The organism is Candidatus Methylacidiphilales bacterium (assembly GCA_030054035.1).
Taxonomy (GTDB): Bacteria; Pseudomonadota; Gammaproteobacteria; order JASGCS01; family JASGCS01; genus JASGCS01.
In genome coordinates this window covers 1-41,638 of record JASGCS010000010.1, presented here as the reverse complement: position 1 = coordinate 41,638, position 41,638 = coordinate 1, and the positions used below count along the sequence as shown (strand labels likewise).

27 protein-coding genes and 1 tRNA gene are annotated in these 41,638 nt (G+C 37.3%); 11 read left to right on the top strand and 17 right to left on the bottom strand.

All coding sequences use genetic code 11. The annotated features are described in order from the left end of the window. Window positions 1-269: hypothetical protein (locus QM538_06695; protein ID MDI9348176.1), on the bottom strand; the 269-nt coding region annotated here is incomplete at its 3' end. Between the two features lie 170 nt (window positions 270-439). Here QM538_06695 and QM538_06690 point away from each other — a divergent pair. Together QM538_06690 and asd are read left to right on the top strand one after the other, a co-directional pair. After that, window positions 440-1,087 carry an SCO family protein gene (locus tag QM538_06690; GenBank protein ID MDI9348175.1) on the top strand — a complete coding sequence of 216 codons (648 nt, stop codon included), beginning with the start codon at window positions 440-442 and terminating at the stop codon, window positions 1,085-1,087. Between the two features lie 13 nt (window positions 1,088-1,100). Continuing rightward, window positions 1,101-1,922: an archaetidylserine decarboxylase gene (asd, locus tag QM538_06685; GenBank protein MDI9348174.1), complete on the top strand. Its 822-nt coding sequence runs from the start codon at window positions 1,101-1,103 to the stop codon at window positions 1,920-1,922. On the opposite strand, the gene tsaB is transcribed toward asd, so the two are convergent. After that, window positions 1,915-2,574 (bottom strand): tRNA (adenosine(37)-N6)-threonylcarbamoyltransferase complex dimerization subunit type 1 TsaB, encoded by a 660-nt coding sequence (gene tsaB, locus QM538_06680; protein MDI9348173.1) that lies wholly within the window; start codon window positions 2,572-2,574, stop codon window positions 1,915-1,917. The genes asd and tsaB overlap by 8 nt on opposite strands. Then, window positions 2,571-4,532 (bottom strand): ATP-dependent DNA helicase, encoded by a 1,962-nt coding sequence (locus QM538_06675; GenBank protein ID MDI9348172.1) that lies wholly within the window; start codon window positions 4,530-4,532, stop codon window positions 2,571-2,573. Before QM538_06675 ends, tsaB begins: the two co-directional genes overlap by 4 nt. Window positions 4,533-6,138: 1,606 nt before the next feature. Here QM538_06675 and QM538_06670 point away from each other — a divergent pair. Beyond that, window positions 6,139-6,214 (top strand) — tRNA-Arg (locus QM538_06670). 13 nt (window positions 6,215-6,227) lie between these two features. On the opposite strand, the gene QM538_06665 is transcribed toward QM538_06670, so the two are convergent. From QM538_06665 to gyrA, 9 genes are all read right to left on the bottom strand, one after another. Next, a complete protein-coding gene (locus QM538_06665) occupies window positions 6,228-6,518 on the bottom strand; it encodes a helix-hairpin-helix domain-containing protein (protein ID MDI9348171.1) in 291 nt (96 codons plus the stop codon). 57 nt (window positions 6,519-6,575) lie between these two features. Then, window positions 6,576-6,866, bottom strand: a complete 291-nt coding sequence (locus QM538_06660) for an HU family DNA-binding protein (protein ID MDI9348170.1) — start codon at window positions 6,864-6,866, stop codon at window positions 6,576-6,578. A 5-nt stretch (window positions 6,867-6,871) separates the two neighbouring features. Continuing rightward, window positions 6,872-8,551, bottom strand: coding sequence for a 30S ribosomal protein S1 (gene rpsA / locus QM538_06655; protein MDI9348169.1), 1,680 nt, complete (start codon window positions 8,549-8,551; stop codon window positions 6,872-6,874). Between the two features lie 75 nt (window positions 8,552-8,626). Continuing rightward, window positions 8,627-9,274, bottom strand: coding sequence for a (d)CMP kinase (cmk, locus tag QM538_06650; protein MDI9348168.1), 648 nt, complete (start codon window positions 9,272-9,274; stop codon window positions 8,627-8,629). Further along, complete coding sequence (gene aroA, locus QM538_06645) at window positions 9,261-10,571, bottom strand: 3-phosphoshikimate 1-carboxyvinyltransferase (GenBank protein MDI9348167.1); 1,311 nt, start codon at window positions 10,569-10,571, stop codon at window positions 9,261-9,263. The genes cmk and aroA overlap by 14 nt, the downstream gene beginning before the upstream one ends. Further along, complete coding sequence (locus QM538_06640; GenBank protein MDI9348166.1) at window positions 10,564-11,685, bottom strand: histidinol-phosphate transaminase; 1,122 nt, start codon at window positions 11,683-11,685, stop codon at window positions 10,564-10,566. Before QM538_06640 ends, aroA begins: the two co-directional genes overlap by 8 nt. Next, window positions 11,682-12,914 (bottom strand): prephenate dehydratase domain-containing protein, encoded by a 1,233-nt coding sequence (locus QM538_06635; GenBank protein ID MDI9348165.1) that lies wholly within the window; start codon window positions 12,912-12,914, stop codon window positions 11,682-11,684. The genes QM538_06640 and QM538_06635 overlap by 4 nt, the downstream gene beginning before the upstream one ends. Further along, the gene (serC, locus tag QM538_06630) at window positions 12,911-14,005 is read right to left on the bottom strand and encodes a 3-phosphoserine/phosphohydroxythreonine transaminase (GenBank protein MDI9348164.1); all 1,095 of its coding nucleotides are present in this window, start codon (window positions 14,003-14,005) and stop codon (window positions 12,911-12,913) included. Before serC ends, QM538_06635 begins: the two co-directional genes overlap by 4 nt. After that, window positions 13,992-16,550 (bottom strand): DNA gyrase subunit A, encoded by a 2,559-nt coding sequence (gene gyrA / locus QM538_06625; GenBank protein ID MDI9348163.1) that lies wholly within the window; start codon window positions 16,548-16,550, stop codon window positions 13,992-13,994. Before gyrA ends, serC begins: the two co-directional genes overlap by 14 nt. A gap of 54 nt (window positions 16,551-16,604) precedes the next feature. On the opposite strand from gyrA, the gene ubiG reads away from it, so the two are divergent. Genes ubiG through QM538_06610 form a run of 3 tightly spaced genes read left to right on the top strand, consistent with a single transcriptional unit; the run spans window position 16,605 to window position 18,601 of the window. After that, on the top strand, window positions 16,605-17,294 hold the full coding sequence (ubiG, locus tag QM538_06620; GenBank protein MDI9348162.1) for a bifunctional 2-polyprenyl-6-hydroxyphenol methylase/3-demethylubiquinol 3-O-methyltransferase UbiG: 690 nt from the start codon (window positions 16,605-16,607) through the stop codon (window positions 17,292-17,294). 6 nt (window positions 17,295-17,300) lie between these two features. Then, on the top strand, window positions 17,301-17,954 hold the full coding sequence (locus QM538_06615) for an HAD-IA family hydrolase (GenBank protein ID MDI9348161.1): 654 nt from the start codon (window positions 17,301-17,303) through the stop codon (window positions 17,952-17,954). Then, on the top strand, window positions 17,951-18,601 hold the full coding sequence (locus tag QM538_06610) for an SDR family NAD(P)-dependent oxidoreductase (protein MDI9348160.1): 651 nt from the start codon (window positions 17,951-17,953) through the stop codon (window positions 18,599-18,601). The genes QM538_06615 and QM538_06610 overlap by 4 nt, the downstream gene beginning before the upstream one ends. Here the strand turns inward: QM538_06610 and QM538_06605 are convergent. Together QM538_06605 and QM538_06600 are read right to left on the bottom strand one after the other, a co-directional pair. Further along, window positions 18,598-19,794 (bottom strand): aminotransferase class I/II-fold pyridoxal phosphate-dependent enzyme, encoded by a 1,197-nt coding sequence (locus tag QM538_06605; GenBank protein MDI9348159.1) that lies wholly within the window; start codon window positions 19,792-19,794, stop codon window positions 18,598-18,600. The two genes, QM538_06610 and QM538_06605, sit on opposite strands and share 4 nt — an antisense overlap. A 15-nt stretch (window positions 19,795-19,809) precedes the next feature. Then, window positions 19,810-20,328: a L,D-transpeptidase gene (locus QM538_06600; protein MDI9348158.1), complete on the bottom strand. Its 519-nt coding sequence runs from the start codon at window positions 20,326-20,328 to the stop codon at window positions 19,810-19,812. A 17-nt stretch (window positions 20,329-20,345) separates the two neighbouring features. Here QM538_06600 and coaE point away from each other — a divergent pair, with 17 nt between their 5' ends. The 4 genes from coaE to QM538_06580 are packed head-to-tail and all read left to right on the top strand — an operon-like array spanning window position 20,346 to window position 22,091. Beyond that, window positions 20,346-20,942 (top strand): dephospho-CoA kinase, encoded by a 597-nt coding sequence (gene coaE, locus QM538_06595; GenBank protein MDI9348157.1) that lies wholly within the window; start codon window positions 20,346-20,348, stop codon window positions 20,940-20,942. Between the two features lie 27 nt (window positions 20,943-20,969). Next, window positions 20,970-21,173 carry a hypothetical protein gene (locus QM538_06590; protein MDI9348156.1) on the top strand — a complete coding sequence of 68 codons (204 nt, stop codon included), beginning with the start codon at window positions 20,970-20,972 and terminating at the stop codon, window positions 21,171-21,173. Beyond that, entirely contained in the window at window positions 21,170-21,478 is a 309-nt protein-coding gene (locus tag QM538_06585) for a cell division protein ZapA (protein ID MDI9348155.1), read from the top strand. Before QM538_06590 ends, QM538_06585 begins: the two co-directional genes overlap by 4 nt. Then, a complete protein-coding gene (locus QM538_06580) occupies window positions 21,468-22,091 on the top strand; it encodes a 5-formyltetrahydrofolate cyclo-ligase (GenBank protein ID MDI9348154.1) in 624 nt (207 codons plus the stop codon). Before QM538_06585 ends, QM538_06580 begins: the two co-directional genes overlap by 11 nt. Here the strand turns inward: QM538_06580 and ilvA are convergent. After that, window positions 22,045-23,562 (bottom strand): threonine ammonia-lyase, biosynthetic, encoded by a 1,518-nt coding sequence (gene ilvA / locus QM538_06575; protein MDI9348153.1) that lies wholly within the window; start codon window positions 23,560-23,562, stop codon window positions 22,045-22,047. The two genes, QM538_06580 and ilvA, sit on opposite strands and share 47 nt — an antisense overlap. A 44-nt stretch (window positions 23,563-23,606) precedes the next feature. On the opposite strand from ilvA, the gene rpiA reads away from it, so the two are divergent. Beyond that, on the top strand, window positions 23,607-24,500 hold the full coding sequence (gene rpiA, locus QM538_06570; protein ID MDI9348152.1) for a ribose-5-phosphate isomerase RpiA: 894 nt from the start codon (window positions 23,607-23,609) through the stop codon (window positions 24,498-24,500). Window positions 24,501-24,502: 2 nt separating this feature from the next. Here rpiA and QM538_06565 read toward each other — a convergent pair whose 3' ends face one another. Both QM538_06565 and QM538_06560 read right to left on the bottom strand, forming a co-directional pair. Continuing rightward, on the bottom strand, window positions 24,503-28,303 hold the full coding sequence (locus tag QM538_06565; protein ID MDI9348151.1) for a DUF3683 domain-containing protein: 3,801 nt from the start codon (window positions 28,301-28,303) through the stop codon (window positions 24,503-24,505). Window positions 28,304-28,310: 7 nt separating this feature from the next. Further along, window positions 28,311-41,638 (bottom strand): hypothetical protein (locus QM538_06560; protein ID MDI9348150.1); only part of this gene is annotated, 13,328 nt, incomplete at its 5' end.

The following is a 41,638-nucleotide window of genomic DNA, read 5'->3' as shown; positions in this document are numbered from 1 at the left end:
ATATTTTTAAACTTAATATCCAACTTATCTTCCATATTTTTAAACTTATCGTCCATATTTTTAAACTTATCGTCCAACTTATCGTCTATATTTTTAAACTTAATATCCAACTTATCTTCCATATTTTTAAACTTATCGTCCAACTTTTGGTCAAGTGATGCCTTGTAGACTTCCATTAATTTAAACCTATGTAAAGAGTACACTAATAGTAGTAATACTGCAAAATTAGCTTGCGATAATTCTTTAATTAAAGTAATTGCAGTTTCCATGCTGTCTCCATTTTAGTATATTCAGGTAGTTTTGTAAATACCTTATCAGTATAAAAACAATAAATACATGGGTGAAAATCTGATTTTTTTAAATACTCCTTTTGATACCAAATACCATTACTAGATACCTTAAGAAGATTAATTAACTATAGTATAGAATGTTATTACCGATGGGCAGGATATCACAAATGAGAAATTCACGCTTTAACAAGCGACTGCATCCTCTTACCTTTGTTAGTGTGGCATTTGCGATTGCTTTATTTTTTGCACTTTATTCTATTTCTAAAAATCTCAAGGAGAAAAAAACAGATTCTAGTATTGTAGCAGGTATTACAAAATACCCAAGTGATTTTTCTGAGCTACCACCATTCAAACTAAAGACAACTTCTGGTATGACTTTTACCAATCAAACACTGATGGGTCGCTACACGCTCTTGTTTTTTGGTTATACCCATTGTCCAGATATTTGCTTTGCAACTCTTGAGAAAATACAAAACGCAACTGCACAACTTCCTACTGAAAAAAGACCTCAGGTATTTTTTATTGCGTTAGATGAAAAGTATGACTCTAAAGAAATGGTATCAAAATTTATTCAGACTTTTACTGGAATTAATGGGGTGTCTGCTGAACAAAAAGATATTAAGACAATTAGCGAAGCGCTTGGGATTTATGCAGAGCGGCAGAAAGAAAGCGAACTGATAGCTCACACCGAAGGAATTATTCTTATCGGTAAGAATGGATTGCCATCTGCATATTTACCAGCTTCTATTCCCCGCGAACAATTCTCAAGTATTTACTTAGGCTTAACGACAAACTAATCAATTAGGATATATGAAAAAACCCTCATCTACTTTTATAAGTATTTTTTTAACTTTTTTAGCAAAGCAATTATCATATAACAGGAGTTTTTTACTCTGGCCCTTAAACCAGATACTCATCCGTTATTTTATCTATAAATTTAAAGTAGATCTTTCCGAGGCGCTCATTGAAACACCTCTTGCCTACCGCTGTTTTAATGATTTTTTTACTAGAAAACTTAAACCTCACGCCAGGCCGTTAGTAAAAAAAATTGGCTCACTACACGCACCATGTGATGGGATCTTAATAGAACATGGGGCCCTTACTCAAGGTAAGTTAATTCAAGCAAAAGGTTTGGACTATTCTGTAAATTCATTAATTCATTCTGAAGAGCACCAATTTGCCTACTTTTATACTTTTTACCTTTCACCCAGACATTACCACCGTGCCCATGCGCCTTTAGAAGCTAAGATATTAAATCTGCGTTATCTGTCTGGCCTAACCAGATCAGTTTCTATGCGGCATGTATCTAGCATCCCAAACCTATATGTGGAAAATGAACGATTGGTACTTCAATTTGATGGGTATGGTTACGGTTCATACGCTATCGTTATGGTTGGCGCACAAAATGTTGCAAGTATCTCAACTCCATGGTACGGTGTATGCAGTGGGCATCTCACCTCAAAGGAATTATTTTCAATAGATCCGGTATTTGGAGTAGCGGCAGGTGAAGAGATTGCTAATTTTAATATGGGATCTACGATTGTTTTGTTACTTGAAAAAATTCCGCATCAGCAACTGGTCAGTAAAAATCAAGAAATTAAACTACATCAAACAATCGCAGAATTTAACTAACAGCAGAACGAACATATTCAATAGAGAAAGGGGTGAGTTCCTCTCGCGGAGTGTGAGAGAACTTTACTAATGCACATTCTGCGATAAATTTTGCTTGTGGGTATTCTACTGACTTATCTCTACATGCATGCACTGGTGATGTGTCTGAAATAACTGGATTACCTACTACGACACCTGGATGTAACAATAACCGTTGTTCTAACTCATGATTTGATATCAAGGTAGTCTCGGCAATCTGAGTAAGTGTTCGTCCTTGCTTATTAAACTGAGCGCAGTAACATTCGCTTCGTCTAGCATCAACACAAGTGTAAATAACTCCACCCCCGGCATGGGCAAAAGCCAGGGCCTCTAATGTTCCAATACCAACAAAAGGACAATTGGCTACTTGACTAATCGCACTGGATACACTAGCACAAACTCGCAAACCAGTAAAGCCACCTGGACCAGAGGTGGCGACCACCATAGCAATAGTGTGTCCAGCTTCTATTAATTCTTGGTAGAGTGATTTTGCTACTTCAAGAAGTGGTTTTATCGGATTAGCATTCTCTATAACTCTCTCAGCACTAATTATTTGTCCTTGAGTATTTTCTAACGCATACCCTACCGACGCTCGCATAGCAGTAGATTGATCTAACGCAAAAAATACTTTCACGGTTTTTTTCTTTTTTTTACGCGATCACCCTGGATCATCTTTTCTATAAATTTAATTGCTGTAGCTTTATCATTGGTCTGTTTGTGCTCTGAAAATTCTTCTTTAATCTTTCTTCCGTATGATTTGCTCGCAACGCGTGAATCACCAAATATGACAATACCCCTATCAGTCTCACACCTAATCAATCTTCCAATCGCTTGCTTAAGAGCGAGGATCGCTTCAGCGTAAAATAGCTCGCGAAATGAATCTTTTCCCTCTTCCACTAATCGCTTAGCACGACCTTCGGTCAAAGGATCATCTGGGGGAAGAAATGGGATCTTATCTATCGCGACTAAGCAGAGTGAATCACCGGTAATATCTAGACCTTCCATAAATTGTTTCATCCCAAAAAGTACCGCACGAGGCTCAGTAATAAAAGACTTAACTAACTGCCGCGCCGGTGCAGTATTTTGCTTTAATAAGGTTAATGGCTGCTCTTTTTTTTGATGTAATTCTAAAAATCTTCGGTACACTTCATTTAAATTATCGTTACTTGAAAATAACAATAGCGATCGTCCCTGATTGTAATAAACCAACTCAAAGACAACTTTTGTGTATTGATCTAAAAATTCTTGTCGTTGACTTTGAGGGTCAGGTAAATCTTCAGCAAAATAAATTAAAGACTTTTGCTTTAAATTAAATGGGCTAGGGTAAGTCGCTTCAAGTGTATTTTGCAAGCCGAGTTGGTATGCAAATGTTGAAAACGATCCTCCGACACTAAGCGTTGCTGAGGTGTACACAAAACTGGTTTGATTAAAATGTTTGGTTAATAATGATTGGTAGCGATAGGAAACATCTAACGGAGTGGCAATTAGGGATTTTGTCATTTGCGTAGTCTTAATGTAGCGAATAAACATTTCATCTTGAGAAGCGATTATACCAAGCGCATCAATTAATCGCTGAAAGAGTTGTAAGGTACCTTCAAACACCACCTGTTGCGTTGATAGAACTGTAATCTCATCACAGACTCTATCTAGCTTACTCAATAAATATCCAATCGCATCAATGGCACTGCTACTATTGCGTATTGAATCAAATTTTAAAACCCCTTCTTTGCTAGTATGGATCTTGCTTAGGCAATCATGGTTTGCGTGTAGCGCAATGTCACAAGCCTGTTGCATGGTGTGACTGTCTTTGGAGATTTTTTTTAGCTCCCGTAACATGCGCTCACTCCTGGAAAAAGAATATTCAAAACTTAACGCGTGGGTTAGCTTTTCATAAAACTGATGTGCCTCATCAATGATAATTAAAGATGCATTTGGAAGCAGTTGTTGCTGCGGACCCCTACTTCTCATTACTAAATCTTGTAATAACATATCATGGTTCACAACTACGCAATCAGAATCTAGTGCAATTTCGCGTTGTTTGTAAATAAAACAATCTGTGAAATCAGGACAATATCGTCCTTTACATTCTTCATAGGTAACCGTAAATCGCGAAGATTGATCTTGGTAGTTGCTGGTCTTTAATTCACTAAACTCGCCTCGCTGCGTATGTTTACTCCAGGCAAGTAACTCAGTTAAGGCTTGATCTTGTCCAAGCATATCTGGATTATCGTTAAAAAATTTTAGTCTATCTAAACATAGATAATTTTTCCTGCCTTTGAGCGCAACACAACTAATCTGGGATTGTAACATAGATTGCAAAAAATCCAGGTCTTTACCCATTAATTGATCTTGTAGATACAGATTAGCGGTTGAAATAATTGTCTTTTTACCACTGAGCATGGCTGGTATAGCATAGGCAAAGGTTTTTCCTATCCCAGTGGCCGCTTCAAGCAACGCCACACTAGAGGGTGTTTCCAAAGCTTCAGCTACCATAAACGCCATATCTAACTGATCACTGCGAAATTTAAATTGTGGCAAATGAGATGCAAGTAACCCCTGTTCGGAAAAAATTGACCTCAAACGCTCGCGCATCGACTGAGCATTGTACATTTCACTATTTTACCTCTCAAGGCAGTCTCAAACCATAATGACTATATATGACTAATGCTTAGATTTTTCGTAAAATAACCCTTCATGCATTACAACCACTCTCAAATAATTAAAGCGTTATCCAAGCACCTTAAAGCAAAAACCGTACTTGAAACTCATGTTTCAACAATCATCTTAACTACTGCTAAAGCATACAAAATAAAAAAAGCAGTTAACTTTGGATTTCTCAACTATGAAACACTCAGCTTGCGTAAAAAATACTGTGCATTAGAGCAAAGCCTCAATAAAAGATTTACAGCATTTTTATATCTTGGCGTCCTACCCTTATATCAACATCCCAGCACCCTGAACGTAAGTTTAAAAAAATTATCCGGCTACGATTGTGTGAATTACATCGTGGTGATGAAACGATTTAATCATAAAAATACTTTGGATAAGTTACTACCAATCACATCAAGAACCCAGCAAGAACTGCTCACTACCTTTATAACACAACATCTAAAAAAATTTTCACAAACAAAAAAACTTGTTAAAACCAGTCCCCTCGGAACTGCAAAACAAATAACCAGCATGGTGCAGGAAAACAATAAGCAATTATTACAATGGCTTAACCGTAAACCCACATTGCACCGTGAAGTAACGCAACAATTAAAACAAATCATTACACTAAGCAAGCAATGTATCCCCCTTATCACTCAAAGAAAAAAGCATCAGCAGTATCATCTCGGTCATGGAGATTTACATTTAGGCAATATAGCCCTAAGCGGAAAAACCATATTTGCATTTGATGGCATTGAGTTTAATAAGAAGTTTATGTATCTTGACCGAATTAATGAAATTGCTTTTCTACTCATGGATCTGGAAAGGAGGCAACCGGCACTGGCACGCACACTTATCTCACATTATTTTGCTATTACCCAAGAGTATCAATACTTACCACTCTTTAAGCTCTATTGTATTTATCGGGCTTTAGTTCGTGCAAAAATTTCAGCCATAGACTGTGCCTATCACGAAACAAAACAATACTTAACTTACACTAAACAAATACTTGGGGCACACTCCCCTCGCATTATTCTTATGCATGGACAGTCTGGAAACGGAAAAACTACCATCGCAAGAGCTTTACTGCAAAACCTAAACGAGCCATTAGTCCTATTACAATCCGATCAAGTGAGATTAATGTTATATCCTAAAAAAATTGACAGGTACACCCCCCTGGCAACTAATCAAGTCTATCGTACCTTATTAAAAAACGCTACTGCTTGTCTTGCGACCAAATACTCTGTGATCATTGATGCAACATTCTTAAAGCAAAACCATAGAGCCCTGTTCATCAAATTTGCTAATAGCAACCATATCCCCATTGCTATACTTTCGGTTACATCGACTGAGACTCTCGCACGCACAAGGCTTGCACGAAGAAAATCAAAACGAGATCAGTCAGGCCACTCTGAAGCAACTTACACTATCAGAAAATCACAACAATATCTACAGGATAACCTTTCAAGTGAGGAGGTTGCCATAACCACCACGATAACTTCCAACACACCCATCAAAAAAATCATAAAATGCTTAATTGCCTCAACAGGCCCTCGTAGCTCAGTGGATAGAGCGATCGCCTCCTAAGTGATAGGTCGCAGGTTCAACTCCTGCCGAGGGCACCATGTCAAGCACATGTTAATTTTTTATCGGGAGAACCTCAATTTTTTCTTTATTCTTTTCCAGAAGTTTTTTAGAAAATCCTTTTACTTTTAATAAATCCTGCATTGACTTGTACGGGCCTTTTATTTTTCGAAACTCAATTATTGCTTGAGCTTTCTTTTTCCCAACCCCATCTAAATAAGCCATTAATTCCTGAACATTTGCAGAATTAATATCTACTTTTCCAGTGGTTGCAGTGGTTACTGCATAGCTTGGTGAAAGTAATAGCATCATGATTACTACCAATACATTACATATATTTTTCATAAAATCTCCTCATTAGTTTTTGCCACTAGTATGACAAAACCGTAGAGAAATTACTTATTACTTTTTCTGATTTTTTTGAATTTCAATTAGAATTTGCTTGCTAATTTTACATTGGGGGGTTTTTGTTTCAGGATAACTGCAACGCTGTCTGGTTTTAGGATTAATACCAGTTCTGGCTTTAACCGTTTTTCGGAGAAACACACCAAAACCTCTTATCTCAATACGATTACCATCCTTAAGATAATTTTTAATTATTTTAACAATTAAGTCTACAAAGTGCACCAATTCATCCTCAGAGATTTGGGGATGAAATTTTTTAAGTTCCTCTATGACTTTATTGTTATGCATTACCCCTAAGGTTTGTCTTTGCCAAAACCGAGTTGTTCTTTTATCATTGAGCCAATAGTTGTTCCCTTTTGTTTTGATTGGGCAGTTTTAAAGTCTTTTATTTCTTGCGAACTGGCTTCTTGAGCTAATTTATATGAGAGCTGGACTAAACCAAATTTCCTATCAACACCCACTACCCTACATTCAATCTCGTCGCCTTGTCTAACTTGAAATGCTTGCGTATCACGATTAAAAAGTTCATTGGCTTTAATGGTGCCTTTAACATCATTAGGAAGTAGGATGGTGATTTTTTTGTCATCCATTGCCTGAACCACGCCTTTGACCAGTGAATTTTTAGGATATTTGTCTGCAAACTGGACCAATGGATCGCCAACAAGTTGCTTAACGCCAATTGAAATTTTTTGATTTTCAACATCAATATTTAAAATCTGCACTTCAATCTCTTGTCCTTTTTTGTACTCAAGTATCATTTCTTCTGGAGGCCTGGTCCAAGATAAATCTGAAAGATGAATTAACCCATCCAAATCACCGTCAAGGGAAACGAATAAACCAAATTCAGTAATAGACTTAATCACTCCAGTAATTTTATCTCCACGACTGTGCTTCTTACCAAACTCTTCCCAAGGATTAGCAGTGCATTGTTTCATGCCAAGGGAGATTCTATGCCTTTCCTGATCAATTTCTAAAATCTGAACATGGATAGTGTCACCTTTTTTCACGATTTTATTTGGATTAATTGTTTTATTAAACCAATCCATTTCAGAAACATGGACTAACCCTTCTACGCCATCATCAAGACTAACAAAACAGCCGTAATCTGTAACAGTGCTAACCTGTGATTCTAACTGGTCTCCAACATTGTAAATCTTACTGGCTCTTTCCCATGGATCTACCGTGAGTTGTTTCAAACCAAGCGAAACTCGGGATTTTTCTTTTTCAAACTTGAGAACTACTAATTCGATTTCTTCGCCAACTTTGACAACTTCTGAAGGATGGTTTACCCTGCTCCATCTCATGTCAGTGATATGTAACAGACCATCAATAGTGCCTAAATCTACGAACGCCCCATATTCGGTAAGGTTTTTAACCAGTCCTTTGACCACTTTTCCTTCAAATAGATGATCAAAAGCTTCCTTGGAGTCTGATTGTTTCTGCTCTTCAAGAATACTTCTGTGGGAGACCACGACATTGTTTCGCTTTTCATCAATTTTAACAATTTTAAGCCTTAGAGTTTTGCCTTCTAAATTAAGCATTTCTTTACCTTGTCGTATGTCTGATAAGGAGCCAGGTAAAAAAGCTGTCAGGCCCTGTAAATCTACTGTAAAGCCCCCTTTGACCTTTGAAACTACATAACCCTCAACAGTTTCGTCAAGTTTAAAAGATTCTTTAATCGCTATCCAGCTTCTGACTTGCTTGGCTTTTTCTCGTGATAATTTTGTTTCACCGTAACCATTTTCCATGGTTTCTAAGACAAACTCTAGCTCATCTCCGACTTTGACATCGTATTCCCCTTGTTCGTTCTTAAACTGCTCTAAGGGTATGTAGCTCTCTGATTTTAATCCAGAATAGACTATGACCGCATCAGGTAACACTTTCAAAATCCTACCTTTGATAAGTGAGCCGGCTTTAATTTTTTTAAGTAAATCGCTTGATTCTAATAATTGTGAGAAGGTTTGTTGGTTCATATATTAATTTAAATAAGTTTGTAAATATGTAGTGATTTCCTTAATCATTACAGTTGTTAAAATAAGAATTCTTTCCTAGAAAACTGTTTTATTATAAAACGACAGGGCCTCAAATAAAACTTCTTGAGGATTTTTATTGCTCGTATCTATGATTATTGCGTCATCCGCTACAGTTAGTGGGGCAACGTTTCTCGTTCGATCTTGACAATCCCGAAGGCTAATATCGTTTTTAATCTCCTCCATTTTAACATTAAACCCGTATTCTGTAAGTTCTTTTTTTCTCCGCAATGCAGATATTTCAGGATTGGCAGTTAAAAAGAACTTCAATTGCGCTTCGGGAAACACCACAGTACCCATATCTCTACCATCGGTTATTAACCCTGACGGAGTCGCGTAGGACCGCTGGATTGCCAATAACCAAAGGCGTAACTCATTGTTTTTAGCTAAAATGCTGGCTTGTTTGCCAATTTCTTCGTTTCTCAATTCTATTAATGGAATGGCCTCGTCATTAAAAACAACCTGCAACTCACCATCTACGATTTTAAAGGTTGGGAAAAAAACATTGGTTTTTAAGTTTTCCCAGCCAAATAAAGCTACTATTCGGTATAGGAGTCCAGAATCTAGGATTTGCCAATTTAATGTGTTGGCCAGTCCCTTTGCTAATGTCCCTTTGCCAACTCCCGCACTCCCATCAATAGTTATAATGGGGTTATCGATCTTCATATAATTCAAAGCCAAGCCTTCTAGCATCTTGCAAAAAAGTTGGGTATGAAGTTACTATAGCATCGGTGTCTTCAATAATAATCGGCCCTGAAGCACGCGTCGCCATCATAACGCAGGCCATAGCAATTCTATGATCTCCTCCACTATTAACTGTTGAGGGTGGAATAGATTTTTCGCTACCTTCCACCAAAAAACCATCAGGAAATTCGCGCACAAAAAAACCGAATGCTTGTAAACATTCAACAATTTTTGCAATTCTATCGCTTTCTTTTACACGCAGTTCTTGTGCATTTCTAATCGTGGTTGTCCCATTTCTGCAAGCAGCCATCATCGCAATAATTGGTATTTCATCAATTGCTTGTGCAACGGTACGGGCTTCTAACGAAATTGGTGCTTCTGTTAATTTTGAGAAACTAATGGTAACATCGGCAGTGGTCTCGGTTTTTTTTAGAATAGTGACACTGGTTCCGAGCTTGGTTAAAAATTCTAAAATACCATTTCTACTTGGACTAATTGATATATTAAGGAAAGTCATTGTAGTGTTAGGGAGTATGGTTGGTAGCATCATAAAAAACGCCGCTGATGAAATATCATTTGGCACGGTCCACTCTTTGGGGGGTTGCAGTGATTCAACAGGTCCAAGCAGTGAAACCTGTGACCCATTTTTCTCTACAGGCACTCCGCAATCAATTAACATTTCTTCAGTATGGGATCGGCTTGGTAAAGGTTCAGTTACTGAGGTAGTTCCTGTGGCATACAGCCCAGCAAATAAAATCGCTGATTTAACTTGCGCACTTGCGATAGGAAGTTGGTATTGAATTGCTCGCAACGCTGTAACAGGATTAATAACTAATGGCGCATACTCGCCTTGTCGTGCATTGATATTCGCGCCCATAGATTGAAGTGGAGTAAGCACTCGTTTCATTGGTCGGTTGGAGAGCGACGAGTCACCAATTAGAGTAGATTGAAAATTTTGTGCGCACAGCAATCCAGTTAATAAACGCATGGCAGTGCCAGAATTGCCGCATTGTAAATCTTGACTTGCAGCTCGTAAGCCACGCAATCCTACCCCAGTGACTTGCATGGTAGTACCGTCTTCAATAATACTTACTCCAAGTTGTTTTAGTATTTCTTTTGTGCAAAGCACATCGCTTCCGAGTAATAGATTGTGAACTATGGTATTTGATTTACCCAGCGCAGCTAACAATAATGTTCTATGTGATATAGACTTATCACCTGGTACTTTAAGAGTATTAGCTTTAAGCTTTAAAAAAGGATGTACAGTAATTCTAGCCATGACTTAATAATTTTTTAATGGTTGAAAATAATACTTTCATTTCAGATGGAGTGCCGATTGAAATTCTTGAATATGGTGCGATGCCGTACTCGTTAAGCTCACGAGTGATGATGCCGTGATCAAGTAGTGAGTGGTAATTAAGTTGTTGGGTTTGATGGTAGGAAATAAAATTACCTTGCGATGGGGCGTAGCGAATACTATGAGCGTCAAATATTGTTTCTAAATTTTTTCGTAGCACAATAGTTTGAGAAACTTGTTTTTTAATATTTTGTGGTGCATGTAACACTTCATTTGCACAATGCATTGCCAATCCATTCACACTAAATGCTAATTTAGTACTGCGAAGAAATGCCACTAACGACTCATGAGCGGCAAGATAGCCGACGCGTAACTGAGCTAGTCCATACGCTTTAGAAAAAGTTCTAAGTACGATACAATTAGGATACTCATGGATGAGTGAGCAAAAGTCAAGCGCAGGCTCAGATTTGATAAAATCAAAATACGCCTGATCTACTATAACAAAAGTTGACTTTGGCAGAGAGCTAATAAAGGATACCAGCACTTTTGAAGGTATGTATGACCCAGTTGGATTATCAGGGTTGGCGAGATACAACAACCTGGTTTCTCGATTAACCTTACCATACAGTGCGTCTAAATCTTGAGCAAAGGGATGCTGTGGTGTTCTATGCGTAGGCACATGATGAAGGGTGTTTCCGAGTTGATTAACAATCCAAGGAAAGACTGCGAAACAGTGATCTGAGCAAATCGCCTCACCTCCCGATGCTAATAACAATCGAGCGATAGCTACAATAGCATCATTAGATCCATTGGTAATAAGGAGTTGCTCTTTAGAGATGTCATGTTTTTTCATCAATGCCTTACGCAACTCAATTACACTATCATCTGGATATCTTGACAGACGATCTTGTTTGATATAACGACGCAACGATTGTAAAAGCAATGGGGCGGTAGGGTATCCACACTCATTTGAACTAAGTTTTATATATTTCTTTTTTTTTGTAAAATCGTTACTAGATTTACCCGGGCGATAGGGTTTAAACTCCCTGATGCTTTGTGGAAGATATTTTTGGATTATTGTATCTACATCATTCATAAATCACTAGGTCGCAGCACAGCTACAGGGTAACTTCCATAATTTCTAATTACATGTTTTGAAATTTTATTAATTACCTTTTGATGAATATCAATATTTGGTTTTTTGCATTCAAAATCAATATAAAAATGATACTGAAATGGTCTTTGTGGATTTGGTCTTGAATCAATTCTGGTAATATTAGTTGACTTAAGTTTTTTAATGAAGGAATGTAAGCTGCCAGGAACATGGGGTAATAATACTACGAGACTTGACTTGAAAGGGAGATGCTTACTTGACCAATCATCTTGTGCGTGCCCAATCACAACAAACCTTGTGGTGTTATTTGCAAAGTCTTGGATATTAGATGCGAGGATAGGAATTTGATAATGCTGAGCTGCCCCAAAACTAGCAATAGCACCAACCGTTTGAGCGCGGCTTCTTGCTACTAACTCTGCTGCTTTGCTGTTGCTTGCACAAGGCACAATAGTGGCCCCTGGAATAGCGCGCTTGAGCCATGCGCTACATTGCAATAAACTTTGCTCATGGGCATAGATGGTTTTTATATTACTAAGTTTTTTTGCTCTTGACAATAGATGGTGATGGATCGGGAGCAAAATTTCTCCTAATATTTTTAACGGCTTAACGACAAGGTCACTATGGTTAAATATATACCCGCTGGTTGAATTTTCAATTGGTAATACTGCAAACGCATTATCATCTTTAAGCACTGCTTGAATCAAAACTTCAACACTCGCGATAGGTTCTTGGGGAATACTTCGCCCAATAAATAACTGGGTAGCTAAGTGACTATAACTCCCTTCCGGTCCAAGGTAGAGAAAACGCAATTGTCTATTAGCGAGTTTCAATTCATGAGCAAGTGAACTGGAGATAATTTCACGAAACACTCTGTAAAGATTAGCAACTGGGAGAGAATTTTTGCTGGCAAATTGAGTGGCCGAGTAGAGAATCTCAAACTCTCTCATTAATCTAAAAGAGGATATTTTCTTTTTTTCTTTACACTCACCTGCTTGGGTAACTAATGCGCGGCGTTTTATTAGTTTCTCTTCTAAGAGTGGTGATATAGTGCAACAAGTGGAAAGCTCTTCTAGTACATAGCGAAAAGGACCACTAAATTTTTTCACCTGATCAATGTTAGTTTTCTTAGTTTTCTTGTGAAGCTTAACAAAGGTTAGGATTTCTTTATCAATTTCGTCAATACTTTTCCTAATACTTGCTAGAGTTTTCATAGACTAGCTCTTTGTTTGAACTTATTCATACATTCTATCAATGCCTCAACTCCTTCTTCTGGCATTGCGTTATAGATACTGGCACGAAGCCCCCCATGGCTTGCATGTCCTTTGATAAAGTGAATGCCGCAATCCTTGGCAAATGATGCAAACTGAGCGTCTAATTCAGGAGTTGGTGTAGAAAAAGTGACATTGATTCGCGAACGAAAAGGTTTTTCTATTGAATTTTTATAAAAACCATTTGAATTATCAATGGCTTGATACAACATGGCTGATTTTTTTTTACATTGCTCATCTGCTGCCGACAACCCACCTAATTCAAGAAACCAATCAAGATACAGCGACAAAATATAATGAGAAATAGTAGGGGGGGTGTTGGGGAGATTATTTTTGTCGTAACAGTATTGATATGAAAGAAGCGAAGGTGCATAGCTGGGATATTGGCTAAGTAACTCTTTTTTAACCACCACTAATGTTAAGCCAGCGATTCCCATATTTTTTTGCATTCCTGCATAGATTAAACCATATGACGATATGTTACATGGTCTACTTAATATATTTGATGACATATCAGAGATAAGAATTTTTCCTGTTGCGGTGGGCGGTGTAGTAAATTCAATTCCATGCACCGTTTCATTGTCGACAAAATGCAAAAATCTGCTCATGGAGCTACACTTCCATGTTGAGCAATCACTAATAGAAGTGTACCCATTGGCTTCACCTGCAAATGCTTGATGGTGTTTGGCGTTATTACGCAGTGCCTCTTGATAGGCTATTTTTGACCAATGACCAGTAATGGCAAAATCTGCACATTCATCAGTTCGTAATAAATTCGCGCACCATGCGTAGGTTTGCATCGTGGCACCACCGGGCATAAAAACCACCAAGTAACTTTCATCAATACCGTATAGCGATCTGATTCTTTGTTCGTTTTCAGAAACTAAAGCAACAAATTTTGGACTACGATGGCTAACTTCCATTGGTGATATACCTGAGACATACCAATCCCACATTGCCTGCTTAGCTTTTTTTTTAACTGCCTCAGGTAACAGCGATGGGCCAGGTGAAAAATTAAAGTTACTCTGCGTCATAGATAGGAGCAAGCGCAACCAGTGCATCATCAGCTTCTAACTTCACTAATGGCACACCTTTTGCACTTCTACTAAATTGAGTTACCGAAGAAACTGACATTCTGATGAGCATACCTGAGGCAGTAATTAACATAATGTCATCGTTATCAGTTACTTGACATACCCCAACTAATTTACCTTTGCGTTTTTCGCTCGGAATTACCGCAACACCTTTTCCGCCACGATTTTTTGTCTTAAACTCTTCTAAATCTAATTTTTTACCGAATCCTTGTTCAGTAACCACGATAATTTGTTTTGTTATGTCAATATTTTCAAGCCCAACCACCTCTGCAGTATCAGATTCCATGGCTACTCCACGCACACCTCTTGCACTTCTTCCCATAACTCTAACTTGAGAACCCATAAATCGCACCGCTCTCCCTTCACTAGTCACAATCATAATGTCATTATCTTTTGTGTCTAACTTTGTAACTCGGGAAAGAAAATCTCCTGGCTCTAACATAATAGCAATCTTACCGCTATTTCTCGGTTTGGCAAATTCATCGATGGCAACTTTTTTGATGAATCCTTTTTTGGTAACCATAAGTATACTTAACCCAGAAGTAAAATCAGCCACAGAGAGCATCGCTCTTACTGTCTCTCCTTCTTCAAGATTAATCAAATTTGATATCGGCTTACCCCGAGCAATTCGATTCGCTTCAGGCAGCTCATGTACTTTGATCCAATAGACTTTACCAAAATTACTAAAACAAAGTAATGTACTTAAACTGGTACCCACTAATAAATGCTCAATAAAATCTTCTTCGCGAACTGCGCTGGCTGATTTACCTCTCCCGCCACGACGCTGAGCACGAAATTCTTCAGTAAGTTGGGTTTTACAATAGCCCTTATGGGATAAGGTAATTAAGCGCTCTTCATCTTTAATTAAATCTTCTAGGTTTATTTCCGTAGTCTCATGCGAAATTTCAGATCGCCTTGGGTCACCATAATTTTTTTTGATTTCTTGTAATTCAGAAACGATACAATCTCTCAGGGTGTTAGGATTAGCCAATAATTCCAAATAGGTTTTAATCGATTGTAAACATTCCTTGTACTCAGTAATAATTTTTTCATGTTCAAGTTGGGTTAATCGCTGTAAGCGTAACTCTAGTATTGATTGGGCTTGGGTTTCAGACAATGCATACCATTGTTTACCATTTTTTTCAATCACGCCAAAGTTGCTCGGTAGGTCTTCGGGTCTGGCAATTGGATAATCTTGAAGTGAAAGCAATGTTGATAATGCCTTTGTGGTCCAAGCGGTTTGCATGAGCCGTTCTTTGGCAATCGTAGGGTTTGCTGAAGTCTTTATTAATGTAACCACTTCATCAATGTGGGCTACCGCAACCGCTAAACCTTCTAAAATATGTGTACGCGCCCTTGTTTGACGGAGTAAAAAAATAGTCCGTTTTGTAATTATGCTTCGACGATGTTCTAAAAACGCTTCGAGGATTTGCTTAAGATTAAGAAGTTTTGGTTGGCGGTCCAAAAGCGCAACCATATTAAATGAAAATGAGCTTTGCAATGCCGTGTGGGTGTACAAATTATTTAGTAACAATTCAGCGCGTTCACCGCGTTGCAGTACTATCACTACTCGTATGCCTTGTTTATTTGACTCATCGCGAATTTCTGAGATACCTTCAATTTTTTTATCTCTCACTAGTTCAGCAATCTTTTCCAACAATCGAGCTTTGTTGACTTGGTAAGGAATTTCAGAAACAATAATTCTTGAACGATCTTTTTCTTCTTCAATGTGGCATTTAGATCTAATCACAACCTTGCCCCTCCCGGTATGATATGCCTCACGAACACCAGACATGCTCATGAGAATTCCACCAGTTGGAAAGTCAGGGGCTGGAATAATTTTAATTAACTCATCTATACTAACTGCTGGATTATTAATCAATACCAGCAGCCCATCAACCACTTCAGAAAGATTGTGTGGGGGGACATTAGTTGCCATACCAACTGCAATTCCACTCGCGCCATTAATTAATAAATTGGGAAGTTTAGTTGGGAATACCACTGGCTCAACTAATGAACCATCGTAATTTGGGACAAAATCTACTGTTTCCTTGTCAATATCTTCGAGCAACTCCTGAGCAATTTTTTCCATTCTGATTTCGGTATAACGCATGGCGGCAGCTGAATCTCCGTCAACGCTTCCAAAATTACCTTGTCCATCGATGAGTAAATATCGCATAGAGAAGGGTTGCGCGAGCCTGACAATGGTGTCATACACTGCACTATCACCATGGGGATGATATTTACCCAATACATCTCCAACCACAGAGGCTGATTTTTTGTAAGGCTTGGTATGGTTATTACCAATCTGATGCATTGCATAAAGTACTCTGCGATGCACAGGCTTAAGCCCATCGTAAACATCGGGCAATGCCCTACCAATAATTACACTCATGGCATAATCCAAGTAAGACTGCTTCATCTCTGCGCTTACATCTACAGTTACAATCTGACCGATTAGCTTATCTGGTTGCTTGGAATTCATAAAATGAGGTAAAATAGCTTAAATTTAGTCTGTATTTTATCATATAACCAATACATGCACCCCCATAGTTTTGATAGATTAGCCCATGAATACTGGGAAAAAAAAGGAAGTTTTTCAGCACTTCATAGTATGAATTCTTTCAGGATTTCGATGGTGCAAAAATTAATTGAAATTAAAAACCAAAAGATACTGGATTTTGGCTGTGGTGGAGGTCTAAGCTCTGAATCACTGGCAAAACTCGGAGCACAGGTAACTGGTATTGACGAAAGTGAAGCGATGATTGATATTGCCAAAAAACATAACGAGAATCAATTATTACCTATTACCTATCTAACCACTTCATCTATGAATCAAGTTAATTTTCAAACTCAAGAACCTTTTGATTGTATTGTTGCATTTGAAGTGTTAGAGCATATTTCACCAAAAGAGCTTCCACAGTGCTTGCACAATCTATCTTCTATACTCAAACCCAATGGCTACCTTTGCATCACCACCATAAACAGAACGCCGCAAAGTTTCATGCAGGCGATTGTAATAGCTGAATACCTACTCTCTCTAGTGCCGAAAAGAACCCACCAATATAATTTTTTTATTAAACCATCTGAACTTGTAGATCTCACTGCAAACTATGCAATGCGTTTAGTTACACTACAAGGTATGGGGTATCTTCCATTAGTAAATTATTGGTATAAAACTGCCGTCCCTAATGTGAATTATTTTTTAGCATTTCAGAAAATGCCATAAAGAGTCATGGCTAATTCCAAAATACAATTTGCACTATTTGACCTAGACGGAACTTTGCTCGATTCCAACGCTAGTTTAAATACCACATTAAACTTACTTCTTGCAAAAAATAAACAATCGCCAGTAGCTGAAGCAGAAACCAAAGCATATGTCTCTGGTGGTGCAGGTGCGATGATTAAACTCGCCTGCCCTGAACTAAGCGACATAGAAATAGAAAAACAGCGGCAAGAATTTTTCAAAATTTATAGAGAAAATCTTTTTTATAATACAGTACTATTTGAGGGAGTGGAAGAGCTTATCACTCAGTTAAAGAAGAGAAAAATTAAAATTGGTATTGCGACCAATAAACAATCAGAGTTTACTTTGCCGATACTTACCTATCTCGGGATAGACAAATGTATGGATGCTATCGTATGCCGAGATAATGTTAGTGTTGGAAAACCAGATCCAGAAATGATCTACCAAGCTTGTACGATTGCGGAAGTTACTCCTAACCAGTGTATTTTTACTGGTGATGATAAAAGAGACATTGAGGCAGGTAGATCTGCTGGGGTAATAACCGTGCTGGCTGCCTATGGTTACGCCCCAATAGGCGAATCAATACAATGGAATGCAAATTTTACCATTCAATCTCCAATAGAGCTTTTAGCATTAATATGAAAAAACCCACCTATATAGTAAATGGAGCCGGTAGCTCAATTGGTACAATGCTCTGTAAAAATTTATCTAAACAAGGTTTAGTTATTGGCCTTGATCAAAACAAAAGTAGTTTAGAACAACTCAGTGAAGAGCTGCAAGATGCCATACTAATTGAGGTACTTGATGGGACAGAATTGCAAGTAGAAAAGATCGCGGTGCAACTTCAAAAAGAATCTTTAATTCCCGAGGCCTTATTTCATTGTAATATAACTACTGGTACATTAGCTCCGCTGCAAGAGCTAAGTTTTGCAGAGTGGAAACAAATTTTTAATATTTATTTAGACACTATTTTTTTATTAGATCTAAAAATTATCCCATTATTTGCTCATCATCAAGCTAGTATTTTTTATCATCACTCAGAAACCCCTAAGCACTATTGGGGTGCGCTGAGTATAGCCCAAAGTGGATTGCGTTCTTATATTGAAGAACGCATTTTTGAAGAGAAATTATTAATCTACGGAATCGCAGTGCCTAAACTTCAATGCCCAGAAAGACAACAAAGTCATCCGGGTAGTGATTTAAAACAATATCCAACCCCAGACTCATTATGGCCTTTTTACCAAAACCTATTACTTGAAAAGCAGAGTTCGGGATTTTTAAGTATCTAAGCCAACGCTGAGCTAATATCATCAACAAGATCCGAGACTGTTTCAAGCCCGACAGAAATTCTAATCAGCCCCTCTTCAATCCCATACGCTAGTTTCTGTTCATCGCGTAAACGCGCATGCGTGGTGGTGGCTGGATGGGTGGCCATGGTTTTAACATCACCAAGATTTGCAGATAACGAGATAATTTCCAACTTATTCAAAAAAGAAAAAGCCTTTTCTCTACCTCCATTACAAACAAAACTAACTAGAGGAGTTCCTGATTTAATTTGAGCAGCACAGAGGGTAGAAAATTTGTTTCCTGGCAGGGTCGGATAATGTACTTTAGAAACATTTGGTTGTGTTAATAAAAACTCGGCAATTCGTAATGCATTGGCACTCATTGCATTCATTCTAAGCTCAAGCGTAGATAATCCACTTGAGATTACCCAAGCATTGAATGGGCTCAAACTCGGCCCACTATTTCTGATAAATTGGTAAATCACTTCACCAACCAAATCGGATGGTCCAGCAATAACTCCGCCCAAGGTGCGTCCATGGCCCTCAAGAAACTTAGTACCAGAATGCGTGATGATGGTAGCACCGAGTGACAAGGGTTGTGACAGCGCGGGAGTAGGAAGGCAATTATCAACAACTACAATAATTTTGTGATTTTTTGCAATTTGAGCAATGCCTGGAATATCGGCAACCTTAAGCAGTGGATTGGTAGGTGACTCTAAAAAAAATAGCTTGGTATTTTTTCTAATTGAACTGCGCCACAAATCTAATGAATCAACTGGCACTCGGGTGACTTCAATTCCATATTTTGGTAAATAGGTATCAACGAGAGTAGAAGTGCCTCCAAAAACATCTTCAGCAACTACCACATGATCTCCAGCTCCGCATAGCCCTAAAAAACATGCATTGATCGCAGCCATTCCAGTTGCTGTAGTTACAGCACACTGCGCTCCTTCTAAACTAGCAATCTTTTCTGCAAGTATGGTGCAATTAGGATTAGTGAACCTAGTATAAATATCACCTGAGCTGCGTTTAGCAAATCGATCTGCTCCATCTTCCGCACTCTCAAATCTAAAACTTGAGGTGAGAATTAATGGGTCATGATGGGCATCTCGATGCGATCTGCGCCATCCCACCCGAATAGCTCGAGTGGAAAAACCTAATGGTTTTTTTGAGTTTTTTTGATTATCATTCGGCATAGATTTGGACATTGATTATTGAGAGATGAGTACCAACATTTTAACATTAACAATTGGAAACATTTCGGCAATATCACTATTTCCCATGCGCACACAACCAAACGATGCAGGTGTGCCAATCAACTGTTCTTGATTAGTGCCATGAATGTAAATAAATCGATCATAACTATCAATACCTTCGCCAACATTTAAACCATGTTCCAACCCTCGTAGCCAAAGTATTCTTGTCGTAATACTATCCTCGTTCTTCTCAGTTGCATTACTATACAATTGCCCGGTACTTATTCTTGATTTAAAAATTTCACCAAGAGAAGCATGATGACCTATGCATTCTGCAATTTCGTGCCAGCCAGTCGGGGTTTTATAACTACCTTGCTGATTACCAATACCAAATTTTGATGTTGATATTTGGTATTGTTTTTTAACGACAATCCCCTCTAATAACATTAGGCTTTGTTTTTCAATAGATACATAGAGCCACAACTGACTTGGCTCAATGCCTATATTGGCAGGTAAGGGAAAAAAGCTAATCACACCTATAATAGTACACTATGTCTGATCATTTTGTTATTTTATGTGGCCCAATTGCGAGTGGTAAAAGTACCATCGAAAAGTATTTTATTGAGTTAGGAATCAATTGTATAGATGTAGACCACATTACCAAAGAGGTGCAAAAACCCCGCACCGCTTGTTGGATGGAACTTAAAGAACTGCTCAATGATGATTATTTTGACACCAATGGAGAACTAAAGCGAACGCTAGTAAAATCACTGATGCTGACCAGTGTTTACTTTAAAATGAGATTGGAATCTATTATCCATCCCTATGTTAGAGATTCGGCACGCTTAGCCATCAGGCAAGCGAAAAGCCCCTATTGCATTCTCTCAATTCCTTTGCTCATTGACAAAAATTACTGGAATGATGCACTAGCTATAATTGTCGTTAAAGCAAGTGAAAAAGTCAGGGAGCAACGGTTGATACAGCGCGACTCCATGACACAAACCCTAGCGAAAAAAGCCATCGCAGCCCAGCCACCCCTTGCTGACTATCTCGCGCTCGCAGAATTAACTATTGACACCGAAGAAACTCCTGAACAAATAAAGTCTAAAGTATTGAAATTACATGATATTTTGTCATTACGAATATGATAAAATAAAAAACAGGAGACGCAAATCTTGAACACAGAAGAACATACTAAGTTTATAAATGAAATAAAGCGTTTAGTAGACTTGGCTATTTTTTTAGGTGCGCAAACAAAAAAATTAAAGGACCGCAACTTAGAGTTGCATGCCGAAAACGATATCCTCTTTAGAAAATTAGAAAAAGCCAATGACAGAATTGATCATATGATTAGCAGATATCGTGAGCTCGGCCAATGACCGAGAAAGTAAAAGTTAATATTCAAATCCTTTCTCAAGAACTTAGGGTAAGTTGTTTACCTGAAGAGCAAGAACTCTTGCGAGATCTGGTAACCTACATTGAAAATGAAGCAAAAAAATTAAACGAAAATGGCAATATTCCTATCAATCAATTATTTCCACTGATTAGCTTAACCCTAGCAAAAGAAATTTTTGATTTACAAAAAACTAAAGAGTTATTAGCAGAGTTAGTTTCAGAAGAACAAGAGCTTGGAATCACCATCACTAATACCATTGCGAACTTAAAAAAATCTTTTGAAGAATAGTTCATACTCAAAAGAAATCCTTCGTAAGAAAATTCAAAGTATCAGAAATAAAATAACTCCATCTTACCAAAACCATTGTGCTCAATTATTGCCGAACAGTGTTACCGGTCATTTACTTTCTATACTAACCCACGCCAAAACTATCGCAAGCTATGTTCCGTTTAAAAATGAATTAAACACCTTAACCACATTATATAATTTTACCAAAACGATTTATTTACCAGTTACCTTTGACTCGTCTTTGGTTTTTTTTAAATGGAATGTAGGTGAAGCGCTGGTTAAAAATCAGTTTGGGATTTATGAGCCAGGTAAAAAAATTAGCGGAAGGAAAATTACAATTTCTAACTTAGATGTGATTTTTATACCTCTCATCGCCATTGATTGTTTGGGAAATAGAGTTGGCAGTGGCTATGGGTACTACGATAGAGCATTAGCAGGTAACACTGCATCAACGATTACTGTAGGCTGTTGTTATGACTGGCAAGTGTTACCGGCAAAGGTAATTGCACCTGAAAAACATGATGTGCCCCTTGATATGATACTCACCCCTACAGTTGCAATAACTATCAATGATCAGATTTTAAAAAAAGTTGGTAGCTTAATTCATCGGTAATATCTTTTGCTTCTAGATTAAGCTTCCCCAACGAGAGAATAAATTTATTACTATTTTCAACCCCCTGAAAACCACAGAGCACTCTGCCATAATCTGAACCATGATTTCGATAATGGAATAAACTGATATTCCAACCCCCGGCATGTATCTGAGTTAGGAAGTTAAGTAAGGCGCCGGGTTTTTCGGGAAATTCAAATCTGTAAACTCGCTCGGGCACCTTGGAAACTCCACCAACCATATAGCGCACATGAGTTTTTGCAATATCGCTATCGGTGAGCATGTTGGTTTGAAAATCATTATGGGATAGTCTTTTAATTAACTCTTTGAATTTTTTTGAGCTGTCATCAATTTCTAGACCACAAAATACCCTTGCATATTTCTGACCAGTATAACGATAATTACATTCAGTAATTTTAATTTTACCTAACAAGCGCGCGAGTCGTAAAAAAGAACCTTGCTTTTCGGGAATGGTAACCGCAAATATAGCTTCGCTTCTTTCACCCACTTGAGTTCTTTCTGAGATAAACCTTAATTGGTTAAAATTTAAATTCGCTCCGCTAATAATAGCTAACGCCGCACCAGGTCGTTTAACGTGCTTTTTATTATAGTATTTCATCAATCCAGCTAAACTCAAAGCGCCAGCAGGCTCTACCATAGCTCTGGTTTCTTCAAATAGAATTTTAATCGCACTACAAATTTCATCAGTGGTTACGGTAATAGAATTTTTTACCAATGGCATTGCGTATTTCCAAGCTAAACGACCAACTTGTTTAACTGCCGTGCCGTCTGCAAATAACCCCACGCTAGGAAGTACAATTCTTTTTCGTGCTTTAAGTGCACTTGCATAGCCAGCTGAATCATTAGCTTCTACCGCAATGATCGTAGTTGAAGGTCTAAGTTTATTTAATGCTACCGCAACTCCAGTGAGAAGCCCACCACCTCCAACTGGAACGAACACCGTGTCTAATGGATCTTTGATTTGTTGATGAATCTCTAATCCTACCGTACCTTGGCCAGCAATAACCAATTCGTCGTCATAGGGATGGATATAGGCATAACGGTTTTTTTTACTTAACGCACAGGCATACTGGTAGGCTTGATCAAAATTTTCTCCTTTTTGTAAAACCGTAGCGTTAAGTCGCTTGATAGCTTCGAGTTTTATTGTAGGGGTAATGGTAGGAACAACGATAACTGCACGATGCCCTAATATTTGAGCGGCTAGTGCCACTCCTTGTGCGTGGTTTCCTGCCGAAGCGCAACAAAACACCGCACGGGGGTTACCTTGCGAGATGTGCCATGCCTTATTAAATGAGCCCCTAAGTTTAAAGGAGTTACATATTTGAGTATCCTCCCGCTTTAAAAGTACTTTTTTTCCAAGCTTTGCACTGAGCAATTCTGCATGGTCCACTCGAGAAACCTTTGCTCTTCCAAGATGAGCATTTAGTATCTTTATAAATAAAGAATCTTGCATGCAGGTATTATAACCTTGTGATAAAATTATAGTGTACTATTGTAATGTCAGAAAGAAAAAACTCCCCTCCTAAAAACACCTCAGACTTTAGTTTTGTTGATAGCCAAAAAATGGCTAGACAAAATAAAAGTATAAGAGATAACCCAGAAATTAATGTCATAAATCCTAATAAGGTAAGCTATGAAAACGACGCTACGTTACCTAAATTACCTCATATATCTGGACTAACCTTAAATCCAAACGAAGTTAATGCCTTAAAAAAATTGGCAGCAAAAAAATCATTGGAGTATATTAAGCACAACATGGTTATCGGTATTGGTACGGGAACAACAGTAAACGAACTAATCCCATTGTTAACTTCAGTGATACATGATATTGATGGTGTAGTTTCTAGCTCAGCACAAACCACGGAGAAGCTTTTACAAGTAGGCATTACTCCATATCCCCTCCACTCCATTTCAAAAATCCACCTCTACATTGATGGAGCGGATCAGATCAATCACAATTTTGAAATGATTAAAGGCGGTGGTGGCGCTTTAACTGGTGAAAAGATTTTAGTAGCCATGGCGCAAAAATTTATTTGCATAGTCGACACAACTAAATTAGTAAAAGAATTCTCATCTCCAATACCTTTGGAAATTATTCCAATGAGTTTACCATTAGTAAATAAAAAAATCACTGAACTTGGAGGTATATGCTACCCTAGGGAAGGATATAAAACTGAATATGGAAATCTAATTATAGATGTTCGGGGATTAGATACAACAAATCCTAAGCAACTAGAATTGTACTTAAATTCAATAGAAGGCGTAGTTACCAATGGTTTGTTTACCCACCATCCAGCAGATATCATGCTGATGGGTACCAAGGATGGGGTTTTAGAATACAATCGGATTAAAAGAAATACTTCAGTTAATTTAGTACTACAAGATTTTTAATATTAAAGTAATACTTTCTCTAGACCATTTTCAGATCGCACGCGATTAACAAAATTTTCTTTCCAATTTTCTCCATAGATTCGATTTGCATAAGCAACGACAATATATTCGGACTCAATGGGAAGTTCATTTGTAAATCTACTAATTCCCTGATGACAAGCTGGACAACTGGTTAAAACCGTAGTTTTTGTTTTAGCTGGTTGGTCTAGCGATTGTAATGATTGTTGTAAAGAATTAATTTTACTTTTACGAACTTGGGTTGCAATATCTGGGCGTTCAAATGCAAATGCTCCTGACTCACCACAACAACGAGGAGTAGCGACAACTTGCGATGCATTAAGTAACTCTGTAGCAAGTTTTAGCGGATCATTGTTCTTAATTGGAGAATGGCAAGGATTATGGTAGAGATATCTTTCACCTTGGGTGCCCGCTAACGATTTCTCATGGCGCAATCTAAATTCATCTAAGGTAAATACATATTCATGTATATCAATTAGATTTGCATCGGGAAATATTTTGTCTAGTTGATATAATTCAAGTTGATCATAACAGGTCCCACAAGAAACTATCACCGAAGAGATGTTTAAATAGTTCAATGAAGTTGACATCCTATGAAATAAAACCCGGTTTTGTGCGATGATTTCTTTTGATTGTGAATCATGTCCAGAAGCACGCTGTGGATAGCCACAACATAAATACCCTGGCGGTAATGCTACCTGAACACCAGCGTCATATAACAATGCAATAGTAGCTAACCCAATCGTACTATACAATCGTTCTGAGCCACAGCCGGGGAAATAAAAAACACTTTTTGAACTTTCTATTTTTGGATTTTTAAATACCGGAATATAATTTTGATCTGATACCCCTAATAATACTCGCATCGGTTGGGCAGGCAATGAGCTCGGCAACGGCCTCGAAATAAAATGAATGACGGCTGTTGGTGTAGATGGGTTTTTATTAGTTGGGGGAGGATTTTTAACAAAAGCGCGCATTGAATTTGGTAGGTAAGAATACAACGTAGCAATCAAGGCTTGAGATTTCATTGCAACTCTGATAACCAATGAGTAGAGTAGATGTACTAATTGTTCATTTTTTAGGGAAAGGTACCAATGTAACATAAAGGGTAGAAAACGAAATGGATATTTTTTATTTTTTCTTAATATTTTTCTAAGTAACATGGTCACATCACCGAAGTCTATATCTACCGGACAAGGGGCTTCACATTTGTGACAAACGGTACAATGATCGGCAACTTCTAACAACGATGAAAAATGATTAATTGAAATGCCTCGTCTGGTTTGTTCTTCATATAGGAATGCCTCAATTAAAGCGCTTGAAGCGATAATTTTATTGCGCGGAGAATATAACAAATTTGCTTCGGGAACATGGGTGGCACATACTGGTTTACATTTACCACAACGAAGACAATTTTTTATCATGTCATTAAGCGCGCCAAGCTCACTCTCTTCTAAAAGGATTGATTCTTGTCGTAATAACTGAAAGGATGGAGTGTAACATTGTGTTAGTTGGGTAACCTTAGTAAGTTTACCTCGGTTAAAAACATCTTCTGGATCTACGTGGGATTTGTATTCTTTAAAAGCTACAATTTCATCTGGCTGTAGAAAGGAAATCTTAGTAATACCAATGCCATGCTCTCCTGAAATAACTCCATCGAGTGAAACCGCAAGCTTCATTATCCTTTCTGCCATTTGTTGGGCTTGGTTCATCATATGTGGATCATCTGAATGAACTGGAATATTACTATGGACATTACCATCACCAGCATGCATATGAAGCGCGATAAATAATCGTTTACGCAAAACTTGTTTATGGAGTGTAACTAAATAATTTCTAAAATCATTAAATACCTCACCTGAAAATAATTCATATATTGGACCTAACAAATGTTTATTAATTGATATTTTAGTAAGTTGGGTGGTTTGAGTATGATTAGTAATAAACTCAATTTGTTCAGAATATAATTTTAATAATTCATTGGTAATAGCTTGCGCTTTTAAGATCTTTTCAAGACACTCTTGCTTAAATTCCTCATCAATAGTAGCAGGTAAAAAAGAATAAAGGGTATCCGGTTCAAGAGCGGCTAATAATTGACGGCAGATAACTTGTTTATTAAGAATGATCATTTCAGTATTAATTGCTCTGATCCCAGCCGAATAATCTACCAGCCTAGGTAATGGAATTACCACATCTTCATTTAATTTGAAAGCGTTAGTATGTTTAGCGATCGCTGCAGTGCGTTTTCTATCCAACCAAAATCTCTCTCGGGCTTCAGGCGAAACCGCAACATACGATGATACTTGGTAGGAACTCACTATTGATTGGACAAAATCACAGTATTTAGATAACTCAACTTCATCATCACTTACTGCGTCTAATAATAAAAGCATGTTAGGTTTATTAGTTTGTTTGCCCTTTGGACTATATCCAACCGCTGCGATATAGTAATGATCTAAATGTTCTAATGCAGAAAGATAAACATTTTTGAATGAACTGTTTGAATCTTTTAACAACGCTATACAAGAAACCGAGGCAGCCATATCAGAACTATAAAATTCAAGACAGATAGTTTTGGTATATTTGTATTTTTGGTGTAATATAAAAACTGCAGAAACAATTACCCCATCACAACCTTCTTTTTGAATACCAGGTAAGCCACATAAATGTTTTTTGGTTACATCTTTTCCGAGCCCTTCCTTTCTAATATCACGACCTGGTATTTGAATAGTTTTTGTCTCTAGTAATTTACCTGTAATTGAAGTTGTTTTTATAGTAAACTCAACAAGTTCTTGATCATGTATTTTTGCATAATTATGATTGTTGCGAAATATTTCCACATAATTACTATTCGCATCAATCATTTTCCAACTTAGCAGATTATCAAGTGCAGTGCCCCAGAGCAAGGCTTTTTTACCTCCGGCATTAGTGGCAATATTCCCTCCGATCGTTGAAGCATCTTGTGAGGTAGGGTCAACAGCAAAAACAAAACCGTGAAGATTAGCTAATTCAGAAACTCTTTTGGTGACCACACCAGCACCAACTTCAATTGAAGCAATAAGTCTATTCTGACTAGTAGCAATAACTGAAACAGGGCGTATGGTTAACAATTTTTCTAAAGAAAGTACAACGCTTTGTTCTGATAAAGGAACAACTCCTCCATGATAGCCAGTTGCACCTCCCTTGGCGATGACCGTTAATTGTAAAGATTTGCAAATTGAAATCACTCCAGCGATTTCTTTTTCTGTATCAGGATTAACCACTAGCATTGGCATGGCATATCTCCAATCCGTAGCGTCAGTACATGAACTTACCCGAGCATAAGGAGTGCAATCAATATTTTTAATATCAATAACAGTAGATAATCGTGAAATGATTAATTCCCTTTTATGGTGGTAATTACATAACCAATCAGAAAAGGAATTAATAGTAGTATTAGTTAGTTCGATTAAATGTAGCGCGCTGGTATTGCCGTTAGCCCTGGTTTTCATTTGCTCAAGTCTATGTTTTAGAGCATTAAGCAGCATGGTACGACGTTTAGAATTTGTAATTAAATCTTCTTGAATATATGGATTTCTTTTTACTACCCACATATCACCAAGAATTTCATACAACATTCTGGATGAAACACCAGTTATTTTCTGTGAAGATAATTTTTGAACTAATCCAAACCCTAGTTCTCCAAGAAAAAATAAAATAATATCTCTATCATTAAATGAACTGTAGTTATATGGTATAAATCTTTCTTGAGAGTTATCTCTCTCAATTACTTTTTCAGTTAGCATAAATATATTATTCAGACTCTATGCAACCAATGGTTACATAATTTTCACTAATATAGTCGTACCGATTCGCGATATCTGCTTTACATAAACCAACAACTTCACTTGGAATTAGCTCTGTGTCTTGGAATGGATTGTATATTTGTTGAAATTGTAAAGGAGATAATCGTACTGGTCCTAAATTTCTTACCGATAGTAATGAAGATGTAGCTAGAACAGCTAACAATGGATCTTGATAAGAACTATATGAATAAAATCTATCAGTTAGTTTTTTGTTGGTTAATTGATAATAAACAGATATTGGTTTTAATAATTTTATGAATGCAACCTGTGTGGTCTTATCATCGGTACTAAAAACAAATCTAGGAAGAACTGTTTGATTATTAAACACACAGTTAGTAATACTGACAAAGCATAATGAAAGATTAGTAATACTAATTTCATTTTCAAAAAGTGAGGTGTCGTGATACGTAGTATTTGCTGTAGCTACGGTAGGTGAGAAAACAACTCTAAGGTCACCTTGGATTGAAGGAGCTTCAGTTTTTATAATTAGAAAGTAAGCTTCAAGAGGTGCGGATTCGTTATAGAGTTGAACAGAATCACGAGCTTCTAAAAGAACACCAGTTTTAGCAGGTTGTCCGGCTAATAAGCCAATCGTACTAATGGATCCTGAACCAACGATAGATCCAAATGGCACATGGAGAGAAACTGAACCACCGTTGAATAATATTTTCTTATCTATAACTAAGGCACCGATAGTCTGTCTAATGCTTAATAGATGGGATGCTGGGTTAGAGTTTAAAGAGATTGAATCAATATCAGCAAAATTAAATATTTGATTAAAATTCTCTAAATAATTAGATGAAGTAGCAGGGAGTAAATCTATAAAAATATTATTAGAAGAGACAAGAGTTAAAGATTTATTAGAAGATGAAACTAAATGTGTCTTAACTCTTAGGGGCTCATAAAATTTATAAGTATTTGATACTCCATAGATAGTTTGGTTGGTGGAATTTGATTGGACTAATTGAGCTCCAATATCTCCACTGGCGTAGGCATAAAATTTTTTGACTTCAAAGAATTTTACCCCGTAGTCGTAATTTCTCTTAGCAAGACTAGCAGTTGGATCAAAGCTAGAATAATCTTGAGGTTTACGATTTAGGATATTCGCGCCATAGACATATTGGGTACCAGCATTGTTATACATATAAGTTCCTATAGCGTACAATTCAACAGTACCATTTTGATTGTACTGAATAATTTGATTTAGGTAGAGATCAGATTTTGCGGAAAGATAAATATTACCAATTTCAGTTCCACTTGATACTGTTAATGATTGGAAAAATAATTTTTCGCTTGTGCCAAACAAGTATATGGGAGATACTTTAACTGCCGAACTGAATGGCAATGTGGTATTAGGTAAACCGTTTTGATCTATCACTAACCTTCCAGCCAAAACACTTTCTTTTCCTATTGATAAATTACTGTATAACGCAATATTAGAAGAGACAAACTCACCGGTGGAAAAGAGATTACCCCCAGCGCTAATCTGTATTGTATTTTGAGCAAAGGCTGACTGCCAAGGTCTAATTGATGCGGTTGAATCAAAATAACCAATAATATCATAACCAAATAAGGTAGTTACATTAATGGCAAAATCTGCATACAATGAAGGGACTGAAGTTACCACACCAGTAACTGGATCCGTTAAATAAAAATTATATTCCACACTCTGATCAGCAATTAAAACGCTCTTTGGAATAATTAAAGCAATTGATTTATTGGCATTAATATAAACAGAACCACCACTTGAAAGTCTACTATAATTTCTCGACCATGCAGATAGATTGAAACTTCCTGAAGTAGAAGATAAAGAAAGTGGGTTAGAAGAAAAGCCTATATTTCCAAATAATGAATGAAGTAATATTGAACCATGTATAACCTGACTCAAACCATCGCTATTAATTTTAGTAACAGATTTTGCGGTTAATGAAAAATTATTATCGGTTCTGCTTACATTTCCAATTGAACCACTTGATAAAATTGAAATAACATGTGCGAGATAGTTACCAGTACCACTCACATAGTAATTAAAACCACTAGCAAGTGTTGCTGCGGAACCTGCAGTAATTTCTAAAACACCTTGCTCATCTAATTCAACAGAATTTATTAATAAAGAGCTATTGATACTTTGTAAATACACCGATGAACCATGTACATATAAGGCTTGAGTTAATGTACTGCTTGACACACCAGGTCTTACTACTTTTACTGCATTGTTAATAAAACTAAAAGGATTAGCATTAGTCACTAACAGTGGGTTAGCTTCATAATTAGCAATAATATTACTAACTGCTAATTGATTTCCAGCAATAGTAATAGTATTTGATTGGCCAACCGTACCAGAGATAGAATGTAATGAAATATTGCTTGCTGTTAATGTGCCAGAAATTAATATCGATCCATTTATTGAAAATGAAATAGTACCTGCACTTGGAATATAGGTGTTAATTCCAAAAACCCTAATCAGCCCTGTTTGTGCGTCATAATTACTATTGGGAGTTGCCCAATGTAACGCAATATGAGTACTTGTCGTTGGATCATACACAGGAATAGTAAAACCATCACTCGTGGTAACAAGAGGTAAATAGCCTGCTAATACTGAACCAGGTCCAGAAATTGAAACAGAATTACCAATAAGGCTAGAGCGAAACTGAATGATACCATGGATATATGCTTTATTTAGAGTGCTATTACCACCGTTATAAGCGGTAGGGAGAATTCTCAATGTTGCTAATTCATTAGTGCGAGCAACAGGCAAAAAGACAGGAGAATTTGAATATAAATAAATATTTGCACCTGCCGCTCTTAACGATATTGGTGCAGAGCTATTATAAGAAGCTAATAATGAAATAGGTAAGGTTGAACTACCAATATCTCGTGGAATATAGTTTGAAGCATATATATCTAAATTACTTAAAGTCTCTGAAATATTTATATTTGCAATCGCTCTTGCACTAAATAATTCTATTGCGTTTGCAATTAATAGACCTTGTAATAAAATCGCACCCTCAGTTTTTATAATTATTGTGCCAGCAACCCCTGTGTTTTGGTTTTTAAATTCTCCAGCAATAATATCTCCAAATCCGTCGACATTACTACCATTACCTTTCGTTTCTAGATAAATCAAACCGTTTCGATTGCCGCTCTCAGTTTTGGCAATCGCTAATCCAAAATTAGATGATGAAAGCGATGGATGTACTTGGGTTAAAGAAAAGGGGAAAATCTCAACTGGGGAACCAGATTGAATGGCTATTGACCCAGACAGAATTGAAACTTTTAGTTTAATCAAAGTATCGGTACCTGGAATTGAAAAAGCAATTGGTGATTCAGCGCTTCCAATTGACTCAGTTCCAGTAATTATTAATTGTGCAAGTTTCATTGAGTATATAGTATTACTTTGGTAATTAAACATACTGGCATTTTCTAAAAAGTTTAATCTAACCACACCAGAATAAGAGAGTACTGAACTGACAATGGTTTGCGCTAACGCAGATATACTAGTACCTATAATAGATTCATTTTGGGTTAAATAAATTGTTGAGTAAGCATTTACAAACAAAGAATTGGCATGTCCTGAAAGTAAAAATGAATCACTAGTTGCACTACGCAATTCTATAAATCTAGAAGTATCCTCATAGCCATTTACAAACTCGCGTTCACCAAAATTACCGGTAATTGATAACGCGATAGCATTGGAATAAATAGTAACAGTTGAACCAATTTGAGCGCTTGGATTTCTTTTTACAGAAACACTTTGTACACTTTCAGAATAAGTTTTCAGAACAAGTTTTGAAGATGTATAAATTGCTGAACTTTCTAAATAAAGTTCAGACGAACTTGTGATTGATATATTTCTACCCCTAAGACCTTCTGAGTGTGACGAAGATCCGTCAGGTAACTCTAAGGTAAGGTTTTCAATAGTTAAACCGAGTCTTTGTGTGCCATCGGGCAAGCCAACTCGTAAGGCTTTAGGAAGCCCTGAAATAAGTTGAGTAAAATCACCAATATCGCCATTTGGAAATTGTATAGTTAATCTACCGGCTTGTATATCGGTAAGACCACTAGCGTTACTAGTAGCTGGTAACAAAAGCGAATCATAATTTAAACCACGAATTACAAACCAATCCTTAAATCTAATCGGTGTAGAAGATATTTGATTGCTAAACAATTCAGTTTTGGTAGCGTAGGTATTAATAAATCCTTGAAATCCAACTAAAGAAAGTTTAACGGTATCACAATTTAAATAACACTGTTCTAAATTAAGTAACCCAGGAGACGCCACAGCGTAAATAGAAATCGGGAAAGCAAGACTTCCTAGATTACCACTCACATTAATTGAAACTGAACCAGCAGCAATACCAATACGATTAGGATTTAAGACAGAATAAGAAGTATTGATTGAGTCAGTTAGAGTTAATTGTAATTCACCAGGAACAATTAGCGTTATTAAATTTAATAACGAGGTTTCTTTTCGAATTATAAAAGCGCTAGCAGGGGCCGAAAGTAATGGATACAAAGTCACTGTAGAATTGCTGGTTATATAAGCATTGCCAGCTTTTACTGCTAACAACAATGACTTATCTAGATTACTAATAAACAAAGGGTTATTTATAGATCCAATTGAGCCATTCTGCGCCTCTATTGATACCAACCTTGCATCTAAAAGTGTGCTTTCATTGGTAATGAGAGAGCTTTCATTAGTCCCATCAAACAAGCGTAAATCAAATCTTTGCTCTGCGTATATGGATTTTTCACCAACAATCAACACCAGATTACTATATGACTCAAGGGCAATGTTATTACCTTTAGCAGAAAATGAAATATTTGAATTGCTTGATACGACAGTGGCAAAATCTATAAAATTGATGGAAGGACGAAGTGAAATAAATCGTTGCGGCACTAGTGATCCTGAAATCAATTGATAGTTACCTATATTGTAATAATTACTTATCGTCGTGCCGGTCAAAGAGACACTTTGTAACATAACTGTATTGGCTACTATGGTATTAGATTGCGAGCCAAGTGATGATTGGAAGATGCCAGTACCTGTAACAGAAGCTAGAATGGAATTGATAGAAACATTGTACGCGCTCAAATAATTGGTAACTGCAGACCAGATACTCTGATTATTGTTGCGAATTATAGATTGTAATAATAACGGTTTAGAAGAAGTTACATAAACGGAATAACCTACTAACGATAAGGAAATCGGGGCTTGGTCATCTAAATAATTTACTAGAATAATTGGAAGTGGACTTGAACCAATACTAAATTCTAGAATTGGTAATAAAGTTGATTTTCCATTAAAAGTGGTGAATTGACTTGAACCTCCGGTAGCAAAAAGATTTATATTATTTGCTTGAATTTTAGCAGAAGCACTTCCACTGATACCACCGATGCAGCTACCGAAAGTCAGACAAGCTGGACTATTTATAACAGAAACAATAGTCTGGGTTTGAAGAGTGACCGAGTTGGCAATGATCGTGGAACCAGATTGTAATTGAACAAGCGGAAGAACACTAGTAATAACAACATCTAATTCAAATTTTGCTTCCCATTTTTTAGTTGAAGGCAGAATGACACGAAGGCCTATACCATTAATAAATATACTTCCTTGTATAGCTGATAATTCAAGTTGTAGATTATGCTCAAGCAAGCCATTAGGGTTAAATGAGCATCCCTCATTAGAAATGAGCAGTTGATAATTTGAATTATCACCAAAACATAATCGATCATTGACTGATCTACCAATGCTACCAAAATTAGAAACTATTGAAACATAGGCACTATCTGTTGAATTAAAAATAACACCATAACTTGAAGTTACCGGATCACGAACAGAAACAATGTTGCTATCTGAAATAAATTGCAGCGTTGAGCTAAATACTATTGGTGTTGCGATTTGCAACTCGCCGTTGCTACCTACGGTATTTATATTAAGTAATTGGAAAATAGTTTCATTAAAATCAACACTCGCTTGCGCTACTGTATCAATTAAGCGGAGATGGACAGCGCTTGGTAAGGTTGAATTTACTGCAGCGTTTTCGTTATAAGTATTTCTAGAAGAAATTTTAATATAGGTATTTCTAGCACTTCGCACACTCAAATCGATGGTAACAGGGGAGGTATTTGTTGTAGCCACAGCAACATACGGTGCGATGCTAATAGGATTTGCACTTGAACCAATAGTACTTAAGGAAAATAACCCAATAACATTTGCAACAATTGAAACGCTTCCATCTGAAGATATAGGTTTTGTAGAATTAATAGCCGCATAAAAATTACTAGTGACTACTAAATATTTGCCATTAAAATTAAAAGCTGGATCAGGCGAATCTCGAGAAAGCCCAATCGGAGATACGGTGACATTAAATTGTCTAATGGTGTAATTACTAACATTTGATAACTGAAGGTTGGTAGAAATAGTTGAAAATATATCTTTGATTTTTTCAGGTTGAATACATAACCCAATAGTGACAGTACATACAGGATTTGAGTAGGAGGCAGGGATAAGAAAATCAGATCCTGGAACATCTAAGGTAAACGGTAATGCTGAACTTCCAAGATTAAAATCATTAAGGCCATCTAATTTTAAATATCTAGATCTAACAGCAGCAGATGACTCAAGATTTACAATACTGAGAATTGAAATAGTATCTGTACTGTTACTTGAACGAAGTGATAGCGTTAAAGATGTTATTGTTTTAATTGTAGCGTCTGAAGCGAAGATTAAAAAAACATCACCACCAAGGTAGCTAGCACAAGTATTGATAGGTGGATTACAAACTGGTTGTGCAAACAACTCCACAGAGACGCTGGTATCACTGATTATCTCTGATAGCTTTAAAGGATTCGCAGAAGTTCCCACTGAACGCCATTTGGAATTATTTCGATTTAGTATTAAATCAGTAGTGAATATACCTAGTGAAGTAGCCGCTGAATCTTGTAAAAAATCTAAAGAAGTTGAAATTGGTAAAACATTTACTACTAATCTTGCGTAGATCGTGGTTATCGATAACGAATTTTTGCTGTCAATATAAATACTATTTCCAGGAGCGCTGGAATTTGGATTTATTCCGAGTTTAATAGTTCCACCAACACTAGTAGCGATTAATGTAACTGGTCGATCTGCAGTGCCTATAGTATTAGCATTTAAGGTAATTTCATCGGCTTCAATTGCGTTCAGATTATTAGTACTATCATAGGTAGCATCAGCTCTTATTTGTAAAAGAAAATTAGCTGCATCTCTAGCACTGTATTCAAGAATAGTCGCTTTAATCCGTTTAAAAACAGAAGAAGTCAAACTATTCACATACGCATTACCATTAGACCTAGTTTCTATCACCAAGCTACCACCACTGTCTATGGAAAAATAAATTGGGTTCTCACCGGCACCAGATCCTGTTGGTTTGCCAATATGTCCTGTTCCCGTACTTCCTGAAGTTCTAATCGCCAAACTTTTAACATTAGATACTGCACTAAAAATAGATTTCGTCGCGCCAGTTCCAGTATTTTGAACAATGTCACCGACAACTTCAATGGTCAACGCAACATTACTACCTGTACCAATATTAGGATCCTGATCGATTTGTAAGGTTTTAGTTGTGGTAAATGTTACAAGGCCAGTTGATGGGGTTGCTTTTAAATATAGAGTGTGTAACGCACCAATCCCTAACACATCGTTATCTAAGCTGTAAGTAAAATTACTACTATCAATTGCACCAGATATAAATTGAACAGAAGCAGGGATAACTCCACTATGAAGTGAGTAGAGAGCAAATAAATCATTGCCTTGCAAATAAACTCCTCCGCGTGCAATAAAACTTGTTCTTGTGGCATTGACGGTAAGAGGATCAGTCTGCGTACCGATATCACTATTAGAACGGACAAATACTCTATGCGCAGTGATACTACAGGTAGCGGCAGTTAGACAAAATACACCTTCATTATTTCCGTTTCCAAAAGCAGTTATTGAAATGCCAGTAGTAGTTGCTCCGCCAGATAAGGTAATTACATTAGGTATATAAAAAGTTCCAGAAGCGCTGACTAACTTTATAAAATTATCAGTGGTAGGTGAAAAACTAGATACATCAAGTTTTTTAGAAGTAAGAGCATTGATTAAAGAATAGTTTACAAATGTTCGATTAGCAGTGACTCGGTCAAAAAAGACAACTTCTCTTGGGCAAAGCACAGTACCACTACCGCACTCAACTCTATAATTTTCTCTGCTTGCATCAAAAAAGATATTTACATACCCATTAGTTACCGTTCCTGCTCCAGAATTAATTACCAAGCAACTAGCACAATATGAAGTTTCTGGTAAGGCATTAGTGATAGTAGTAGGGATGATCGATATCTTTAATGCGGAAGTGAGGGGGAAGTCTGCTGACACTGTAAAATCGCCAGATGGTGAGGTCGAGGGAGCATTTACTAAACCAATTAACCCAGAATTTAATGTGATTTTAGAAGCGCTAATATACCCAGAACTGATTGAGGTTGCGTATACCTTTGGTGCAGTTATGGTCCACTCTGCGACATGATACAGGCCATCACTTTCATAAGATAAACCATTATTTACAGGTATTAAAACAGTTGAAGAAGAATTTCCATACAGCACTATTCCATTTGCTGAAGTAGAAACTAGTTTTATTAGATTAGCAGAAACCTTAGCAGTGCTCGAGATTACTCTGGCATAATCAAGCGCAAAGCTATTTGTATTTGTAATATAAATTTCACCACAGGATGCGGTACAGCTACTCGTTCCAGCTTCCAAACTTATCGGAGGCACAGAACCAGCCACAATATTTGGACTGATATTTACTGAAGAGGTACTGGTACCAATATTTCCTGAAGATTTCAAACGCAGTCTACTGTTATAAGTAAACGCATCAGTTGCAGTTGAAGACTGTGTGATTGAGCCATTTTTAGCTTCAATAATAACTAACGCACCAATGTTTGTAGAAGTGAACATGAATTGATTGCCGCTGTTACAGGCACCACAATTAATGGTAGTTGCGATTGCATCAAACGAATAATCTTTGTTTTCAAAACCTACACTAAAACCACCAGTATTACTAATAGCTCCAGATACTTGCGTGATGCTCAGTATTGCAGTGTTATAATTTGCAGTATTAAAATATATATCAACACATCTAGCACAGAACAACCCGCTAAGACTATTAGCTCCTATGTAGATAGCACCTTGAGATTTAAAATAAGCATTTGCGATCTGGCCAGCACTAGGTAAAATTGAAGTACTTGCAAATAACACAGGGAATGCTTCAGTTCCAATTAACCGAGCATTGAGGTAAATTTTTCCAGCTGATATAGTTGTTGAACTACTACTTGGAATAATATGTGAATTTAAAGCGTCAATAATTAATGTATCACCTGGTGAGCCTGAGCTATTAATATCAAGTGAAATGTTTGAATAATTCAAATTACCACCTGCATTTGGAAAATTATATGCAAGTCTAATGCTATTGCTTTCAGCAACAGTTGCAGTTCCCAATCTACACACCGAGCCAGCATCGCAAACTTTAATTGGAGATGTTGGGCTGAACGCGGTTAAGTCAAAAATAGAACTTCCAGAGATAATACTGTTGTTATCTATTAGCTGTAATAGTTTGCCAGATCCAAGTTTAGTGGTGAATGTATTTGGGCCAATTCTAGTGATGTAATTACTGCCAAAGAATGAGAATGTTATGCTATTACCACCTAGCGAAGAGACAGTATCCACTCTTGAAGTGCTGCCATTGGTCAGATCAAGATACCAATCAATAAAGTCGAGGGTGGAAGGTACGGAAGCCGCTAGATTAAAACTCACCAATGCACTCCCTTTAACTATGAAGGCATATCTTGAAATCACAGCAGTTTTCACAATAGTACCAATATTAAAAGTATTTGTGCCGAGATACTCAACATTAATATTAGAATCTTGCTCTATGCCCGATAAACCAAAGTTTATATTAGTAGTAGCTCCAGTATTAATCGGCAAACCCAATGCAGAAGTACCAATACCGGTCTTACCAGCTAAAGTAAGTTGAGTAACTAAGGAAGTTAAATTGATCTGAGAAGCCAAACCGGATACAACTATACCTCCCGTCCTGCTAGCAAGCACATAGGAATTAAAATTAGAAAAATTACCTAAAGTAACCGTGCCTAAAATTTGCATATCGCCAGTAGTTTGGTAAATACTTAGCATAGATCCAGAAACTGATGTTTGAATAGTGTGAGTTAATAAATTAGTAGCGTTGCCATTGGTTTCAATAAACACAGAACCTGCGGAGCTTAATGTGATTAATGGACAGCTACCTCCAGTAAAATTACAAAGACTTGTCGCGTAACTAGTGCCAACCGAAAGTCTAATAGGAAACGCTGCTCTTCCAATGTTTCCAGTTGAAGTTAAATTAATACCTCCTGGTGCAATAATAATCAATCTTTCTTCAATCGCTGAACCTGGTTTATTATAGGTAAATACCGAACTATTTTGATACAGTGATAAAAATCCATCTGCCTCAATTGGATTTGGATTTGCTGGTGGAACAATTGGATTTGGATTTGGTGGTGGAAACACTGACCCGATTAAATCGGCTGCCAGAGTATTTCTGCTTAAATAAATTGAGCCACTGCCATTGGTATTAGCTACAAATCCAGTAAAGGCAGTTTGCGGATCAGTAAAAGCTGAAGCTGATGAAATTCTGATCGGAGACGATGCACTACCTATGTCTGCGTTAGTAGAAGAAGCTGACCTTGTTGTGATTAACTCAATTGAAGGTGCTGATAAAAACGCTGTGCCATTAGTAGTTATTGAACCGTCAGTTGCTTTTAATGTTATCTTGGTAGTAAAAATCAAATCGGCATTATAGACAATCGAAGGGGCGCTCAAATAAAAGTTGGTGATGCTGGCCCTAGCGGCGCTTAAAGATGCCGAAATAGATTGTGTAATAGTAGCAACTGCATTATCTTGGATCAGGTAAATAGATAATCCTGGCCCCACACCTGTCCCCACAAAAGAAACCGTGCCCGCACTAAATATTCCTAATACTTCATCATTTGCTCTTTTTATATAAATATCACCACCATTAGCTGCAGTGATAGAAATACTCGTAAATGTACTATTATCAGTACATGTAATATTTGCTGCATTTGCTGCAGTTTCACAAGTAGATACAATTATAGGATGGAGCATTGTGCCAATATTTGCAGTGGAAGAAATACTAATTGTTTTAGCATTAATGGTATAACCTTCAGTATTAGAAATCTCACCCGCAGCATTGATTGTAAATGTACAGTTAGCAGTACATGTTCTAGTGCCTGTACTCACTTCAATACTCGCAATTGAAGCGCTAAGAATGTTTGGGCTTCCTGCTGCACCAATGACACCACTGACACTGTTGGCACCGCTCCTAACTGTAGAGCCATTTAGAATCGTAGTTCTAGCAGCAGAACCACCCGCTTTATAATGTGCCACAGCAGTAGCAGCTGGTGCACTTGCAGTAAAAGCAGTAGGATTTGTTAGTATTGCAATTCTATTAGTTGTCGTGCCTATATTACCACTTGTAGCAGTAAGACTGTAAGTTGAAGCCGAAATTCCAGTGTGAGAGGCAGCCGCAATCAACGCAGTGGCAATCAATGAAACTTCAGTCGTCCCGGTCACAGCACCAACTTGAAGATTGCTGCTAGTTGAACTAACAAATACATTACTACCTGTAGAAGAAAAATCACCAGTGGTTGCGTTTTGAACAATGTTAATAGGGCTAATAGAGGTGCCTATAGATCCTGCAGTTGCGGTAAGAGATATTGTTCCTGAAATTCCTGAAGTAATATTAGTTGCACTAGTTCTAGAAAGATTTGTAGCAGTAATATCAATCGCTCTTGAAGTAGAACCTAATGTAGAAATATTACCAAGTTGCAATGATGCAGAACCATTAAGATAAATATTGCCCGATAAAGCAGTTGCGGTTAAATCACCAGTGGTTGATTGCTGGGTAATGTTAATTCGATTAGCTGAGGTACCGATAGAACCTGTAGTTGCGGTAAGAGATATTGTTCCTGAAGTTCCTGAAGTAATATTAGTTGCACTAGTTCTAGCAAGATTAGTTGCAGCAGTAATATCAATTGCACTTGAAGTAGAACCTAATGTAGAAATATTGCCAAGCAACAATGATGCAGTGCCACTAATATAAATATCACCTGAAGATGCAGTCGCGGTTAGATCACCAGTGGTGGCGTTTTGGGTAATGGAGATTGGGTTAGATGAGGTGCCGATATCACCTGTAGTGGCGGTGAGAGAGATGGTGCCTGAAGTACCTGAGGTTATCGCTCCTGCACTTCGTGTGATTGAAGTACCAGCATTGAGAGTAACAGATGTAGCGGTGATACTTGCAGCAAGTGCAATGTCATTTGATGAAATTAGTTCAAGAGTAGCATTGGAAAAAGTTAGAGCGCTAGATATAGCAAATGATCCAGAGGTTTGCTCTAAAGATAATGTGCCACTAGAGAATGTATTTATGGTAGCGTCAGTTAGACCAGTATTTGCTGATCTGAGGTAGATGTTTCCAGATTCAAAAGAACTGAGAATGAGGTTTGAAGATGACCACCCTGATGTTCTGGAAACCTCAACAGGATTACCTGATGCGCCGATTGAGCCACCTGTTGCTGTTATTGAAATATCACCGCTGGTTGTTGTAATGGTTGGAGTTCCAGAAGTAGTGATATTCGTAGCAGCTGTAATGGAGATATCTCCAGATTCTGATGTTATATCGTTATTAATTTCTAGTCTACTACCTGAATTAATGGTGATAGTTCCATTACCTTGTGTTGTAAAACCTCCCGAATTTAATTGTATAAAATCAGATAAAGAATCAGTGCAGGAACTACTAGTACAGGTAGTAGTTAAAGATATGTTTACACCACTGGCAAGGGTAATTTCAAAGTTAGTTGACGGACTTGAAGTAAAAATACCCTTAACTGCAGAAAGTGAAATAGTTCCTGTTGTAACTGCCTCTAGAGTATCTTCGTAGATATATGTTGTTCCTAGCCCATCATTAAAAGGATCAGTATCGGTGGTGGCAGTAATAGTTTGATTTGATACGGGAGAATCAAATCCGCATTGATTTGCAACAGGAGGACAGGTAGGTGGTTGGGCTCCTTCTCTAATTATTATATAGTCAGGATCTAGGAGTAGGGTATCTTGGGAGTTGAGGGTGAAGGGCTGGGCTTGTAGATTTATGGTTTTACCTGAAAATTCTATAAATCCTGCTGGTTGATTTG

Coding starts and splice junctions, on each gene's coding strand:
- QM538_06690 (MDI9348175.1), top strand. CDS start 440: ATGGGCAGGATATCACAAATGAGAAATTCACGCTTTAACAAGCGACTG.
- rpsA (MDI9348169.1), bottom strand. CDS start 8,551: ATGAACCAACAAACCTTCTCACAATTATTAGAATCAAGCGATTTACTT.
- QM538_06615 (MDI9348161.1), top strand. CDS start 17,301: ATGGCTAATTCCAAAATACAATTTGCACTATTTGACCTAGACGGAACT.
- QM538_06635 (MDI9348165.1), bottom strand. CDS start 12,914: ATGAAAACTCTAGCAAGTATTAGGAAAAGTATTGACGAAATTGATAAA.
- QM538_06675 (MDI9348172.1), bottom strand. CDS start 4,532: ATGCGCGAGCGTTTGAGGTCAATTTTTTCCGAACAGGGGTTACTTGCA.
- coaE (MDI9348157.1), top strand. CDS start 20,346: ATGTCTGATCATTTTGTTATTTTATGTGGCCCAATTGCGAGTGGTAAA.
- asd (MDI9348174.1), top strand. CDS start 1,101: ATGAAAAAACCCTCATCTACTTTTATAAGTATTTTTTTAACTTTTTTA.
- rpiA (MDI9348152.1), top strand. CDS start 23,607: ATGTCAGAAAGAAAAAACTCCCCTCCTAAAAACACCTCAGACTTTAGT.
- QM538_06605 (MDI9348159.1), bottom strand. CDS start 19,794: ATGCCGAATGATAATCAAAAAAACTCAAAAAAACCATTAGGTTTTTCC.
- ubiG (MDI9348162.1), top strand. CDS start 16,605: ATGCACCCCCATAGTTTTGATAGATTAGCCCATGAATACTGGGAAAAA.
- QM538_06565 (MDI9348151.1), bottom strand. CDS start 28,303: ATGCTAACTGAAAAAGTAATTGAGAGAGATAACTCTCAAGAAAGATTT.
- cmk (MDI9348168.1), bottom strand. CDS start 9,274: ATGAAGATCGATAACCCCATTATAACTATTGATGGGAGTGCGGGAGTT.
- gyrA (MDI9348163.1), bottom strand. CDS start 16,550: ATGAATTCCAAGCAACCAGATAAGCTAATCGGTCAGATTGTAACTGTA.
- ilvA (MDI9348153.1), bottom strand. CDS start 23,562: ATGCAAGATTCTTTATTTATAAAGATACTAAATGCTCATCTTGGAAGA.
- QM538_06585 (MDI9348155.1), top strand. CDS start 21,170: ATGACCGAGAAAGTAAAAGTTAATATTCAAATCCTTTCTCAAGAACTT.
- serC (MDI9348164.1), bottom strand. CDS start 14,005: ATGACGCAGAGTAACTTTAATTTTTCACCTGGCCCATCGCTGTTACCT.
- QM538_06660 (MDI9348170.1), bottom strand. CDS start 6,866: ATGCATAACAATAAAGTCATAGAGGAACTTAAAAAATTTCATCCCCAA.
- QM538_06610 (MDI9348160.1), top strand. CDS start 17,951: ATGAAAAAACCCACCTATATAGTAAATGGAGCCGGTAGCTCAATTGGT.
- QM538_06640 (MDI9348166.1), bottom strand. CDS start 11,685: ATGAATGATGTAGATACAATAATCCAAAAATATCTTCCACAAAGCATC.
- aroA (MDI9348167.1), bottom strand. CDS start 10,571: ATGGCTAGAATTACTGTACATCCTTTTTTAAAGCTTAAAGCTAATACT.
- QM538_06665 (MDI9348171.1), bottom strand. CDS start 6,518: ATGAAAAATATATGTAATGTATTGGTAGTAATCATGATGCTATTACTT.